Annotated in this window: 48 protein-coding genes (2 of these 48 only partly in view); 4 read left to right on the top strand and 44 right to left on the bottom strand. The window is 46.3% G+C overall.

Going from position 1 to position 57671, the window contains the following annotated elements; translation table 11 throughout:
- Positions 1 to 60: the 3' portion of a response regulator transcription factor gene (locus BLS69_RS22505; RefSeq protein WP_091036429.1), read on the top strand. It extends 630 nt beyond the left edge of the window; 60 of the gene's 690 nt are visible here — the last part of the coding sequence; its start codon lies off the left edge, out of view; the stop codon is at positions 58 to 60.
- A gap of 91 nt (positions 61 to 151) precedes the next feature.
- Here BLS69_RS22505 and BLS69_RS22500 read toward each other — a convergent pair whose 3' ends face one another.
- The 5 genes from BLS69_RS22500 to ftsE all read right to left on the bottom strand — a co-directional run bounded on the left by BLS69_RS22500 (position 152) and on the right by ftsE (position 6214).
- Positions 152 to 1480, bottom strand: coding sequence for a PDZ domain-containing protein (locus tag BLS69_RS22500; protein ID WP_091036427.1), 1329 nt, complete (start codon positions 1478 to 1480; stop codon positions 152 to 154).
- Positions 1481 to 1544: 64 nt separating this feature from the next.
- A complete protein-coding gene (locus BLS69_RS22495) occupies positions 1545 to 3017 on the bottom strand; it encodes a S41 family peptidase (RefSeq protein WP_074096593.1) in 1473 nt (490 codons plus the stop codon).
- A 135-nt stretch (positions 3018 to 3152) separates the two neighbouring features.
- A complete protein-coding gene (locus BLS69_RS22490; RefSeq protein WP_091036424.1) occupies positions 3153 to 4433 on the bottom strand; it encodes a murein hydrolase activator EnvC family protein in 1281 nt (426 codons plus the stop codon).
- 187 nt (positions 4434 to 4620) lie between these two features.
- Positions 4621 to 5538: a permease-like cell division protein FtsX gene (gene ftsX, locus BLS69_RS22485; protein ID WP_091036421.1), complete on the bottom strand. Its 918-nt coding sequence runs from the start codon at positions 5536 to 5538 to the stop codon at positions 4621 to 4623.
- Positions 5528 to 6214, bottom strand: a complete 687-nt coding sequence (ftsE, locus tag BLS69_RS22480) for a cell division ATP-binding protein FtsE (protein ID WP_024631580.1) — start codon at positions 6212 to 6214, stop codon at positions 5528 to 5530. The genes ftsX and ftsE overlap by 11 nt, the downstream gene beginning before the upstream one ends.
- A 253-nt stretch (positions 6215 to 6467) precedes the next feature.
- Here ftsE and BLS69_RS22475 point away from each other — a divergent pair, with 253 nt between their 5' ends.
- A complete protein-coding gene (locus tag BLS69_RS22475) occupies positions 6468 to 7901 on the top strand; it encodes a VanW family protein (RefSeq protein WP_091036419.1) in 1434 nt (477 codons plus the stop codon).
- A 149-nt stretch (positions 7902 to 8050) separates the two neighbouring features.
- Here BLS69_RS22475 and BLS69_RS22470 read toward each other — a convergent pair whose 3' ends face one another.
- From BLS69_RS22470 to BLS69_RS22455, 4 genes are all read right to left on the bottom strand, one after another.
- Positions 8051 to 9604, bottom strand: a complete 1554-nt coding sequence (locus tag BLS69_RS22470) for an MDR family MFS transporter (RefSeq protein ID WP_091036416.1) — start codon at positions 9602 to 9604, stop codon at positions 8051 to 8053.
- Between the two features lie 72 nt (positions 9605 to 9676).
- Positions 9677 to 10360 carry a hypothetical protein gene (locus tag BLS69_RS22465; protein WP_091036413.1) on the bottom strand — a complete coding sequence of 228 codons (684 nt, stop codon included), beginning with the start codon at positions 10358 to 10360 and terminating at the stop codon, positions 9677 to 9679.
- A gap of 34 nt (positions 10361 to 10394) precedes the next feature.
- Positions 10395 to 11123, bottom strand: a complete 729-nt coding sequence (locus BLS69_RS22460; protein ID WP_091036410.1) for a polymer-forming cytoskeletal protein — start codon at positions 11121 to 11123, stop codon at positions 10395 to 10397.
- Positions 11124 to 11137: 14 nt separating this feature from the next.
- Positions 11138 to 11761 (bottom strand): YhbD family protein, encoded by a 624-nt coding sequence (locus BLS69_RS22455; protein ID WP_091036407.1) that lies wholly within the window; start codon positions 11759 to 11761, stop codon positions 11138 to 11140.
- Between the two features lie 275 nt (positions 11762 to 12036).
- On the opposite strand from BLS69_RS22455, the gene BLS69_RS22450 reads away from it, so the two are divergent.
- The gene (locus BLS69_RS22450; RefSeq protein ID WP_091036404.1) at positions 12037 to 12825 is read left to right on the top strand and encodes an alpha/beta hydrolase; all 789 of its coding nucleotides are present in this window, start codon (positions 12037 to 12039) and stop codon (positions 12823 to 12825) included.
- A 201-nt stretch (positions 12826 to 13026) separates the two neighbouring features.
- Here BLS69_RS22450 and argH read toward each other — a convergent pair whose 3' ends face one another.
- The 8 genes from argH to argC all read right to left on the bottom strand — a co-directional run bounded on the left by argH (position 13027) and on the right by argC (position 22447).
- Positions 13027 to 14430 carry an argininosuccinate lyase gene (gene argH / locus BLS69_RS22445; RefSeq protein ID WP_091036579.1) on the bottom strand — a complete coding sequence of 468 codons (1404 nt, stop codon included), beginning with the start codon at positions 14428 to 14430 and terminating at the stop codon, positions 13027 to 13029.
- Positions 14431 to 14536: 106 nt separating this feature from the next.
- Positions 14537 to 15772 (bottom strand): argininosuccinate synthase, encoded by a 1236-nt coding sequence (locus tag BLS69_RS22440; RefSeq protein WP_017692004.1) that lies wholly within the window; start codon positions 15770 to 15772, stop codon positions 14537 to 14539.
- Between the two features lie 324 nt (positions 15773 to 16096).
- Complete coding sequence (gene argF / locus BLS69_RS22435) at positions 16097 to 17062, bottom strand: ornithine carbamoyltransferase (protein WP_047840650.1); 966 nt, start codon at positions 17060 to 17062, stop codon at positions 16097 to 16099.
- Positions 17063 to 17261: 199 nt separating this feature from the next.
- Positions 17262 to 18515 (bottom strand): aspartate aminotransferase family protein, encoded by a 1254-nt coding sequence (locus BLS69_RS22430; protein ID WP_091036402.1) that lies wholly within the window; start codon positions 18513 to 18515, stop codon positions 17262 to 17264.
- A gap of 353 nt (positions 18516 to 18868) precedes the next feature.
- Positions 18869 to 19708 carry an acetylglutamate kinase gene (argB, locus tag BLS69_RS22425; protein ID WP_091036399.1) on the bottom strand — a complete coding sequence of 280 codons (840 nt, stop codon included), beginning with the start codon at positions 19706 to 19708 and terminating at the stop codon, positions 18869 to 18871.
- A 44-nt stretch (positions 19709 to 19752) separates the two neighbouring features.
- Complete coding sequence (locus BLS69_RS22420; protein ID WP_091036398.1) at positions 19753 to 19935, bottom strand: hypothetical protein; 183 nt, start codon at positions 19933 to 19935, stop codon at positions 19753 to 19755.
- 92 nt (positions 19936 to 20027) lie between these two features.
- Positions 20028 to 21266, bottom strand: a complete 1239-nt coding sequence (gene argJ, locus BLS69_RS22415) for a bifunctional glutamate N-acetyltransferase/amino-acid acetyltransferase ArgJ (protein ID WP_091036396.1) — start codon at positions 21264 to 21266, stop codon at positions 20028 to 20030.
- A 131-nt stretch (positions 21267 to 21397) separates the two neighbouring features.
- Positions 21398 to 22447 carry an N-acetyl-gamma-glutamyl-phosphate reductase gene (gene argC / locus BLS69_RS22410; protein WP_091036394.1) on the bottom strand — a complete coding sequence of 350 codons (1050 nt, stop codon included), beginning with the start codon at positions 22445 to 22447 and terminating at the stop codon, positions 21398 to 21400.
- A 331-nt stretch (positions 22448 to 22778) separates the two neighbouring features.
- On the opposite strand from argC, the gene cls reads away from it, so the two are divergent.
- Entirely contained in the window at positions 22779 to 24227 is a 1449-nt protein-coding gene (gene cls / locus BLS69_RS22405) for a cardiolipin synthase (protein ID WP_091036391.1), read from the top strand.
- A gap of 245 nt (positions 24228 to 24472) precedes the next feature.
- Here cls and BLS69_RS22400 read toward each other — a convergent pair whose 3' ends face one another.
- The 27 genes from BLS69_RS22400 to BLS69_RS22270 form a co-directional block, all read right to left on the bottom strand.
- Entirely contained in the window at positions 24473 to 25381 is a 909-nt protein-coding gene (locus tag BLS69_RS22400) for a YitT family protein (RefSeq protein ID WP_091036576.1), read from the bottom strand.
- A 134-nt stretch (positions 25382 to 25515) separates the two neighbouring features.
- Positions 25516 to 26629, bottom strand: a protein-coding gene (gene prfB / locus BLS69_RS22395) for a peptide chain release factor 2 (protein ID WP_124116498.1) whose coding sequence is annotated in 2 segments (ribosomal slippage) — positions 25516 to 26556 and positions 26558 to 26629 — 1113 coding nt in all. Because the reading frame shifts where the segments join, the coding sequence is not laid out codon by codon here.
- 439 nt (positions 26630 to 27068) lie between these two features.
- Positions 27069 to 29573, bottom strand: coding sequence for a preprotein translocase subunit SecA (gene secA, locus BLS69_RS22390; RefSeq protein ID WP_091036389.1), 2505 nt, complete (start codon positions 29571 to 29573; stop codon positions 27069 to 27071).
- Between the two features lie 787 nt (positions 29574 to 30360).
- Entirely contained in the window at positions 30361 to 30924 is a 564-nt protein-coding gene (gene hpf, locus BLS69_RS22385) for a ribosome hibernation-promoting factor, HPF/YfiA family (protein WP_047840659.1), read from the bottom strand.
- Positions 30925 to 31345: 421 nt separating this feature from the next.
- Entirely contained in the window at positions 31346 to 31543 is a 198-nt protein-coding gene (locus tag BLS69_RS22380) for a cold shock domain-containing protein (protein ID WP_024631599.1), read from the bottom strand.
- A 394-nt stretch (positions 31544 to 31937) separates the two neighbouring features.
- Positions 31938 to 32273: a flagellar protein FliT gene (locus BLS69_RS22375; protein ID WP_091036386.1), complete on the bottom strand. Its 336-nt coding sequence runs from the start codon at positions 32271 to 32273 to the stop codon at positions 31938 to 31940.
- Positions 32266 to 32661 carry a flagellar export chaperone FliS gene (gene fliS, locus BLS69_RS22370; RefSeq protein ID WP_091036383.1) on the bottom strand — a complete coding sequence of 132 codons (396 nt, stop codon included), beginning with the start codon at positions 32659 to 32661 and terminating at the stop codon, positions 32266 to 32268. The genes BLS69_RS22375 and fliS overlap by 8 nt, the downstream gene beginning before the upstream one ends.
- A gap of 29 nt (positions 32662 to 32690) precedes the next feature.
- The gene (gene fliD, locus BLS69_RS22365; RefSeq protein ID WP_091036380.1) at positions 32691 to 34241 is read right to left on the bottom strand and encodes a flagellar filament capping protein FliD; all 1551 of its coding nucleotides are present in this window, start codon (positions 34239 to 34241) and stop codon (positions 32691 to 32693) included.
- A gap of 37 nt (positions 34242 to 34278) precedes the next feature.
- The gene (locus BLS69_RS22360; RefSeq protein ID WP_091036377.1) at positions 34279 to 34665 is read right to left on the bottom strand and encodes a flagellar protein FlaG; all 387 of its coding nucleotides are present in this window, start codon (positions 34663 to 34665) and stop codon (positions 34279 to 34281) included.
- Positions 34666 to 34800: 135 nt separating this feature from the next.
- Positions 34801 to 36486 carry a flagellin N-terminal helical domain-containing protein gene (locus BLS69_RS22355; RefSeq protein WP_091036375.1) on the bottom strand — a complete coding sequence of 562 codons (1686 nt, stop codon included), beginning with the start codon at positions 36484 to 36486 and terminating at the stop codon, positions 34801 to 34803.
- Positions 36487 to 36632: 146 nt separating this feature from the next.
- On the bottom strand, positions 36633 to 36878 hold the full coding sequence (gene csrA, locus BLS69_RS22350) for a carbon storage regulator CsrA (protein ID WP_091036372.1): 246 nt from the start codon (positions 36876 to 36878) through the stop codon (positions 36633 to 36635).
- 1 nt (position 36879) lies between these two features.
- Positions 36880 to 37362 (bottom strand): flagellar assembly protein FliW, encoded by a 483-nt coding sequence (fliW, locus tag BLS69_RS22345; protein WP_256332387.1) that lies wholly within the window; start codon positions 37360 to 37362, stop codon positions 36880 to 36882.
- A gap of 51 nt (positions 37363 to 37413) precedes the next feature.
- On the bottom strand, positions 37414 to 37983 hold the full coding sequence (locus BLS69_RS22340) for a DUF6470 family protein (RefSeq protein WP_091036369.1): 570 nt from the start codon (positions 37981 to 37983) through the stop codon (positions 37414 to 37416).
- Positions 37984 to 38002: 19 nt separating this feature from the next.
- A complete protein-coding gene (flgL, locus tag BLS69_RS22335; protein WP_091036367.1) occupies positions 38003 to 38923 on the bottom strand; it encodes a flagellar hook-associated protein FlgL in 921 nt (306 codons plus the stop codon).
- 24 nt (positions 38924 to 38947) lie between these two features.
- Positions 38948 to 40501 carry a flagellar hook-associated protein FlgK gene (gene flgK / locus BLS69_RS22330; RefSeq protein ID WP_091036364.1) on the bottom strand — a complete coding sequence of 518 codons (1554 nt, stop codon included), beginning with the start codon at positions 40499 to 40501 and terminating at the stop codon, positions 38948 to 38950.
- Between the two features lie 19 nt (positions 40502 to 40520).
- The gene (locus tag BLS69_RS22325; RefSeq protein ID WP_076333996.1) at positions 40521 to 41024 is read right to left on the bottom strand and encodes a flagellar protein FlgN; all 504 of its coding nucleotides are present in this window, start codon (positions 41022 to 41024) and stop codon (positions 40521 to 40523) included.
- 11 nt (positions 41025 to 41035) lie between these two features.
- Positions 41036 to 41320 carry a flagellar biosynthesis anti-sigma factor FlgM gene (flgM, locus tag BLS69_RS22320; RefSeq protein WP_047840678.1) on the bottom strand — a complete coding sequence of 95 codons (285 nt, stop codon included), beginning with the start codon at positions 41318 to 41320 and terminating at the stop codon, positions 41036 to 41038.
- Positions 41321 to 41496: 176 nt separating this feature from the next.
- Positions 41497 to 41901 carry a TIGR03826 family flagellar region protein gene (locus BLS69_RS22315; protein ID WP_091036363.1) on the bottom strand — a complete coding sequence of 135 codons (405 nt, stop codon included), beginning with the start codon at positions 41899 to 41901 and terminating at the stop codon, positions 41497 to 41499.
- Between the two features lie 148 nt (positions 41902 to 42049).
- Entirely contained in the window at positions 42050 to 46561 is a 4512-nt protein-coding gene (locus BLS69_RS22310; RefSeq protein ID WP_091036360.1) for a fibronectin type III domain-containing protein, read from the bottom strand.
- A gap of 316 nt (positions 46562 to 46877) precedes the next feature.
- Positions 46878 to 47774, bottom strand: coding sequence for a ComF family protein (locus BLS69_RS22305; RefSeq protein ID WP_091036358.1), 897 nt, complete (start codon positions 47772 to 47774; stop codon positions 46878 to 46880).
- A gap of 65 nt (positions 47775 to 47839) precedes the next feature.
- A complete protein-coding gene (locus BLS69_RS22300; protein WP_091036355.1) occupies positions 47840 to 49729 on the bottom strand; it encodes a helicase-related protein in 1890 nt (629 codons plus the stop codon).
- A gap of 454 nt (positions 49730 to 50183) precedes the next feature.
- A complete protein-coding gene (locus tag BLS69_RS22295) occupies positions 50184 to 50594 on the bottom strand; it encodes a hypothetical protein (RefSeq protein ID WP_143023606.1) in 411 nt (136 codons plus the stop codon).
- 324 nt (positions 50595 to 50918) lie between these two features.
- On the bottom strand, positions 50919 to 51641 hold the full coding sequence (locus tag BLS69_RS22290) for a response regulator transcription factor (protein ID WP_026081439.1): 723 nt from the start codon (positions 51639 to 51641) through the stop codon (positions 50919 to 50921).
- Between the two features lie 7 nt (positions 51642 to 51648).
- Positions 51649 to 52809, bottom strand: a complete 1161-nt coding sequence (locus BLS69_RS22285) for a sensor histidine kinase (RefSeq protein ID WP_074092506.1) — start codon at positions 52807 to 52809, stop codon at positions 51649 to 51651.
- Positions 52810 to 52856: 47 nt separating this feature from the next.
- Complete coding sequence (locus tag BLS69_RS22280; protein ID WP_091036350.1) at positions 52857 to 55580, bottom strand: stalk domain-containing protein; 2724 nt, start codon at positions 55578 to 55580, stop codon at positions 52857 to 52859.
- Positions 55581 to 56075: 495 nt separating this feature from the next.
- On the bottom strand, positions 56076 to 56564 hold the full coding sequence (locus BLS69_RS22275; RefSeq protein WP_091036347.1) for a hypothetical protein: 489 nt from the start codon (positions 56562 to 56564) through the stop codon (positions 56076 to 56078).
- 108 nt (positions 56565 to 56672) lie between these two features.
- Positions 56673 to 57671, bottom strand: partial view of a SwmB domain-containing protein gene (locus BLS69_RS22270; protein ID WP_091036344.1) — the end only. The gene runs 2712 nt beyond the window's last position; the window shows 999 of its 3711 coding nt (coding positions 2713–3711); the start codon falls outside the window, past its right edge; it ends in the stop codon at positions 56673 to 56675.

Genomic DNA, 57671 nt, shown 5'->3' with positions numbered 1-57671 from the left:
CTCGGCAAGCTGAGCTTGCGTGATCGAACCCAAATCGCCATCTTTATGTTAAAACAATAACAAAAAAGGTATTTCCCTTGCCTGCGACGGCGTTAGGAAATACCTTTTTCATTGCTTGATTTATGCAAACATACTTCATCACGTATGCTAGTTACATCTCCACGGACCCTTTATCACTGGACACCGGGGCTGGCGGTAAAGCCAAGGGAGCTTCGTCCCTTTGTGGTTTTTTCAGACGGGCCAACAATTTGAGGTTGATGATATGGAACAGTGTCAGTGGACGTAACCGAATCGCCCAAACCTCGTGATTGTCCGGTGCCATAATGACCCCAAGCTGATGATGCTCCCCTTCATAGATCGCTCGTTGCATGAACTTGCTTTCTCCCTGATGATTGCGAACCTCAAGTTTGCAAAAAGCCGGGTTCATCCGCAGGGCACGATGTAACTCTTCCGGCGAATGAACCAACTTACCATTCACCTTGTACAAGGTCTCTCCTGCTTCAATCCCCAAATCTGCAGCAGGACTCTCCGGAATAACAGCCAATACCTTCAGCCCATGCTGCGGATGGACAAATACCGGACTGCGGTTTTGCTCTTCAAACGCGCTGTACCATACCAGAAATTCATGTCCAATAAATGCGATTAGTGCAGCAACCAACATGAGTGGAGACCACCATGCAGCAAGCAAACTGAACACGAGCAAAGTTGCCCCATATATCATCAACCGCTTCGATGAGATCTGTACCTTTTGTCCCGGAAGCATACTCTGCGTGATCTCACCAAATCCGAGCATAATCGGTAACGCAACCAGCATGTAACTATGTCCTGCATTCATCAGTGGATTCCAAGCCAGCTCCGCTCCACTGCCTGTGACCGGGACAAGAATTAGTAGAGGAATGGCCCAGAACTGTTGCAGTTGATATCCACCAACCAGTTTCCCGCGTTTTCCCTCGAAGAGAAGCGGTGATGCCATCGATACCCCCTGCATGCGTACCAACAGGGCTTCACCCATATGTAGAAGCGCCGCCAGGACAAGCAGTGCAGGCATATCCAGGGTACGTAGCGTTTCCGTTACACTACCCATCCAACCCGATGGTTGCCAGCCTGAAGCCAGATTCAAACCAAATTGCATCACACCCAGTAACCCTGCCGCATAAGCAAAGCACAGATACCGGATACGGAACAAGGATAGAATTAATGTTGCAGCCCATATGCATATCAGGCTTCCCAGTGTAAGATGTGCACCGAGGAATAGGGACACAATTGAGACGATGGTACCAATGAGTATGCCTCCGAGCACGGCACGAATCGTCTGTGTTATCGAGCTTTGCAAACGAACATGGAACAATTTACGCTCCTGAAGTAACTGACGATGATAGATCAGCGCAATCAGGATCACCGCAATATAATAAAACGGCTGAATAAACAAATGCAACAAAGCTTCCCCTAATGTAGTTAACCATGGCCATACCCATTCCATTGTGGTCGGTCACCCCTCTCTTTCAGCCGGTTCAGAAAAAAAGAAGGCTGAAAATCAGCCTTCTTTATGGCTTCGACACAGCGGACGAAATATCCTTTGAGACATTTTCGATCGCGCGTTTCAGCTGTGCATCATATTGAGGATTGGCAATACGTTCAATCAGAGCCGCTTCCAGTGATTCAGCGGTTTTCTCGTCAATCTGGCCTGTAGCCTGAATGCCTTTTTGCTTCTGGAATGCTTTGACCGCTTCTTCTGTCTTCTGGTCGTAGTATCCGTCCACACGATCCGGTTTGAAATCGAGTCCTCTCAGCATCGTCTGCGCACTTTTCACATCCGTGCTATTGCTGTCATATTTCAGTGGTAACTTCTCTTTATTAATCGGTGCCACCGAGAAATAATCCGGTTGGTCTACCGCAATATCCGGTTTGATTCCTTTTTCATGAATCCAGTCTCCGTTCGGAGTGAGCCACTTGGCAATGGTGATCTTCAGCAAGCTGCCGTCACCCATTTGCTTGTCATAACTCGTCTGCACGGTTCCTTTACCAAAGGAGTTTTCACCAATCAACTTAGCGCCTGCTGACTGTTGTAATGCCCCGGCCAAAATCTCCGACGCACTCGCACTGCCTTTGTTCATCAGGACTGTGACTGGATAAGCCTTTGCTGATCCATTGGACTTGCTTTGTTCCTTTTTGCCGTTCTTGTCTTCAACTTGCACAATAACCTTGCCTTTAGGAACAAACTGTTCAGCAATATCAATAACAACTTGCAATACACCGCCTGGGTCATTCCGTACATCGATGACCAGACCTTTCATGTTCTGCTTCTCAAGCTTCGCCAACTCTTCCTTAAAGCGATCGCCTGTATTCAAAGAGAATTGAGTAATGGCAATAACGCCAATTCCGCCATCCTCCATGTGAGCATATACGGTCTCCAGATCAATGTCATCCCGTACAATGACAAATTCAATCAGCTCGGAAGATCCGGCACGTTTGACCTGTACCTTCGCTTCACTGCCCTTGGGACCTCTGATTTTGTTGACAGCCTTGTTCAGTTCCAACCCTTGCAGGGATTCGCCGTTGACCGACATAATCATGTCTTTTGCACGAATACCCGCTTTCTCGGCAGGTGATCCTTTGATCGGGGAAACAACAACAACGTTTCCATCCTGTGAGGATACCTCTGCGCCAATACCGGTAAATGAACCTTCGATCGACTCTTCAAACTGAGCAGCCGTTTCCTGCCCCATATAGTTGGAGTACGGATCACCAAGCGATTCCATCATGCCGTTGATCGCACCGTCAATCAATTTGGTCTGATCCACGTCTTTATAATAGTTGCTTGAGATCAAATCCATCGCAGTTTCAATCTTTTTCAAATCGTTCTTCTGCTGTGTATTGCCGGTTACACTAGCCAGCAAACCTTCGCCCGCTGTGGTTTGGTTTGCTATTCCCGGGTAAGTCATTAGTACCAGGGTTAGCAAACTACCACCCAGGAGACCCACAATGACAAGCAGTAGCGCCGATCTTTTCTTCATCATCCGTTTGTCACCGCCTTTAGTTTTGAAGCGTGTCCGATTCCATTGTTGCGAGAATCCATTCCCTGAACATGCCAGCTTATTATATGTCTAGCTTGTACGGAATATGTTTTTTCCATTCGAACAATGGAGCAATAATTACAAATAGTTCATCGGATTTACAGCGGTACCGTTATCTCTCACTTCAAAGTGCAAGTGAGGTCCAGTAGAGTTCCCTGTATTTCCTGACTCAGCAATGGTATCCCCTTTGCTTACAGTGTCTCCCTTGCTGACTTTGAATCCACCTTCGCGCAAGTGACCATATAACGTCCATAGTCCACCGCCGTGGTCCACAATAACCGTATAGCCATATCCGCTATACCATTCAGCCATGATCACGATTCCGCCAGAAGCAGCGTGAACCGAAGTTCCCTGAGGAACAGCAAAATCGACACCGGCATGCATCTTACCCACTACGCCCGTAATTGGATGGGTACGAGGACCGAATGGAGAAGAAATACGTCCTCCAGATACCGGTCTTGAGAAGATACCATTACCGGATGAATACGTGACCTCACTGCTGCTATCCGAACTCACTCTGGTTGGCGCCTTGGCTGCAGCTTTCGCCCGGGCTGCTGCCGCGGCTTTTGCTTTGGCTGCAGCTGCAGCCTGCTGTTCACGCAATTTATTTTTCTCTTGAAGAAGTGCCGAACGTTTGCTGGCAATCTGCATTAATACATCTTCCTGCTCTTGTGTCAGCTCTTCTGACTCTTCAATTTTAGCATCATATGAAGCGAGAAGCACTTGCTTTTCCGCTTCTTTTTCATTCAATTGGGACTTGCGCTGTTTCTTCTGTGCATACAGGCTCTTGGCTTCCGCATATTGCACATCCAATTCTGCCTTTTTGTCCACAACAAGTTGCTTGTCCGCTTTGTGTTCATCCAGCAGATGTTGATCCTGATCCACGATCGTTTTGAGTGAATCCGCACGAGTCAGAAAGTCAGTGAAGCTGGTAGAGGACAACAGTACATCCAGATAGGATACAGCACCGTCCGTGTACATCAGGCGTACACGTGACTCCAACAATTTTTCCCTTGCAACAATGCGTTCTTCTGCCGCTTGCAGATCTTTCTTCGTTGTACGGAGATCTTCTTCCGTGTTCTCGATCTGCAAGGATACACTGGCCAGTTCATCACTAACGACATTGATCTGTTCCATGACAACCTTCAGATAAGCGTTGGTTTTGTTCTTGTAATGCTGCGCTTCCTTTTTGTTGGAAGCCGCTTTTTTTTGCTCCTGCTTGGCAGAAGCCGCCTTGCTCTCCAGTTGCTGAATCTGTTGGTCAATATCGCTGATGCTACTCTTGGCATATCCGTCAGAAGGTTGAAGCGTCAAACTGGCCAATAACGTAAAGGCCAGCAGCGAAGCAGTTTTTTTCAAAATGATGATCCCCCATCCTATGATTTCACAAGAAAGCAACCTGCACAGGTGGTGAACAGCATGTTCTTTGCTTTCTTCAATCTTAAAGACTCCGTCTTTCCTACATATCGTCAAACAGCGTCCATTAATGAACCTGCTTTGTCATTCTTTTCGACATATTCTGCAATTCGATCATTGAAAACAAAATTTAAACGTTGAGTGATTTCCGAATGGACAGCGTACTTCCCAAAATACCTACCAGCACACCGAGTCCGATCAACAGTGTTCCAAACAGCCCCCAGATTTCGCCCAGCGGAATCAAGTTAAGCATCTGCATGAAGACATCCTGACCAATCGTGTTCATCAACTGGCTGTATCCAACAAACAGCACACCAACCGTAATGACCGAGCCAATAAATCCAATGAGTGCACCTTCAATAAAGAAAGGCCAGCGAATAAAGGTATTGGTTGCGCCAACCAGCTTCATAATTCCGATCTCCCGGCGACGTGCCAGAATCGTTACGCGAATCGTATTCGAGATCAGGAACATGGACATTAGACCCAGTCCCCCAACAAAAATAAATCCGATGTTACGAACAAGTTTCGTAAATTTGAACAACACTTCCACCGTTTCCTTGCCGTAGTTCACTTTCATGATCGGCTTCTCCGGGTGTTTTTCGTTCAAAGCTTCAATTTTTTGCGCCACAAAAGTGACGGTTTCCGGTTCAATGACCTCAACTTCAATGGTCTCCGGCAGTGGGTTGTTGTCCACATCGAAACCGCTAAGCACGTTATCTGCACTCTCTCCAAGACGCTCACGGAACTCCTTGAGTCCTTCTTCCTTGGAAACAAAACGAATCTCACTTACTTCAGGCATCGCGCTGATTTCTTGCTCCAGTGTGTTACGCAGGTTCTCGTCCACATTCAGTTCGAGGAACGTGCTGATCTCCACCTGGCTATCAACCTGATTCGCCATCGAGTTCACATTGAGCACCAGCAACATAAACACACCAAGAATCAATAAGGACACAATGATGGACATGATGGAGGCCACAGACATCCAGCCGTTGCGGAATACGTTTTTAAATCCCTCCCGCAAATGGCGCAAGAGAGTACTAAAATTCATAACCGTATTCCCCTCTCATCTGATCCCGTACAATCTGTCCACGTTCAATGGCGATTACCCGCTTACGCATCGTATTCACGATATCTTTGTTGTGGGTTGCCATAACAATGGTTGTTCCCCGGAAATTAATCTCATCCAGCAGCTGCATGATGCCCCACGACGTCTCCGGATCGAGGTTACCTGTAGGCTCATCCGCGATAATAACCGATGGGTTATTGACGATAGCCCGTGCAATGGCAATACGCTGCTGTTCTCCACCCGAGAGCTGCGAAGGTTCACGATTCGCTTTGCTGCGCAGTCCCACCAAGTCGAGCACTTCCATCACTCGTTTCTTGATATGACGCTTCGGTGCTTCAATAACTTCCATGGCAAATGCCACATTCTCAAATGCTGTCATCCGTGGCAGCAGACGAAAATCCTGGAACACAACGCCGATGTTACGACGCACATAAGGAATCTTTCTTGGCTTCAACTTACCAATATTAAATCCGTTAATGGATATTTGTCCTTTGGTCGGAACTTCTTCTCTGTACATCAATTTCATAAATGTCGATTTACCTGCGCCGGACGGACCGACGATATAAACAAATTCATTGCGGTCGATCTTCACCGACACCCCTTGTAATGCGTGGGTCCCATTGGCGTAGGTCTTCCACACGTCCTGCATTTCTATCACATCATCACTTCCTGCTCGCATAGTTAGCCATTATCATTTCGACACAATCCCGGCATTTCCTTTAAAAAGACCTGAATTTCATCAGGAAAAATCCACTTCGTCCCTGTTTCAATTGTGAAGCATGGATTCATATGAAGTTTATTGTAACAAATTTGTTACCTATTGAGTACCCGAAAGTTTTCCTGCATTGGATCATATATATAGAAAGTGTTACAAAGTCGGGAACAACCGAAGTATAAAGGAGCGTACGGTTATGAAAAAAATACATGTGACGGTCATTGTTCTATTCTCCATCCTCTTGATCGGCTCCGCGTCTTATGGATTGCTGTATATGTACGTGAATCAACCTGCCCTGCCCAAAGATGTTCATGTTGGCGGCATGCTGGTGGAGGGGAAGAATCGCAAGAACGTATTGCATGAATTGGATGAACAGATCCAAAAGCTGGAGGACTGGCCTGTCACCTTTGAAGTGACTGAACCCAACCCCCAGACGATTTCGTATACCGCAGCTCAGGCGGGGGTGAGTTACAACGTTAACAGCTTGGAGTCCGCAATACAGCAGCTGGAGGAAGGTAACCTGTGGGAACGCGCTTATGCACGTTATCATTTTCCGAAAGAGTTCTCTCTCGATATGACCTACAACTCAAGACCACTCCAAGAACATCTCAGCCCTGCCTGGGAAAAAGAAACCTTCGGTACACCTGCGGACGCTGTTCGCCGCATTACCACAAGTGACAAAGTCCAGTATATCCCGGAAAAGGGCGTCCGCCGGATTGATTGGGATACACTTGCAAGTCTCATTCAGACCAAGTTGCACCGAGATTTCAGTGTACTGAACCCGGATGAGAAACCCGCCCCACTGCTGATCCAGGTACCACTATATAGGCTGAAGCCTGAAGTAACCCTTGATTCGCTACGCCAGGAAGGCATTGACCGAAAGATCATCCAGTTCTCCACGGGTCTGGGCAATAGTAGTGAAGGCCGGATACATAATGTCAGCGCAGCGGCGGAAGCGATTAACGGCATGATTTTGCCACCAGATGCCACATTCGATTATGAGAAGGTCGTCCGTAAAGCTGAAAAGGAGTATGGGTTTCGTGAGGCCCCGGTTATTGTTAATGGCAGACTCACCCCCGGAATTGGCGGGGGAATCTGCCAGGTATCCAGTACGGTGTATAACGCAGCGCTATTGACGGGTCTTGATATTATTGAACGTCGCAACCACTCCCTGCCGGTCAAATATTTGCCAAAAGGACTGGATGCCACCTTTGCCTCGGGAGCCATCAACTTTCGCTTCAAGAATAATACTGGAAAGTCGTTACTCATTCATGCAGAGGTGAAGAACCACCAATTGATGGTGAAATTTTTCGGCACATTCCCGGAGAATGTCAGCTATGCCCTTGAATCTCGTACCATTGAAACATTAAGTGTTCCAGTAAAATATGTGTCCAGTACTGTACTGCCTGATGGTGCACAGCAGGTGCTGCAAGACGGACAGCCCGGATATATTGTCGAGACGGTAAGAACCAAAAGGCTGGACGGCAAAGTGGTCGAATCCAAAACGATTACACGGGACACGTACAAAGCTCAGAATCGCCTGATAGCCCGCTCCGGTCATAGCAGCCTGCCTGATCCACAAGGGCCTTCTGTGGTCGAGGACGGGATTAGCGATACAAAACAGCCTTAGGTTCAATGTTCGAAACCAACAAAAACAAAAAGACACACTTCCCGTCCCTTTTGCAGGTACGCGAGAAGTGTGTCTTTCATGTTTTAAGCTAAGATAAGTTATTCGTTTTTATAAATTACGAGTAGCCGCTGTATCGTATGCATAACGGTTTAGTGACCGCCTGTGTATTCGCCTTGCTCTTCGCCTACAACCATCTTCTCTTTTCCCATGAAGAAGGAAGCGACCAACGCGAGTGCAGCCGGAATTACAGCCCAGGCAAATAACTGTACGATGGAAGAAGACAGGGCATGTGTGATGGTATCCAGCACCTGAGGCGGAATCGCCTGTCTGAGTTCTGGTGAGAGCAACGCATGTGGATCGGTCAGATCCACTCCCTGAGGCACGCCACCCGCTGAAGCACCGCCTGCTTCAGCAGCTGAACCAGCGAGAGCATCGTTCATTTTACGCGTAAATACCTGGCTCTGTACGATACCAAAGATCGTAATGCCCATCGTCATGCCGAGGGACCGCAAAAAGTTAAGTGTGGAACTCGCCGCACCGCGTCTTTGCGGTTCAAACGCATTCATGGCTGCATTGCTAAGTACGGAGAACGAAGCACCGACACCAAGACCAACCATCACCATGTAGATACGTATCGTCCAAAGGGATGAATTCTCATCCAACGTAGTCAACAATCCAAGTCCTATGACAAGCAGAGCCAACGTAGGGATCATGATATTGCGATACTTGATTTTGGTCATCAACACCCCACCCAGGGACGCCGTCACAACGGACCCAAGCATCATGGGCAGCAGCACAAGACCAGAGTTGGTCGCTTTACCACCAAGTACCCCCTGTATGAAGATCGGAATGTACACGGATGCTGTAATGAACGCCGCACCACTGAACATACCAATAACGTTACTGGACCAGTAGACCCGGTTGCGGAACATGCCAAAGGAGATGATTGGTTCTTTGGCTTTTGTTTCTGCAAAAAGGAAGAGCAACGCTAATGCTACAAATCCGGCAAACAAGCCAAGAATCTGCCACGAACCCCAGGCAAATGTTTTGCCGCCCAGTTCCAGACCAAAGATCAGGCACACAACAGCACCGATCAGCGTTACAGCACCCAGCCAGTCGATCTGTTGGGATTGATGCTGATGAGACTCCTTGTAGAAGAACGCAATAAACACAAATGCAATCAAGCCTAGCGGCAGGTTGATATAGAATACCCATTCCCATGTCGCATACTGGGTAATGTAAGCACCGAGCAGAGGTCCAAATACGCTGGACAGGCCAAAGACCGCTCCAAACAATCCGCCCAATTTACCACGAGATTCTGGTGCAACGACATCAAACATGATCGTAAAGGCAATCGGCACCAGGGCCCCCGCACCAATACCTTGAATCGCTCTGTACATCGTCAATTCCACAATAGACGTTGCCGTTCCGCACAGCGCTGAGCCAAGCATAAACACAATAATACCAAATACAAAAAACTTCTTCCGTCCATACATATCGGATAGCTTACCGAATATCGGCATCCCTGCCATCTCAGCCACCATGTACGCGGAGGTAACCCAGACGAACTTGTCGAGCCCACCCAGCTTCCCGACAATGTCCCCCATAGCTGTTGCCACGATGGTGTTATCCATCGAAGCCATTAGTATGCTGAGCAGTAACCCTGCCAGCACCAATCCAATACTGTTTTTACGTGCAACCATTGTACTCAATCTCTCCATTCACGCTCTATTCATATGACTGCATTAGTATATCCGAAAAGAAGTTTTCGTTAATCAGTCCAAGGACCGATTGCTTTGCAGCAAAACTTCCGATTGCGGATGAATTTGCAGAGATGAACGGTATTCCACTGTACCAATCCGGCAGCCAGGACCGATTTTTATTTTATCGCCACGGACAATCTCGGCCTCCGTATTCTCTAATTCAATATCATCACCTTCGATAATCTGTGCTTTAAGAATTGATTTATTCCCCGTAAACAAGTCATTCAGCCGCCCACTCTTCACCGAGATGATGGAACCGCCCATTTCCTTGACCTCTGAAGGACCCATGATTTTGAGTGTCATGTGTTCAGCGCTGAGCATCCCCGCTATCGTCAACCGTCCGTTCAGCTTGATATTTTCTGCCTGACAATCCCCTGACAGATGAAGTTCACCGACCACTTTTATATGCTCAGCTTTGGCATGCAGGCCAGATACCTGGATTCCATCCTCAACATCGTTGCTGGCCTCTCGCTCTTTCAGAGTAAGGGTGCCGGTAATTTTAATATCTGTGGATTCAAGCGATCCGTATATGACCGATGTACCCGTACATTTGAATCGATCACAAGATAGATTGTCGTTAAAGGACGCGTCCCCTACGACCTTGATCTTGCCGTACACGCCACCAGAAGAACTGCCATCACCAACGATGCTGATATCCATTTTTTTGTCCAATGAACGCCCAGGATTGTTATTCATGTCGATCCCATCCCTTTCTCTCCATATCCAAACTTTAAATTTGCTGACTGCTGCCCACCTTGGCATCCTGATCTATCTCAAGTTCACCCGAATACTCGACCAGCCTGATGTTACAGCCGCGACCGATAAAAATGTTACTCCCCCGAACAATATCAGCTTCAGTATCTTCCAGCACAATCTCATCACCCTCAATTAAGGAAGTCTTAAATGAAGGGGTCCCGCCCAGACCAATACTTTTCCAAAATCCATTCTGTTGTTCCTTGCGACGAATATCGATACGCTCTCCGCCAATCTCTTTAGCCGAAGAAGATGTATGCAGCCTGATCTCCACTGTTCCCGCATTCAGTAAGCCGCTGATCTTAATATTGCCCCGTACATTCAGGGACTCACATTGGACATCCCCTTCAATATCGATCACACCGCCAATATCAATTCGTTCCCCATCCACTCTTCCACGTACGGTACACTTTCCGTTCACTTCAAGCTCAGGGCTATGGAGATCTCCGTTAATTGTAGTTAAGCCATCCACCCGAACACGAGAACTGGTCAAAGGGCCATTCAACGTACACATGCCGTTAATCGTTACACTCTCGGAGCTCAAAGCGCCGTGCATCTTCAATGTTCCATTCACTTCCATAGAGGTGCAGTCCAGGTTACCGTTCACCTTAGCCATGCCATCAATAGATACACGGTGAAAATTCCCTCCTGCCGTTTGACTTATGCCCGCCACATTCAGATCATTCCGCTTATTCCGCTCTTCCATAGATGATCCTCTCCTTATCCCAATTTGAGTTTTAATTCTTCCATAAATGTTCCCATCGGCTGCCTAAGAACCACTTTCACACCATTGTCAAAATAAAACTCCGTCCCTGCTGTTACCAGCATGAATGAAGGAACACCCATCTTACGAATAAGCACGAGTTCGCTGGGTTTGCCTGTAAAACGATAATAATGTTCGGACATCACTTCGATCAGCAACGCACCCTCTTGCCGAGTAATATCTCCGCTCATTAACAGCTTATCAAGGACGTAGAGCATCATAACCTGCTCCAAAGCATACAGCGATTGTTCCCGACCTGCTTCTTTCAACAGATCCAGCGAGATTTGTGAAACAATGTTTCGCTCTAATAGTAGCTGTGCAGACATCTCCACTTCACCCAATGTAGGTGAGAACACGTCTGCCAGCTCATCCAGCGATAATCCGTCTTTCATATTGAGAATCTTGTCAATGCGCAGTAAAATCTGTTGTTTTGGAAAAAAGGTCTCTTGTCCGGTGTAGGACGATTTCCGAATGAACCATTCTTCCGGAATGAGATTTTTCCGCTTCCAGCGGTACAACTGGCCGTATGAGATTCCTGTCAGGTCCAACAATTCTTTCTTGGAGATCAAATCATCCGTCATATATGGTCCCCCTTTTTATTGAAATGAGTGTAACATAACATTGTTACGTTGTAAAGTGCGTTAAAAATCGATAATCCAATTACATACTTCCATTTTAACCACTGGTGTGAAATTCTTTGTTTTCTACTGTAGATCTTGTTATTGCAATGGAAGAGTAATACGTATAACCTGTTACATATAAACACACTTTGGAGGCCTAGGCATCCGATTTCCATCCCATCGTCTCATGTCAGAACACGTGGTTAACGAACTTATGAAAGGGGTTTCTTACACTTATGGCACTTATTAAATGTGATTTTTACTCAGATACGCTCGGGCTTAGCACCAGCATGCATGTCATTCTGCCGCAACAAACCCACAATCAGATCGGTATGGAGAATGTGACCGGCAAAGGACTGCACCCAACCCTATACCTGCTGCACGGTCTGTCTGATGATGATTCCATCTGGCTGCGTCGCACATCGATCGAACGTTATGTGGCCAACCTCGGGATCGCCGTTGTTATGCCACAGGTACATCGTAGCTTCTATACAGATATGGTAGAAGGCGGACGTTATTGGAGCTTTATCAGTGAAGAACTGCCGGCACTTGCTCGTTCTTTCTTCCCATTGTCAGATCAACGGGAGGACAATTTCGTTGCTGGTTTATCTATGGGTGGTTATGGCGCGTTCAAGCTGGCCCTTCGTAAACCAGATCAATACGCTGCAGCTGCCAGTTTGTCTGGAGCACTCGATATGTCTGCACATATGGATAGAAACGCATCCTCAGCATTGCAACAGACTGAGTTACAACGTATTTTCGGACCAGAGGTGACAGGTACAGAGAATGATCTGATCCATCTGTTAAAAGAGAATCAATCTAGCGAAAGTCCTCGACCTTTGCTCTACCAATGTTGCGGAACGGAAGATTTCCTGTATGAGGATAATCAAACCTTCCGGCATGCCTGTGAACAAACGAACTTCGAATTGACATACGAGGAAGGGCCTGGTGAACATGAGTGGGGCTACTGGGATGCCAAGATCCAGGATGTATTGAAATGGTTGCCTTTGCCCAAGCGCGATTAGTCGATCATTGGGAGCTACTGAGGATAAAGAAGGCTGGTACTCCGATGACAGAACAACCTTCCTTCCGTTCGCGGTTGAGTTGAATATATTTAAAACATATCGCTGTAAAACACAAAAAGCAGGCCGCTGAGAACAAAGTTCTCTGGCCTGCTTTTTTTATTGTACTGTCGTATCTGTGAGATACCTATCGTAACCGTGACATTAACCGCGGTTCGTAATCCATTGCTCGGTGATCTCAAGTACCTTTTCACTGCGTCCGATGGCTTCAGCGACTTGACCCGAAGCTGTTCCGCCGTAAACATTACGAGCGTTCACTACCGCTTCCGGTTGCAGCACGTCATAGATCCGGTCATCGAACAGTGGTGAGAACTGACGGAATTCATCAATCGTCAGATCCAGCAAATACTTGCTGTTCTGGATGCAGTACAGCACTGTTTTACCAATCACTTCGTGTGCCTGACGGAAAGGCAAACCTTCGCCCACGAGGAAGTCGGCAATATCCGTAGCGTTGGAGAAATCCTGGTTGACCGCTTGACGCATACGATCTTTGTTCACTGTCATTGTTGCGATCATTGGAGCAAACAGTTGCAGTGCGCCCTCCAGCGTCGCTACAGTATCAAACATGCCTTCTTTGTCTTCCTGCATGTCTTTGTTGTATGCCAGTGGAAGAGATTTCAATACTGTCAGCAAACCAATCAGGTTGCCGTACACACGTCCTGTTTTACCACGAACGAGTTCAGGAACGTCCGGATTTTTCTTCTGAGGCATAATGCTGCTGCCTGTGCAGAACGCATCGTCCAGTTCAACGAAGCCAAACTCCGTGCTGCTCCACAGTACCAACTCTTCACTCAGACGGGACAAGTGAGTCATGATCAGCGAAGCTGCCGCCAGGAACTCAACGATGAAGTCACGGTCGCTTACTGCGTCCAGACTGTTCTCGTAGACGCCATCAAAGCCCAGTTGTTCCGCGACAAAATGACGGTCAATCGGGAATGTTGTGCCCGCGAGCGCACCTGCGCCCAGTGGCAGGATGTTAATACGTTTGTAACTGTCCATCAGACGCTCAGCATCCCGTTGGAACATCGATACATACGCCATCAGGTGATGAGCGAACAAAATGGGCTGTGCCCGTTGAAGATGCGTATAACCCGGTACAATTGTCTCGAGGTTATCTTTCGCTTGTCCAATCAATGCTTCCTGCAAGGAATGCAGCATACCTACAAATCCGACCACGCGCTCGCGCAGGTATAGGTGCATATCCGTTGCAACCTGGTCGTTCCGGCTACGGCCTGTATGTAGTTTACCGCCTACAGGGCCAATCGTGTCGATCAGGTTTTTCTCAATATTCATGTGGATGTCTTCGTCCGATACGGAGAATTCTACTTCACCTGCACGGATTTTGTGCAAAACAGTGATCAGACCTTCTTTGATCGTCTCCACATCTTCTGCCGGAAGAATACCACATTTGCCCAGCATTGTTACATGGGCCAGACTGCCCTGGATATCTTCCTCAGCCAAAGCTTTGTCAAAATTGATCGATGCCGTATATTCCTCAACCAAATGATTGGTTTGTTTTGTAAAACGTCCTCCCCACAGCTTGCTCACAGTGAGTACTCCCCTTTCGCTCATGGACAAAGCCGCTCCTGCCAGATGTGCAAGAACGGCCTGCCTTGTCATTTATATTGATGTAGCTCTAGTATGCAGGTTGAAATTAGTTTTTGTTTTGCTCCACGCCAGAGTTTACTTTCAAACGCAGTGCATTCAGGCGGATAAAGCCCGTTGCATCACCTTGATCGTAGGCTTGTGTTGGATCAGCTTCCATCGTTGCGATGTCCGGATTGTAAAGGCTGACAGGACTTTTCACACCTGCGCCGATGATGTTGCCTTTGTACAGTTTCACACGAACCGTACCTGTTACGTTCTTCTGGCTTTCAGTCACCAGCGCTTGCAGCGCCAGACGTTCCGGTGCAAACCAGAAGCCGTTGTAAACGAGCGTGCTGTAACGTGTGATCAGGCTATCACGCAGGTTCATCACTTCACGGTCCATCGTGATGGATTCCATTTTGCGATGTGCGGTGAACAAGATTGTTCCACCTGGTGTTTCGTACACGCCACGGCTCTTCATACCAACAAAACGATTCTCAACCATATCTACACGGCCAATCCCATGTTTGCCACCCAGCTCGTTCAGTTGCTCCATCACTTGCAGTGGGCTCAAGCGCTCACCGTTCAGTGCAACACAGTCACCTTGTTCGAATTCCAGTTCAACATATTCCGCTTGATCTGGTGCATCTTCAGGTGCACTGCTCAGCAAGAACATGTCTTTGTTCTCGTCCGCGCTTGGATCGAACCAAGGATCTTCGAGCACACCGCTCTCATAGCTGATATGCAGCAAGTTACGGTCTGTGGAGTATGGTTTAGCTGCAGATGCGGTTACCGGAATACCATGTTTCTCAGCGTAAGCAATCATCTCGGCACGTCCCGGGAACTGGTTACGGAATTCTTCCAGACGCCAAGGTGCAATTACGTTAATGTCTGGTGTCAGCGCAGCCGCGTTCAACTCAAAGCGAACTTGGTCATTTCCTTTACCTGTAGCGCCGTGAGCGATGGCCGTAGCCCCTTCTGCACGAGCGATGTCCACCATACGTTTAGCGATCAGTGGACGAGCGATACTTGTACCAAGCAGGTATTGTCCTTCATAGAGGGCACCCGCCTGGAACATCGGATAGATGAAATCTTTTGCGAATTCATCACGCAGATCGTCGATGTATACTTTGGAAGCGCCTGTTGCCAGTGCTTTTTCCTCCAAACCGTCCAATTCATCCTTTTGTCCAATATCCGCTGTGAATGCAATAATCTCAGCATCATACGTTTCTTTCAACCATTTCAAAATTACAGATGTGTCCAACCCGCCTGAATACGCGAGTACAATTTTTTCCTTAGCCATGTTCGATGGTCCTCCCCAAGATCAGTTAAGTTAAACAGAGCCTTCATACACTGAATCCTACGAGCCAGAAAACCCTTCCGATCACTGTTATCCCCAGATTTTTTCATTCCTTTATGATAAAGGGTAAAATCCGGGGATAGCCTATGCTTCCGATGCAGCTTTCTTTCAGAAAGCTTTCAGGTGCACGCTTCGCTTCTTCAGGCTTTTTCTGTCTCTCCGTTTTTGTGTATGCTTCTTGTTTAATTAACTTTTTAAAGTACATTATAGATGAATATATCATCGCGAAATCTGCGCCTAAAATCAACCCATAAAGGCAAACAACATCTATTCGCTCATTAATGCAGCCATTAAGGCTTTCTGTGCATGCAAGCGATTCTCCGCCTGATCAAAGATCAGGGAGTTCGGTCCGTCAATTACACCGGCACTTACTTCTTCGCCGCGGTGTGCTGGCAGACAATGCAAGAACATGTAGTCCGGCTTCGCGCCTTTCATCAGTTCCTCGTCCACTTGATATGCCGCAAATGCCTGCTCCCGAATCTTCTGCTCTTCTTCAAAGCCCATGCTCGCCCATACATCCGTATACACGATATCTGCATCTTTGGCTGCTTCCTGTGCACTGTACGTTACAGTCACTTCAGAACCGCTCTCCTGTGCGATAATACGTGCCTGCTCCACAACTGCGCTATCCGGCTCATAGCCTTCTGGCGTTGCTACAGCAACATGCATTCCCATCTTCGCTGCACCGAGCATCAGGGAATGTGCCATGTTGTTGCCATCTCCGATGTAAGCCATTTTCAGGCCTGCCAGCTTGCCTTTGTGCTCCAGCACCGTTTGGAAGTCTGCCAGTACCTGACAAGGATGCGCTGCATCGCTCAGGCCGTTAATGACCGGAACATCCGCATGCTCTGCCAGTTCAGTTACATTATGGTGTCCAAAGGTACGGATCATGATGCCGTCCAGGTAGCGGGACAATACTTTGGCTGTATCATGTGTTGTTTCCCCACGACCCAGTTGGATATCATTTTTGCTCAGGAAGAGCGCGTGTCCGCCCAATTGGAACATGCCCACTTCAAAGGATACACGCGTACGTGTGGATGATTTTTCAAAAATAAGTCCGATCGTTTTACCTTTCAACGGTTGAAAAGGTACACCGCTTTTCTGTTTACCTTTAATCTCAATCGCGAGATCAAGCAGATAACGAATCTCCTCTGCCGTGTAGTCCGTGAACTCGATAAAATCCCGGCCTCTCAGATCAATCTTCTGAATCTTTTCCGTTTGTTGTGCTGTCATGTATAATGTCCTCCTTATTTCCGGTTCCCTGCACCCGCATGGGCAGAAGAGATAGCAACGTTAACACTTTGTCTGGATGCTTCTCGAGTTTATCCATTTCCACCTTCTGCAAGTTCACCGCGCGGCTACAGGGATTCATCATCTCATTCTGCTTCGAGGCCTGTAATGGCCCCGAGACAGAAAGGTTCTCATTTTTATGTTAGGCTTTCGCCGCTACATGCTCTTCGATCAATGTGCCTACCAGCGATACGGCCTCGTCGATCTCTTCTTTGCTCACATACAGGTTCGGAAGCAAACGAATCACATTTGGTCCTGCAGAGACGAACAAGATACCGCGTTTTTGCCCAGCAAGCACAATATCACCTACCGGCTCAGCACATTCAATACCGACCAACAATCCCAAGCCACGTACTTCCTTCACAAAGGAAGTACCCGCCAAACGATTCCGCAGGGAGCTCATTAGGTATTCACCCATCTCCGCTGCGCGCTCTGGCAAACGATCTTCCAGCATCGTTTCGATTGTTGCAATCACAACGGATGAAGCAAGTGGTGTTCCACCAAATGTTGTCGCATGGCTACCTGGTGTGAACGCATCCCGCAGGAAACCTTTACCCAGCATTGCGCCTACAGGGAAACCACTACCGATACCTTTGGCAACGGTGAACACGTCTGGCTCAATACCATAATGTTCGTGTGCGAACAGTTTACCCGTACGTCCCATTCCTGTTTGTACTTCATCGACAATCAGAAGCAACCCATGCTCGTCACACAATTTCCGTACATGTTTGACGAATTCCAGTTCAACTGGATATACACCACCCTCGGCCTGAACCATTTCCAGCATTATAGCTGCTGTGTTGGGTCCAATTGCCGCTTCCAGTGCAGGAATATCATGCAAAGGTACGGTTACAAATCCGGCTGGCAATGGCAAAAATCCTTCTTTCACCTTATCCTGTCCGGTTGCTGTCAGTGTTGCAAGCGTCCGTCCATGGAAGGATTGGGCAAATGTAATCACTTCATAGCGATCTGTGCCTTTCACCTTCTGGTGATAACGACGTGCTACTTTAATAGCTGCTTCGTTCGCTTCGGCACCACTGTTACAGAAGAACACTGCGTCAGCGCATGTATTGGCTGTCAACAATGCTGCTGCTTTCTCCTGGCCTGGAATCTGGAACAGGTTGGACACATGCCACAACTCATCAATCTGAGCTTTCAGCTTGGCTCCAACTTTCTCCGGTGCATGGCCCAGGCTAGTTACAGCGAGTCCGCACATGAAATCGAGATAGCGATTGCCCTGATCATCCCACAACCAGCTGCCTTTACCTTTAACCAGACTGATTGGATAACGCGCATACGTTTGGAAAAGCGAGCTTTCCGTCTGTGCCGCTGCACCTGTTGCTGTTGCGCCCGCTACCGCTGTGCCAGAACCTGGCTGTTCGTTGCCTTTTGCCATGACCATATCACTCCTTATTGGTTGGTGCACGAGCAATTATATAAGAAACCTAATTTACACTAGATCACCCGATTGCAGAACTATCTTTCGAACGTATGCATACTTCCACTTCGATTACAGAACAACCTTCTGATCGCTGTTATCCCCGGATTTCTTTGATTAATTGTTTAAAGGTTGAAATCCAGTGATAAAGGCGAACGCTCCGCTTCTTCAGGTTTTTTCTGTCCTCTCCGTTCTCGCCTTTTTTGTTTCATCAAATTGGTTCTGCGCTCTACGTTATCGTGTAATATTAGATTTCTTATAAAAAAAGCCATGCACATATTTTTTATCTTGTATAAGAACCCAAATGAACCTTATTGCATACGGATGATTCTTGTTCCGATGATTTCTCCGCCTAGTACACGGCTCAGGATTTGAGGTTCGCTGCCGTCTACGATGACGACCTCACGTACTTGACCATGGATACAAGCGATAGCTGCACGTACTTTTGGAATCATGCCGCCATAGATTTCTCCGGTCTGGATCATGTCTTCAATCTCTTGTACAGATACGGATGGCAATACTTTTTTCTCGCCGCCTACGTTCTTCATGATGCCAGGAACGTCAGTCACGACAATCATCCGACTCACGCCGAGATGAGACGCCACTGCACCCGCAGCTGTATCTGCGTTGATGTTGTAGCGTTGTCCAGTTGCATCTACACCAACTGGTGCGATAACCGGCATGTATCCCATGTTCACAATTCCTTGGATAATCTCTGCGTTCACACCAGTGACATCGCCTACCCAACCGATCTCTGCGTGGTTTGTAACAGGTTTAGCCTGGATCAGACCCCCGTCCACGCCAGACAAGCCTAGTGCACGACCACCAACACGTTGAATCAAACGCACGATCTGTTTGTTGATACTTCCAGCGAGCACCATCTCCACTACGTTCAGCACAGGTTCAGTCGTTTTGCGCAGGCCATTAACGAATTCGGTTTCGATGCCAAGCTTCGCCAGGTTATCCGAGATCGCAGGACCTCCACCGTGCACGATGACTGGCTGTGTACCCTGAGACTGCAAATCACGCAGATCCGCAAAGAAAGACTCCGGCAATGCCGCCAGCGTGCTGCCTCCACATTTCATGACAAACATCTGTTTCTCTGTGCTCGCTTCCGTTGCGGTACTCTTGTTTGGCATTGTTGAATTCATGAGGGCAAGCTCCTTTCGTTCAAATATTCTAAAAGGCTTAACACTTAATTGATGCGATATTCGGTAGCTGACCGTTCCGAATCCGGATCGTTCTTTTGATCGCTGTTGTCTCCAGGTTGTTTGATTCCCTTTTTAAAGGGGAAACCCGGAGACAAAGGCGAACGCTTCGCTTCTTCAGAATCGATTCCGTCTTCTCCACTGCCTTCGCCAGTTATCTCAAAGACCAATAAAGTTCAATCCTTATAGATGTTTTACATATTTTTGCAAAGCAGCTTTTCAATCATGAAGCTGCTAGGTTAATAAAACTAAAAACAAAATATTAAGTGCGGTATGCTGCGTTAATTCGTACGTAGTCATACGTCAGGTCACAGCCCCAGGCTGTAGCCGTTCCTTCGCCGTGGTGCAGATCTACCACAATGCGAACTGTATCGGTCTGCAAATACGCCAAGGCCAATTCTTCGTCAAACACGACTGGATGGGACTGCGCGAGTACCGAGATATCTCCCAAACGGATATCTACGGTATCCGGGTTCACCGGTTGTCCTGCACGCCCTACGGCTGCAATAATCCGTCCCCAGTTAGCATCGGCGCCAAACATGGCGGATTTCACCAGACTGGACCCGATGACAGTTTTGGCAATGGCTTGCGCGGATTCATCACTTACCGCACCTGTAACTTCTACCTCGACCAGCTTGGTTGCTCCTTCACCATCGCGAGCAATGGCTTTGGCCAACACTTGGCATACATAGGTGAAGCCTGCTGCAAAAGCGTCCCAATCCGGGTGCTCTGTGGTCAGCTCTTCATTGCCTGCATATCCGCTGGACATAGCTACCAGCATGTCGTTTGTACTCGTATCTCCATCTACGGTAATCATGTTAAATGTATGATTGGTTGCCTGGCGCAGTAGGCGCTGCAACGCTTCTGCACCAATGACCGCGTCAGAGGTCATGAAAGCGAGCATTGTCGCCATATTCGGATGAATCATACCCGAGCCTTTGGCGGCTCCCGCAATCGTAACCGTTTTGCCGTCAACCAGAACGGAGACGCAAGCTTCCTTTTTCACCAAATCCGTTGTCAGAATCGCTTGTGAAAATTGTTCCGCCTCATTCGACTCCTTGCCCATATGCGCTGGAAGGCCGGTGATGCCTGAATGTACTGCATCCATCTTGAGCAATTCCCCAATGACACCTGTGGATGCCACAGCCACGTCCTCTTCTGCCACACCCAGCTCCCGCGCAGCGGCCGAACGCATCGCATAAGCATCTTCTTCCCCTTGTTGCCCTGTACATGCATTGGCATTACCACTGTTAACGATAACAGCCTGAAGGCGTCCATTACTCAAGCTTTCGCGTGTTACTTTGAGTGGTGCGGCCTGAAACACATTCGTTGTGTATACAGCAGCAGCTGTAGCCGGTACATCACATCGGATCGCTCCGATGTCATTACGAGATGTCTTTTTCAATCCGCAGTGAAGTCCACCAGCAGTGAATCCCCCAGGGGTTACAATTGTTCCGTTCTCAACCACGGTAAAGTTCTGTTGCTCCACATTCGTTCCCATATCATATCCCCCGTATGCGTTCAGCTATATGCCGATGATCCGCCTGCCTAACCTGATCCGTTCTCCCTAGAAGACTCTGAGAGAGCACTTTTACACCGAATGTTCAAGTGCTCCTCCTGAATTCCAATCCCTTATGGATATACCGGTGTCATGTTCAGCCCGAGGTTCTCCTCCCATCCCATCATCAGGTTCATATTTTGAATTGCTTGCCCGGATGCACCCTTCACCAGGTTGTCGATGACCGAAATAATCGTCAAACGCCCTGTGCGAGGATCCACCGCAAATCCGATATCACAATAGTTGGATCCGTACACTTCTTTGGTCGAAGGCCAGATGCCCGGTTCACGTACACGTACAAAAGGTCTGTTCTCATAATATTTACGATACAAATCTACGATCTCCCGGTCGCTGTGTTCCCCAATGAGTTTTGCATACATCGTACTCATGATTCCACGTGTCATTGGCACCAGATGTGTTGTGAAAGTGACCGTAACAGGCGTTCCTGTTATATCACCAAGCACTTGTTCAATCTCGGGAATATGTTGGTGTTTGTTCAGTTTATAGGCTTTGAAATTTTCATTCATCTCTGCATAATGGTTGGTCAGACTTGTTCCGCGTCCCGCTCCGGATACGCCTGATTTGGCATCAATAATAATAGTAGAAGGATCAATCCAACCTGCCTCTACTGCAGGGATCAGTCCAAGAAGTGTAGCCGTTGGATAACAGCCCGGGTTCGATATAAAATTCTGCCCCTTCACTTCTTCGCCATACACTTCAGCCATGCCGTATACCGCTTGTTCCAGCAAATCAGCTGAAGGAGCCGGATGTTTGTACCACTCTTCGTACACTGTTCCATCTTTGAGTCTGAAATCGCCAGACAGGTCAATGACCTTAAGGCCTGCTGCCAGCAAGCTTGGTACGAGCTTTGCACTTACGCCGGACGGGGTCGCTGTGAATACCAGATCCGCACGACTCGCAATTTCAGCCGGATCTACACCGTCGAGTGGCCTGTGAATCACGCCCGTCAAATGCGGAAATCCATCTGCGATGGACTCACCACTGCTCGATGATGAGATCACCGATGTGATTTCAACCTGCGGATGGTTCTGGAAAAAACGAATCAGTTCCACCCCGCCGTAGCCGGTGGAACCGACGATTGCTACTTTTAATTTGTTATTCACTCTCGCTCCCCCAATCTCGATGTATGCGCTACTTGTGCTATGCCCTTGCATGAATGAGGCCCGAACACAGCAATTCCGTCGCTTATATGCATATTTGTGTATTATTATACGACTCTGGTTATATAAATACAACACTCTATCATCAATTTCACATGGATTTCCATCCAATCCGAACATATCTTTATTTAACATCCGGGACGAATAGGTATACTTCTGTTAAAATACGTATTAGTAGGAAACATTACAATCAGGGTCTCATTCATAACTAACCTGCTAGTCAAGGACATATGAATAGATTCATGATGGTCATTATGAGACGTGGGGGACTATAGTGCATATCGAATCCATTTTACTTATTGTGCTCCTAGGCCTGAATATTATTTTTGCGGCAGCAGTCGTTTTCTTCGAACGGAAGGATGCCAGCGCTTCCTGGGCTTGGCTGCTCGTCTTGAACTTTATTCCGGTGTTTGGGTTTGTACTTTATCTTTTAACCGGTCAGAATCTGACCCGATACCGGCTTTTCCAGTGGAAAGAACGTAAGAAGCTCGGGCTAGAGGAACGTATTGAAGCCCAGCTCACGCAGTTGCACGATAACCGCACCCCTTTCCGCAACCAAGCAACCGAGAGTAGCCAGGACATGATTTATATGAACCTGAAGCAGAACGGTGCTCTGTTAACGGAGGATAATGCGGTTGAGATCATTACGGACGGAACAGACAAGTTCCAACGGCTCTTGGACGACATCGAAGCGGCTCAGGATCACGTGCACGTACAATACTACATTTATAGAGGCGACCGTCTGGGCAAAAGAATTCGGGATGCACTTATCCGCAAAGCGCGGGAAGGCATCAAAGTTCGTTTGCTGTATGACGCGCTCGGATCACGGCGGGTTTCGAAACGCTTTTTCAAAGAATTGCGCGAAGCAGGCGGTTTGGTTGAAGTCTTTTTCCCCTCCAAATTCAGTCTGATCAACTTGCGTATGAACTACCGGAACCACCGGAAGATTGTCATCATTGATGGTAACCTTGGGTACACGGGCGGGTTTAATGTGGGAGATGAGTATCTCGGCTTGAACTCGAAATTCGGTTACTGGCGTGACACACATCTGCGTATTCAGGGGAATGCCGTTCATGCGCTGCAGACCCGGTTCCTCCTGGATTGGAATGAAGCTTCCAAGCAACACGACACGCCTTACGTTCCGGCGCATTTCCCACATATCGAGGGTACAGGAAAGATTGCCATGCAGATTGTCTCTAGTGGACCGGATGCAGAGACCGAGCATATCAAGAACAGTTATCTCAAGATGATTAATGGTGCCAAACATTCGATTCTGATTCAAACACCTTATTTTATCCCGGATGCCAGTGTATTCGAAGCTATTCGTCTCGCGTGTCTGTCCGGCATAGATGTTCGCATCATGATTCCAAATAAACCCGACCATGCCTTTGTATATTGGGCTACGTTATCTTATATTGGTGAGTTGTTAAAAGTTGGCGCCAAAGTATTTATATATGATAATGGCTTCATTCATGCCAAAACACTTATCATTGACAGTTTGGTTGCATCCGTGGGAACCGCCAATATTGACTACCGCAGTTTCCGGTTAAACTTTGAGGTTAATGCTTTTATGTATGATGAAACGATTGCGACAGCGCTTGTACAAACCTTTGAGCACGACTTGCTTGTATCACGTGAAATGACGCTCGATGAATACCAAAAACGCAGTCTGATTATCCGCTTCAAAGAAGCCATTTCCCGTCTGTTATCTCCGATTCTGTAGTGGTGGCACTCCGATGACAGAACATGCTTCCGAAGTAGCTTTCTTTCAGAAAGCTTTTAGGCGAACGTTCCACTTCTTCAGGATATTTCTGTCCTCTCCGTTATGTGAAATATTAAGTTAAACTTTTAATAAGAGAAAAGCAGGCACTCCCTCTCCGTCATCTTAGAGAAGGATGTACCTGCTTTTTTTGATACAGTCATATCTTATTAAGCCTACACGGCTCATTCGCTATTTTTCACACCCGTTCACACATGTTCTCCCCGCTTAAAACCTTCGCCGAGCACTTCGTGCGCGTTACTGATAATGACAAAAGCTCCCGGGTCCACAGACCGGATTAACGCTTTGAGTCTTGGTACCTCATTTTGCCCAACCACGACCATCAGTACCGTTCGTTGATCGTCAGTGTAACCGCCTTTGGCCTCGAGCTTTGTTAATCCACGATCCAGATCATCCAGAATCACTTTGCTAATCGCTTCTGTTTGGTTGGAGATAATATACGCCACCTTGGAAAAGCCTAGGCCCATCTCAACGGCATCGATCACTTTACCGGTAACATACAACCCAATCAGCGCATAGAGGGATTGCTCCAAGGACAACACAAATGCAGCCATAATAATAACCGTAGCATCCATAATTACGACACACAGAGAATAACTCAGTCCACTGTATTTCTGTACGATTCTGGCAAGAATGCTCATGCCACCTGTCGATCCTCTACCGCGGTATACAATTCCAATCCCTAAACCAACGCCAATCCCACCATACAGTGAACCAAGTAGCGGATTCGTTGTTGGAATGGCCCAATCCTTCGTGAGATAGACTAACAGTGGCAGGACAATACTTCCCAATACGGAGCGAACACCATACTGTTTGCCAATGAGCAGGAAACCCGCAATCAAAAGTGGGATATTAATTGCCCATTGGGTATATGCCGGCTCCCAATTAAGCCATTCCTTGCCCAGAATTGATAACCCGGACACCCCACCCGATGCGATCTGATTCGGTAATAAAAATAAATTAAAGGCCACTGCAATTAAAAACGAACCTAAAATGATAGATACCGTGTCCACGACGTTTCTCCATGGACCATTGAGTGGAATGAGGCTAGTTATCCTCTTTTTGCGGCTGTTGTGAAGTTGTGATCGTTGTTGCATGTTCTCGTGCTCTCCTTTGTTGTGACTGATCAATTGTTCGCTCATTTTTTCTATATCCTATAAAATAATTCAAAAAAAAGCTCCCGTATACACCAGCATACGCCTACACGCATGGGTCCATACAGGAACTTATATTAATCGGTTTCTACTTTAATCTGGCTACGCAAATAACCATCGATGAATGCATCGAGGTCGCCGTCCATTACTGCCCCTGTATTTCCAGTCTCTACGCTTGTACGGTGATCCTTTACCATACTATAGGGATGGAACACATAGGAGCGAATCTGGCTACCCCATGAAATATCCGACTGATCCCCTCGGATTTCATCCAGCTGTTGTTTTTGCTCTTCAATTTTACGCTCATACAATTTCGAACGGAGCATCGTCATCGCTCGCTCACGGTTCTTGATCTGTGAACGTTCATTCTGACATGTTACAACTACACCTGTTGGTAAGTGAGTAATCCGTACGGCAGAGTCGGTGGTATTGATGTGCTGTCCACCCGCGCCACTCGCCCGGTACGTATCGATCTTGAGATCCTCTGTACGGATGTCCAGTTCAATCGTATCATCAATCTCCGGTACCACATCACAGGATACGAAGGACGTATGTCTACGGCCCGATGAGTCAAAAGGTGAGATCCGCACCAGTCGGTGTACACCCTTCTCGGCTTTCAGATAACCATAAGCGTTATGTCCCTTGATCGACAACGTAACACTCTTGATCCCAGCCTCATCACCTGGCAGATAATCCAGTACCTCAACCTTGAAGCCGCGCTTCTCGGACCAACGCGTGTACATCCGGAGCAGCATCTGTCCCCAGTCCTGGGACTCGGTACCACCCGCACCCGGGTGAAGCTCCAGAATCGCGTTCATCTTGTCATATGGTTGATTCAGGAGAAGCTGAAGTTCGAACTCTGCCACCTTATTCACGATCGCGGTAATACTGTTACCAATCTCGGTAGCGAGGTCTTCGTCGCCTTCTTCGTCCGCCAGTTCGATCATCATCACTGCATCATCATAGTCCTGTTGGAGTTTGGTGTATTGATCCACAGATCCTTTCACCGCATTTAGCTCAGCGATTACGGATTGCGCCTTGTCACTATCGTCCCAGAAATCCGGGGCAGACATCTTCACTTCGAAGTTGCCAATCATCTCTTGCTTCAGATCTAAGTCAAAGAGACCCCCTAAGGTTTGTTAGTTTCTTGCCTATTTCACGCAGGTCATGCTTCACGTTTGGATCGATCATGTGCAATTCCTCTTTTCATTAAGATAAGCTCCCCGCATCCAGGGTATTCCTCCAGATCAAGTATGCGATGCGTCACCCTGGTGTTGAGACAACTGTTGTATCAGTATATCTCTTCCCCGTGATCATGGTCATATTATTATAACTATGCACCATTAACCGGTTTTGCATCCTTCACTTCATCCTATGGAATACCCGGCTGCAAGGAGCCGTTCATGTCATGCTATATAAGTTGCCCTAGTAACTGTTACACCTGCAGTCCGATTACAGTAGCATCTTCCGATCGCTCTTATCCCCAGATTTTCTTGATCCCCTCTTACAAGGGGAAAATCCGAGGATAAAGGCGAACGCTCCGCTTCTTCAGATTGCTTCTGCACTCTCCGTTATGGTGTAAAATCAAGGTTCAACTTATTACACTAAAGTGTATATAAAAACCATCGTACTACTCTTGACCGTGGCAGTGTTTGAACTTCTTGCCACTACCGCATGGGCATGGATCGTTACGTCCGATTTGGTCAGAAACCTTCACTGGACGTTTCTCAGCAGGTTCACCGCTTGTCGAGATCTGACTTTCCTCAACAACTGCTTGACGCTCCTGATTGCTCTCGATCTGTGCTCTCATCACATAAGTCGCTACTTCTTCCTGAATCGAAGCGATCATCTGATGGAACATCTCGAAGCCTTCGAACTGGTACTCACGCAGTGGATCTGTACCGCCGTATGCGCGAAGGTGGATACCTTGACGCAATTGATCCATAGCATCAATATGATCCATCCACTTGCTGTCTACTGCACGAAGTACAACCACTTTCTCGAACTCACGAACCATATCTTCGCCAATTCGCTCTTCACGTGCGTTGTACTTGTTCTGAACTTTCGTGAACAGGAACTCGATGATTTCTTCTGCTTCCTTACCCCACAGATCATCTTTTGTTACCGAACCATCATCCAGCAATTTGCTGTTCATGTAATCGGCAACTTCCTGCAACTCCCAGTTTTCTGGAATATCGTCACCACAGTGAGCTTCAACGATACGTTCAATGGAAGGTTTGATCATATCCATAACGATCTGTTTAATATTTTCGGACTCCAGTACCTCGCGGCGCTGTTTATATATAATTTCACGTTGTTGGTTCATGACATCATCATATTGGAGAACGACTTTACGCACGTCAAAGTTGTTACCTTCAACACGTTTCTGCGCCGATTCTACTGCACGGGTAATCATCCGGCTCTCGATCGGTTGGTCTTCTTCAAAACCAAGGCGCTCCATCATGTTCAGTACATTGTCTGCACCGAAACGTCTCATCAATTCATCACCCAGTGACAGGTAGAATTGTGTTGAACCCGGGTCACCTTGACGTCCTGCACGACCACGCAGCTGATTATCAATCCGGCGTGATTCGTGACGCTCTGTACCGATAATATGAAGGCCGCCTACTTCAGCTACACCTTCACCCAAGATAATATCCGTACCCCGTCCAGCCATGTTGGTTGCAATCGTTACTGCACCCGCTTGACCAGCTCCTGAGATGATCTCTGCTTCTTCCGCATGGTACTTGGCGTTCAGTACCTGGTGTTTTACACCACGACGCTTAAGCATGTCAGACAGGCGTTCAGAGTTCTCGATGGATACTGTACCTACCAGAACCGGTTGATTCTTGCTGTGGCGTTCCACAATCTCTTCCACAACCGCTTTGAACTTGCCATCGATGCTCTTATACACGACATCTGCCATGTCATCCCGTTTGTTCGGACGGTTAGTTGGAATCTGCAGTACTTCGAGACCGTAGATTTTTTTGAACTCTTCTTCCTCGGTTTTCGCTGTACCCGTCATACCCGCAAGTTTACGGTACATCCGGAAATAGTTCTGGAAGGTAATCGTAGCAAGCGTCATGCTCTCGTTTTGTACTTCGATACCTTCTTTGGCTTCAATCGCCTGGTGCAATCCATCACTATAACGACGTCCAGACATCAGACGACCTGTGAATTCATCAACGATCATAACCTCTTCATCACTGACCACATAATCCACGTCACGACGCATGATTACGTTGGCTTTCAGGCCCTGTACGATGTGATGGTTGAGAGTAACGTTGGCATGATCATACAAGTTCTCGATACCAAATGCTTTCTCTGCTTTTGCCACGCCCGCCTCAGTCAACGCTACGGATTTCACCTTAATGTCTACCGTAAAGTCTTCTTCCGGCACCAAACGTTTCACAAAACGATCTGCTGCATAGTACATATCCGTCGATTTCTGAGCTTGTCCGGAGATAATGAGTGGCGTACGCGCCTCATCGACCAGGATGGAGTCTACTTCATCAATGATACAGAAGAACAATGGACGTTGTACCATTTGCTCCTTGTACAGCACCATGTTGTCACGCAGATAGTCAAAACCAAACTCGTTGTTCGTTCCGTACGTAATATCACATGCATATGCATGTTGTTTCAAAGCATGGTCCATACCGCTCAGGTTAACCCCTACCGTCATGCCCATGAATTCATAGATTTGTCCCATTTCCTGGCTATCCCGCTGTGCCAAATAGTCATTGACCGTGACCACGTGTACACCTTTGGACATCAATGCGTTCAGATATACCGGAAGTGTTCCTACCAGCGTTTTACCTTCACCCGTTTTCATCTCGGAAATACGGCCTTCATGCAGAGCGATACCGCCCAGCATCTGTACATCGTAGTGACGTTTGCCCAGTACACGGCGTGATGCCTCACGTACGGTTGCAAATGCCTCTGGAAGAAGCTCATCTGTTGTTTCTCCCTTTTCAATACGAGCACGGTATTCGTCCGTTTTACCTTTCAGTTGTTCATCAGACAACGCCTGAAATTGTGGTTCCAGTTTATTGATCACATCGACCGTCTTCATCAGACGTTTAACATCACGTTCATTCATGTCGCCGAAGATCTTTTTGACAAGTCCTAGCATGGTATACCCCTTTCGTGCAAAACAGAATAGACCCCCTGTTGCCGCCACGCGACACCATCGGATGGATGTTGCATCCACTTGCCCGGGGGTGACAAACAATATAAAAAGTAATATGGATGAATCAACTCCAGGCTTGCCAAGGGTTTCTCATGAAGCTGATTCGGTATTCAAACGGATTCGGTTATTAAAAACTAGCCGAAGCCCGAGCCTTGCGAATCATGTTCATGGTGCTGTGCCTGTCATTGATTATGATTAGCGATCATTCGTTGACAATTCCTCATCAGGACAATGATTCTCTTTGCATAAATTGTAACAGTTTGTAAGGGCCGCCGCAACACGCCACGGCACACTTCTTTGAACTTCTGAGCCATATCAAATGGAGTTTAAGTGCAAAAAATCATAGTCGTTAGCGGAAGCGTTCGATTGTCATGTTTCGTTTTGCAGGATAGACAGCCCTGTCAACGAATTTTGATGGTAAATTTGGATGGAAATCTCAATATCCAGTTCTCGAATGTAGGCGTACGAATATTTTCGTAAGCATCGGAATCTGGCAGTAAACTTTTACAGTTTGTGCTTCTTCTTACTATCTATTAGACGCAGCAGCATAGGGAATAGTTTCACCATTTTATTTCCAAAGATCATTTCCCAGCTCCTCTACGCACAAAAGAGCCCCATCCCCTAAGGGATGGAAGCTCTTGATAAATCTAATCCAGGAAACAATAGTCCCTGTGTTCATTATTATTAAATATTCATATACATGTTCAATCCGATGATCCTGTAAGTTAAATTAACCTTGTTCGATCAATCCGTACTTACCATCGTTCCGTTTGTACACAACGCTAACTTCTTCACTGTCAATGTTGGAGAATACGAAAAAATTGTGACCAACCATGTTCATTTGGAGTATGGCCTCTTCCACGTCCATTGGTTTCAACATAAAGCGTTTCGTCCGTACAACTTCCAGATCATCGTCATCCGTGTCCGCATCCAGTTCAGCTGTAGCTACAGTACCTGTTGGATCTTCAACGAAGAGTGTTTTCAGGCTACCTTCCTGGCGGAACTTACGGTTAATTTTTGTTTTGTGTTTGCGGATCTGACGTTCCAGCTTGTCCACCACGGAGTCAATAGATGCGTACATATCGTCGCTCTCATCCTCGGCGCGGAGCACAATGCCTTTCAAAGGGATCGTCACCTCTACCGTATGCAAACCTCTCGTCGTGCTCAATGTAACAGCACCGTCAGAGTTAAGGGGTGCATCGAAATACTTCTCGAGTCTACTCAACTTTTTGTCGACATAATCCTTCAAAGCATCAGTAACCTCGATTTGTTGACCTCGAATACTTAAATTCATAGGGCACTCCTCCTTTTTCCTTTGCCACTTCATTATAACACGAATGTAAGCGCCATGTAAAAACTCCCGGTGACCGAATAATGACATCTGTTCAAGCCACATCTGCCAACGTAGGCATAACGCCATATTTCGCGATATTTCATCATATTCAGCCATAATCGAATATTTACATGGTATGAATTATTAGGCGCTTGATGATGTAATTAACCCATTTTGAGCTTGCTCAATCTAATATGTAAAATGAACTTCAATCTATCTCTTGAATCTATTAAATTCACTAGAATAATGTGTCTAGGATGATCCTCAAATCTCGAATCTGTTAAAACAAAAAAAGACCCCGGAAAGTACCGGAGTCTGATGCTAGCGATAATTCAATTTGGTAACCATCTAACCATATATGTAGGTCGGATTGTCCGGATGATTATAATTTGATTACGTTAGCTGCTTGCGGTCCACGTGCGCCTTCGACGATGTCGAATTCTACGGATTGACCTTCTTCCAAAGTTTTGAATCCTTCGGATTGAATTGCGGAGAAATGTACGAATACGTCGCCGCCATCTTCAGTCTCAATGAAACCGTAACCTTTTTCTGCGTTGAACCATTTTACTTTACCTTGCATGCACTAACATTCCCTTCGTCATCAAATGAAGTGAAGCTTTCGGCCTTAACCTCTGCCCACAATTCAGATAATACCACCCAAAGTTATCCATTGTCAATTGGAAAAGTAAATGTTTTCTTGGAATTTTTTGTAGATTAATTGGGGTTTGTGTTGAAAGGTGGGATAACTTGAATATATCAGGTAATTGGAGAGTTAGTAAGTCTATTTTTGATGTATTAATGATAGGCGATTGGATGAGAGGCTACTGTTCAGATAACGAGGACTAGATACAATTTGCGTTTTTACTCCTTTATAATTTAGAATCTTTTAGAAAAATTAAAAAAAAGATAAGTCAATAGAAAAGGACATAAAATATCCCTCACAGGTATCTTACATCCTTCTATATTATTATTATTTAATATCTTTTTGTGTCTACAATAATACTGTCCACTGCGTAAGACGTCTCATATGCATTCTTCTGTACTTTAGCCTGTTTGCGTTGAATGAGCCAGTCTTTAGCTTCGATCTTCAAGCTGTTCATGCGCATCAGAATGGTTTGATCATTATCCATAATCTTCTTAAGCCTTGCTTGTTGAGACATTGAAGCTTCACGCTGATCCTGCTTTAACATAGAATCGATAATGTTCTGACGCTTGTCCACAAATAGTTCCAATTCATCTGAACTCACTTCATCAATCTGAAGCATGATATCTTGCGTTAGCTGCTCTAGCTCTTTAATCAAATCATCCATGAACGGCTCCAAGTTCAGATGAGGATACCATTTTGCTTGCCTGAACCCAGGTCTCTTTCAACTCTTTCAAATAACCCAGAGCTTCCTCAGCTGGCTCAGCAGTTTTCTTCGTATTAGCATCAATAAGAAGAAAATTAATATATTCGTACAAAGCATTAAGATTCTCTGCAATATCAGAAGAGCGATCCAATGTAACTGATAACTCGCTAACAATGGTTTGTGCTTTTCCAAGATTCAGACTAACCTTCTGATAATCCTTGGCACCCAATCCATCAATCGCTGTCCGTACAAAACGAATAGCTCCATCATACAACATTATCAACAACTGACCCGGTGAAGAGGTCTGAACGGACGACTGACGATATTGATCATATGGAGACTTAATCATATTTACACCCTTTCAATCTTTAAGTTAACTTAGCTGGAGAAGAAACTGGATAAGCTTGAAGCCTGACTTTGATACTTGCTCATTGCCGTCTCCATAGCTGTGAATTGTTTGTAGTAACGATTCTCAAGAGCTGTTAGGCGTTTTTCAAGTGCTGAAATCTCTTTGTTATATCCTTTTAACTCCCTACCCATAATACTTTCTTCTTTATAGATACTGTTAAGATCCCCACTAAATTTGGTTGTACCCGCACGTGTTGCGATTTTATCCATTGTCTTATCAAAATCATCATACAGTTTTCCAAAAATTGAGTCTTTAACACCTGTGCCTGTTCCTTGAAATAGATCAGCTACTTGTTGGGGATTGTTCAAGACTGCTTCCTTAAACTTGGCTTCATCCAGAATCAATTTTCCACCTTCAAAGTATTTACCACCCGTGATCCCGATATTACTGAGCTGTCCCATATTCTCGCCCATAATATTACGCATCTTGGAGACAAGATCTGCAAGGATATCATCATTTTTTAATAAACCACTCTTTGCTTTCTCTTCCCATAACTTAATATCACTTTCGGTCATGCTCTTTCTCTGTTCGTCAGTTAGAGGTTGAAAGCTACGGTATTTCTCCTCTCCAACCTTCGTGTTAAGCAGTGTCAACATCTTATTGTAATCATCCACAAAAGCCTTCATGGAATCCAAAGCCTTCTGAGGATCACTTTGCGTTGAGATTGTAAAAGGGTTGTCAGATATTATATTATTACTTGCATCCCTTGTTACAGTAACAGCGAGCAAGTTCATTTGCACGCCATTATACGTAATAATATTACTTTCAGGACGAGGATCTTTTAATTCAACACCATTAATTTTAACTATAGCATCTGTTCCTGTAACCGGTGTGAATGCTTGAGTTTTGTCGGTTTTGAAAACATCAAGCAGTGAATTGGCTGCCGGATCTAATGTCCCAATACTGACTTCACCTTTACTACCAAGTGTCTTAGAAGCAATGGAGAGCTTACCCGTAAGCTCATCAAAAGTAGCCGTAACTTTTAAATCCGACGCACTATTGATTTTTGCAACAACGGAGGAAATCGAATCTGAACCCTTAAATGTAAGTTCTTGCCCGTTATTTATTTTAATTTTATATTCTTCTTTATTATCAGCTTCCGTAATGGAAGAGTTACTAGTACCAAATTTAACACCTTTAACCAACTCCGCAAGCGATTGAGATGCCTTATAACCGAGACCAACCCCATCCGTCTCTCCCTTGGTTGCTGTCGCCAATGCCTCAACACTTATCTTCATTGGGATACCATTTGCCGCAGAAGTCGCATCTACTCTAACCGCATCCGTATTCCCTGTTACAATCGCTTTCTGTGTATTAAGGGCTGCAGACTGTCTGTATGTCTGTTGTAGTTTGGTATTTCGGAATTCATACATTTTACTGTTCAATTCCCGATAACTATCACGTTGCCACTCCATCAGTGTTTTTTTCTGATTCAATTTATCCAAAGGAGCTCGTTTGGCTGTCATAAGTTCCTTGACCATACTATCGATGTCCATACCGGAAAATCCATTAATACGCATAAATTCACTCCTCGCTCGTTAGAATATTTTTTAACCTTTATACTTTCTCGTCGATCAGGATGCCCGCTATTTCCATCATCTTGGCTACCAAATCCAATGTCTTCTCAGGTGGAATCTCCCGAAGCACTTCTCCCGTTTCCTTGTTAAGCACCTTGACCATAATATCATGTGTCTTCTCGTGGATGCTGATGTCCAGCGTTGTCTCCGGACCTTGTAGTGCTTTCACTGCTCGGTCAATATTGCGGATCAGCAGTTCTTCTCCCACAGATAGATTTACACCCTGCTTTTCTTTGCTATAGGCTTCTTTCGCTGTCCTGATGTTTACTGTGTCGGTTCCCGCTTGAGAAGCGCCTGCCGGGTGCTGCACCTCTATAGCAGGATTACTTGCAGATGAGGCAGCAGATAAGGAAAATTGAATGTTCACCCTTGAACGACCTCCAACTATTTCGCATTTATAGTATATATCGGCGTATCGCCTGTCCAGCTTTAGGAAATATGTAAAATCTAATAAAAAAACCTTGGATCAGAGATCCAAGGTTTAAGAAGTAACAAGATAGAATTAACGAAGCAATTGCAGAACGCCTTGTGGTTGTTGGTTAGCTTGAGCCAACATTGCTTGAGCTGCTTGAGCCAAGATGTTGTTTTTCGTTTGGCTCATCATTTCTTTAGCCATGTCAACGTCACGGATACGGGATTCAGCAGCTGTCAAGTTCTCGGAAGCCGTTCCCAAGTTGTTGATTGTGTGCTCCAAACGGTTTTGAACAGCACCCAATTTAGCGCGTTCGCTGGAAACCAGGGAAGTTGCTTTGTCCAAGATGTTGATTGCTTTGGAAGCATCTTCACGAGTGGAGATATTCAGAGCTGCTTCAGCTTTGATATCATTCGTTCCGTTAGTAACGGAGTTCTCTTTCGTGAAACCAGCTTGTCCAGCGTTACCTGTAATACCCAGGGCAGCGGAACGAACATCATTGATTGTCAAGGACATAGATTGACCAGTGTTAGCACCGATTTGGAACTTCGTAGAGAAGCCTACGCCTTGTGCTCCAGCGCCTACAACTTGATCAATATTGCCGATAGCTGTCATATCACCTGCTGTAGTAAATGCCAATCCAGTCGCACCAGCAAGTGGCGTGTTTGTACCATCAGCAATACTGATATCTTTACCTGTTTCGGAAATGAACTGAACTTTGTTATCTTCCGAAAGTGAAGCAGTTACCTTGGAATCAAGACCAGCTTTTTGCAACGCAGCATTGAGATCCTTAATGAAATCTTGTCTAGCAGCATTAGCCACATTTTTATCGGTATTGTTCGTATCGTAAACCTTAGGATCTGTACCTTCGTTAAGTTTAACCTCAACTTCACTATCAGTTCCAACTGTAACTTTAAAAGTACTTCCAGCAGCGATTGAAGTGGCACCACCAGCACCAAGTGCAGCAGTAGCTTGAAGTCCAGCACGTTCTACAGTAGAAGGAGAGCCTGTGTTAGTGTCAGTTGCTGCTGTAATCCCCAGAGCTGCATCGTCTGCACTAAAGGAGATAGAACTAGAAGTTCCTGTAGATTTCGCAGTGAAAACGAGTGAACCAGCACCATCAGTCGTGATGTCTACCAAATCTGACAATTTAGTTCCACCTGATGTTTTGTTTCCAAGTTCAGTTGCAGCAGCCTTAGCACCAGCTTCATCTGCAGTAGCAACAGTTACCCCACTAATATCAAAAGTAACATTGTCAACTGTAAGTTTAGTAGTAGAAGTTGCAGCAGTAACTGCACCACTTGCAGTTACTGTAGCACTAGTTGCTTGAGTCAATTTACCACTCTCGCCTGAACCAATACCACCGTTAAGCAATTTTTGAGTATTGAACTCAGTTGTGTTACCGATACGGTTGATCTCGGAAGTCAGTTGGTTCATTTCGTCTTGCAGAGCTTGACGATCGGAATCAGTGTTTGTTCCGTTCGCGGATTGGTTGGAAAGCTCACGCATACGTTGCAGGATGGAGTGAGTTTCGTTCAATGCACCCTCAGCTGTTTGGATCAAAGAGATACCATCTTGAGCGTTACGGGAAGCTTGGTCCAAACCACGGATTTGGCCGCGCATTTTTTCGGAAATTGCCAAACCTGCAGCATCGTCACCAGCACGGTTGATGCGAAGACCGGAAGACAATTTTTCGATATTTTTGTTAGTGTTAGCAGTGTTTGCAGACAGTTGACGGTGTGTGTTCAACGCCGCGATATTATGGTTGATAATCATTAGAGTATTTCCTCCCTGAAGATAAATTAGTTCCACATCCATGTGGTAAACGCCGCGACATTAAGGTCGGCCGCCCTGCCGAAGCAGCGTCTAAATTATATATCGACGGAAGGTGAACAACTGTTTATAGCAAATTGGAATATTTTTTAATCTTTTTTTATTCCGTTATTTCTAAGACGCTCCATAAAGGCCTCAACATTGGCTGCAAGTGGTGTTGCAGACTCTCTGTTTGCTTCCTGAATAGAGGCATAGACCTCCTGACGAAAGATATCAATATGTTTGGGTGCAGATATCCCGATACGCACAGTATCTCCCTCAACTGCAAGTACCGTCACTTCGATGTGGTCCTGAATGATAATAGACTCGCCCTTTTTTCGCGATAATACCAGCATCTCACACCCCGCCCTTCACGGATTTAGCTTCTTCGTCTTCTGACCAGATCAGATGGCGCGTCTCATAGATCGACTGATGGAGTATAACTTGCTTACCTAGACGCTTTTTGGGATTGAGCACAACAGGTGCAAGTAGGTTCATTGTGGAATTATTCGTCTGGGAATGAATTGTGACCAGAGAGTATACTGATACTTGCTCTGCAATCTCCAATTCTTGCTTATCCACTTCGCTTAATTCAAAACTATAATCCGCAACAAATGTGAATGGACTTACCAATAAGAAAGACAAATCCTTTTCTCGAACAGATTGTAAATAACTAAAAGGCGTGTCTTCCCATGGGATTAGCGCAAACTCAGTCTCCTCATCAAATCCAGGTAACCCTTTTGGAAATTGATATATGTCTTTCTCCTGAACCTCTACTTCTCCCCACATGCTTGTCTGAATATGAATAATAAACGCCTCCTTGGCGATGAATTTATACAAAAAGAGCCATAGAGGGCTGCGTCCGAGACCGTCTATAGCTCACATTATAACTTATAACTCCATATCTATGGCTGGTGGAGTGTATTGCACTGATGCGTACTGTTTTACATAAATGTCCAGTTTGCCTCTCTGATACTCAATTTCTGGCTTATTCACGATGACGTTCATCTCAGAGACCGCCGGATCATAGCTAATATCTGGAGGTCTTGTGTTGATACGAATATCCACATTATCAAACGAAGCAGGGGTTCTCGTCTCCGGAAAAGGTTGCGGCTTCCAGTCGGTACCCACAATATTAGCAATCGTATTTCCCGGTTTATGAATAGCTGCTAACTGATTACCCTGTTCTACACGTGAAGCTATATTTTGCAGAAAATTCTGTTGGATCCCCGAATAGATACGAGCGTTCATATCAATCATGTTGCCACCGGTATATGCAGAGAATGCCTTGCTTTGATCAACGTTCAGCTCAATTGGATGGCTTTGTACAGTCAGTTTTGCAGGTTTGGTATGAAGTTGAACCTCCGCCTTAGGCTGACGAATGGAGTACTGTCCAGGGTCAGCATCCATGTTTAAAATAGATGGCGTAGTTCGAATCTGAACAACAGGAAGAGTGTTCATAACATGGCTCCTCCTTATATTATCTCAGGAAGTCCACCAGAGATGGCGAGATGATTTTGGCACCTGCTGAAAGAGAAGCATTATAGATATTTTCTTGAATTTTAGATTGCAAAGATAGTTCTGCGTAATCCGCATCTTCCACCTTAGATTGCAGATCTGTCAGATTAATACCGAGATCTTCCAAGCGCCCCATCATCAAGTCAACACGGTTAGTCTTTGCTCCAATTTCGGATCGAATCGACAACATTTTACCCATTCTACTATCGATGTTATCCAACTGATCAGATAGCTCTTTCTGATCACCTTCAGTTAAAGCTTGCATAATGGTATTCATGATGACAAAAAGATTGTCTTCTTCCGTCTCTGTTCCAAATACTTCATTACCACTCACATTAATAGGCAATTGAACACTTTCACCTACAATGAAGTTAATCTTCCCTTTATCCGTAACAACAGAGGCAGCATTCGTTGTATCCAACGTACCATCAGGATTTGCAGGGAAATCGTACGGTTTCACATCATATGTCTCACCATTGAAAACATATTTGCCGTTAAGCTTACTATTGGAGATATCAATCAACTGTTCATTAAGTTGTTTTACCTCTTCTTTAATGCTATCTAGAGCAGACTGTGGGTTCGTTCCAGTCGAAGCTTGTACCGTCAACTCACGTAGACGCTGCACAACATTCCCCGCCTGATTCATAACCGTATCATTAAACTCAAGCCATGATATAGCACTGTCTACGTTTTTCTGATATTGATCATTCGATGAAAGTTCTGCACGATAACGAAGGGAGTAAGTAATCCCTACCGGATCGTCTGAAGGTTTGTTGATCTTGCGACCTGTTGCCAGTTGGGTCTGGGTGTTGTTCATCTGCTGTGCGTTCCGGTTTAAGTTCAAAAGTAGCTGTGAACTGAGCATATTATTCGTTATTCTCATGGTCTGATATGTCACTCCCTTCTATTATCTGCCTACTGTCCCAGTAGAGTTAATTAACTTATCAAGTAATTCATCATATGTCGTCATAAATCGAGCAGATGCATTATATGCATGCTGGAACTTGATCATATTGGACATCTCTTCATCCAAAGATACGCCACTCACGGATTGACGACGGGTGTCCACTTGCTCCACAAGAAACTCCGAGTTGGATGTCTGACGTGCAGCTTCCTGAGATTGTACCCCCAGTTGTCCCACAATGGCACTGAATTGTGCACCGATTGTTGCATTACGTAAACCGTCTGCAGATTTCATCGGTGTATCTTTCAGATTCGCCAGCAAGATAGCAAGTGTATTGTTACCTTTGATAACAGTCTCTGTACCAGAAGCATCCGATGTGCGGAGTGAAGTCGCAATCTTATTCGGATCAGCCAAAATCTCTGCGTTCAATGAGATATTGCCGGCTGTAATGGCTGTTCCACCACCCGCTGCTGTAAAGAATGGGACTCCTCCAGAGTTAGTTCCATCCATGCTGTATCCAAGCTGATGCAGACCGTTCAGTCCTTTGACCGTAACCTTCAAGTCTGTAGCGAGTGTGCGTGCTGCACCTGTGTATGTAACACCATCCAGTACAGTATTGTCTGGCAAGACCGAACCGGCAGGAAGAGTAATTTCAATATCTCCGTTAGCAAGGGTATTCGCCAAGTCGTCCATTTGTTTCCGGTAATCACTTACCAATGTATCTCTGGACTTAATCATGCCATGAACTTCACCATTGGTGAGTGTGCCCGCAGTATATGCATCATTCAGAAAAGCAGGATCTGCCGCCACTTGTACTGCTCCGCCTGTAACAAGTGCCTGTCCATTCATCTGGATCTGGTATCCTTGTTGAGAATCAGTAACCGTAATATTCATGATTTTGGACAGTTTATCCGTCATCAGATCACGTTGGTCACGCAAATCGTTGGCATTGTCGCCAAGAGACTCAATTTTCACAATTGCACTATTAAGGTTCGCAATGTTACCTAGGTAACCCTGGATTTCATTACTTTTCACAGCGATGTTACTATCCAAATCCTGACTGAGTGCATCCAATTGGCGGCTAATCTGATTCATCGCATCCGTAAGAGCGAGTGTGGTTTCCTTGACAATCCGGCGTGCCGTAACGTCCTCAGGATTCTTACTCAGATCCGACCATGATTTGTAGAAGTTATCCATAACCGTCCGAAAACCGGTATCCGATGGCTCGTTGACAATAGCTTCAAGTTTCTCAAGTGTATCTCGTTGAATGGACCAACTCCCGAAGTTGGTGTTTTCATTACGATATTGGTCGTCCAGGAATTTCTCGCGCACACGTGTAATGGAGTCGAACTCTACCCCTGTACCGAGTTGTCCTGGTGTTGTGCTATGCAGAAATGCGAACGGCTCCATTGGAATGGATGCCTGCATGTTCACCTTTTGGCGTGAGTACCCTTCCGTGTTGGCATTGGCTACGTTATGACCTGTTGTGCTAAGAGCTGTCGTCTGTGTGAACAAACTGCGTTTAGCCGTTTCGATTGAATGAAATGTAGATGTCACCTGGTTTCCCCCTAATTAATCAGGCACGCGTGTCAAACAGACCGATTCGCCCTGGATTGCCGTTCTTATCAGCAGGATGCTGATATGTGGCATCCTGTTCTGGCCGAGAAGCAAAGATGTCCATTGAAAGATCAATAAACATCAACGATTGCTCGATCAGCTTTTGATTCAGTTGATTGATTTCCTTTAACTCTTGCAGTGTTCCCGCCAGCTTCTTCTGGACTTCAAGCAATCGCTGTTTGTCAGCCGGATCAAAAATCAGCTTCGAGATCTCCGTAATGTTCAGGTTCAGCATGGACTTGATCCCACGCTCCTGAAGCAATTCGTGAACTGCGCTCTGCCGTTCAATCTCCAATGGCTCTTGTTGTTTCATGAAACGGGATTCTTTGTTCAGAACGGCAATGAGTTCATCCACATCGTTTTTGACAATGACCTGTCTCTTGACCTCGCTGAGTGCCAGCATATCGCGGTGACTTTGTTCCATTTGCTGCAAAACTGCAATTAATCTGTCCAGTGCTGCCATTACGTGATCACCTATTCCTTATCAAAAGACTTAAAATACGGTAGCAATTTGTCAGCAAGCTTGCTGCTATCTACCTGATACGTTCCCGAACTCACCTGTTCTTTGAGTTCCTGTATCCGTTGTATGCGTCCTGCATCCTGTGTACGACTTTGTTCCTCAAGCATCTTCATCGCCTCCGGAGAAATGGATACCTCGTCCTTACGGCGGCTCTTCTTGGCATCAGCCTGCTGATTGGATTCAACGTTCCTTTGATATGAATTGATTGCTCCAATTCTACTCGGTTCATTGATTTTCATTCAAAATACACTTCCTTCCACGTTAGAATTTTACATTGATATACGTTTTTCTTACTTTATCTTTATGTTATCGAGATGATTAGGATAATAAAAAAAACCGATAATCTTTAATAAGTTTATCGGTACGTTTCAAAACATTTGTTATAGCAAAACATGTATTTGAGCCCTCGCTCCTATTAATCGCGTAGTTTGTCGAGAGCATTGTAGGTTCGTCCGCCTATATTGCCGTTATCCTTCTGACCTACATCGCGAGCTGCACTAGCCAAGTCTTTCGTTAGACGATTACGGCAAGAGTCACACATATGACCTTCACGAATCAATGTTCCGCATACTTCACAAGGATACATCATATTCGGGGCATTTTCGATGGAAATCCGTCCCTCACGGATGAACTTGGTAATGGTTTTGATCGAAACATCTGTTGCATCAGATAGTTCCTGTATATTGGTGCCTTTGTTTTCGCGCAAATAATCTACACAGATCTGATATTCCTGTTCCATTTCTTTAATACAATTCGAGCATACATCTCGAAAATTCAACGCATATAATTTACCACAGCGAGGACAATTACCTAGATTCATCGCTAAAACGCCCCTCTCAAACTTCCATTTCCGAATAGATAATAACTATACATTACCTTATTTTCTCTGATGAAGCCATAGTCTATTTACAAAACAAAAAGGGGAACAGGATGCACATATATGCAACCCCGCTCCCCCTTATGCATTACTAATTCAATGTTCTAATACTTAGTACAGAAGACCATATGCTTGTGTTCTGATCATTGAATGCCCGAATACGATATTTATGCAAACTGGACGGTAACAAGTCGGAATGAATAAACGTTGCATTACTGACAGTCGCCACAATTTGCCCGTCGGCTTCAATTTCGTAAGACGAAGCTCCCTCAATAGCGTCCCAATTCAGAATAACGTTTGTTCTGTCCGAAGTTCCTTTCAGCACAGGTGTAGTTAATTGAGTCATTCCACTTATACTCTCACTCCAAGCTCCTGCACCAGAAGCATTTTTAGCACGAATTCGGAAGGTATGTTCTGTATTTGGTGCAAGTCCGCTCTTCGTATAAGCAACTCCACTCACGGCAACCACCGTACCATCAATCTCCAGATCATACCCTGTAGCTCCAGATACAGCAGTCCATCTCAGCGCGATAGCCGCTGTGGTTGCTGAGTTAATACTCAAACCTGAGACACTGGCAGGTAACGTATTTTGGGACAACATTGCTGTCCATGCACTCACATTAGTGTCGGTCAGGGCACGAACACGGTATTTATGCGCCGTCCCACCAAGTAATCCATTATGGACATACAAGGGATCACTCACCGTAGCAACCAATATGCCATCTGCCTCAATCTCATATTTTGTTGCGCCAACAACTTCATTCCATGTCAGCGTAACTGCCGTTTCTTCAGGTACAGCTTTCAGCGTTGTTGGTACATTTAATTGGGTCGAAGCGGTTACGAACTCACTCCAGTTACCCATGCCAGCAGCATTCTTCGCACGAATACGGAAGTTATGGTCTGTATTGGCTAGAAGACCACTTTTCGTATAAGCAGATCCACTTACAGAAATTACAACACCGTCAATTTCCAAATCGTAAGCGGTGGCGCCTGTAACAGGGCTCCATTTCAATGAAATAGCAACAGGTGTAGCGGTATTTAACATGAAACCGTTAACGGAAGCAGGGATGGTATTTTGCGTCAGCACTGCTGTCCATGCACTTGTGTTTTCACCTTTTAAAGCGCGAACTCTATACTTGTGTGCCGTTCCGGGCAATAAACCATCGTGTGTATATACTGGCTCACTAACTATGCCAACAATTGTACCATCGGCTTCAACTTCATACGCGGTCATATCTTCTACATCCGCCCATGATAGATTAATTGCCGTTTCTCCCGATGTTGCCTTTAATACAGGTGTATTCAAAAGAGTCATACCACTGATCAGATTGCTCCAGACTCCCACACCTGCCGCGTTCTTTGAACGAATACGGAAGGTGTGCTCAGTATTCGCTGCAAGACCACTCTTCGTATAGGAAACTCCAGTAACTGGAACAACGGTGCCATCAATTTCTAGGTCATAACCTGTTGCCCCGGTTACTGCTGTCCATTTTAGAGTAATGCCCACATTCGTAACAGAACTAATATTAAATCCCGCAACTGAAGCAGGTATCGTACTTTGCGTCAGCATAGCAGTCCATACACTCGTATTGGTATCCGTTAGAGCACGTATACGATACTTGTGTGCTGTTCCTGGTAACAATCCATTATGTGAGTATACCGGATCGCTAACTGTGGCAATCACTGCACCATCTGCTTCAATTTCATAAGTGGTTGCATCTGCTACATCAGCCCATGTGAGGTTGATTGCAGTCTCTTCCGATGTCACTTTCAAAACGGGTGTGTTCAACTGCGTTGTTCCACTGATCAACTCACTCCATGTACCTACACCGGCGGCATTTTTCGAGCGAATACGGAAGGTGTGATCTGTGTTTGTTGCAAGACCACTCTTCGTATACGCTACTCCCGTTACTGGGACAACGGTACCGTCGATCTCCAGATCATATCCCGTTGCACCTGTAACTGCTGTCCACTTCAATGCAATAGCCACGTTCGTTATCGAACTAATGGTCAATCCTGTCACTGAAGCAGGAATCGTGCTTTGCGTCAGAATTGCTGTCCATGCACTTGTATTAGTCTCGGCTACCGCACGAATGCGATATTTATGGGCTGTTCCTGGAAGCAGTGTTGTATGGGTAAAGCTAGGTTCCCCTACTGTTGCCACTACTGCTCCATCCGCCTCAATCTCATACTTCGTTGCGTCTGCTACATCAGCCCACGTGAGGTTGATTGCAGTTTCTTCTGATGCTGCTTTTAATACCGGTGTATTCAAAAGTGTCGTTCCATTGATCAAGTCACTCCATGCCCCTACACCGGCGGCATTCTTCGAACGAATACGGAAGGTGTGATCTGTGTTTGCTCCAAGACCACTCTTTGTATAGGCTACACCCGTCACTGGGACAACGGTACCATCAATCTCCAGATCATATCCCGTCGCTCCAGTCACTGCTGTCCACCTCAATGCAATGGCTACATTCGTAGCCGAGCTAACCGTTAAGCCTGTAACTGATGCAGGTATAGTACTCTGCGTCAGAATTGCTGTCCATGCACTTGTATTGGTATCCGTCAACGCACGAATGCGATACTTATGGGCAGTTCCTGGCAGCAGCGCTGCATGGCTATAGTTAGGCTCTTCTACTGTTGCCACTACCGCTCCGTCCGCCTCAACCTCGTATGTAGTCGCATCTGCTACATCGGCCCAAGTCAGGTTGATATTCGTTTCTTCTGATGCCGCCTTTAATACAGGTGTATTCAACAGTGTCGTTGTACTGAGCGGATCACTCCAATCACCCACACCTGCAGCATTTTTCGAACGAATACGGAAGGTGTGTTCTGTATTTGCTGCAAGGCTACTCTTTGTGTAGGCTACGCCAGTAACAGCTACAATTGTACCGTCAATCTCCAAATCATATCCTGTCGCTCCTGTCACTGCTGTCCATTTCAGACCAATAGCTGCATTAGTGACCGAGTTTATTGCGAGATTCGAAACAGGACCAGGGAGTGTACTTTGGGACAAAATTGCAGTCCATGCACTTGTATTCGTATCATTCAAAGCTCGTACACGATATTTATGAAGTGTCCCTGGTGATAGATCAGTGTGTGTATAAGCCGGATCTACAACAATTCCTACGTTAACTCCATCAGCTTCAACCTCATAAGAGGTAGCCCCCTCAATTGCAGGCCATGCCAAAAACATATCTTCTTGCGAAGAAATCCCTTTAATAACAGGCGTACTTAGAAGTGTCGAAACAGTTAGCATGTCAGTCCACTTACCTACGCCGCCTGCATTTTTAGATCTCAATCGAAATGTGTGCTCGGTATTGGGCGTAAGAGCCGTCTTGCTGTATGTTGTACCAGAGACCGGAACAACGACCCCATCAACCTCCAGTTCATATCCACTAGAACCTTTAATTGCAGTCCAGCTTAAAGAGATTTTATTGAATGTATTTTCTGTAATTTTCAAACCACTTGCTGAGTCAGGTACAACAAGTTGCGTAGCCGTTCTACTCCAGTTGCTCTCATTATCTGAAGATACTGCTTTTAACGCATAGGTATGACTGGAATTGGCCTCCAAACCAACGTGTTCGTAATTAGTTACATTACCCAGATCAATTGGGGCTCCACCATCAATCTGTAGTTGATATCCATTGGCATGATTAATTGCAGCCCACTCTACTATATTTTTCCCTTCTTCAGAGCTCGTGGAGATAACAGGTTCGTTAAGCAGTGTTTTGATATTAAAAACGCTACTCCATTCACTTTTGCCTATAGAATTTATAGCACGTATTTTGTAAGAGTAATTTTTGTTAGGAATGAGTACGGCATCATCCAAGCTCGTACCATAATAAGGCCCCATTAAAATACCATCACGCTCAATTTCATACTGTACAGCTTCCTGTGCATGATCCCAGCGAATATGAGTCGTGTTTTCACTTGAGTTACCCGTTATATTCGAAGGCACAGAGGGTACATTATTAATCGGTAACGGATTTACCTCCTGTTTGGTAAAAGAAGCGGGTTCAGCTTTACGTGTATAGTACGGATTAAGTTCAGAGTAAAAATCTACAACTTCCCCCGTATCTGCGTTTACAACCAAACTCAACTGTCTTACATCATAATCATATACATCAATTGGCGTTAGTTGACCTAGCACATTATAGTGTGTGATCGTCCATTCGCCAACTTGGTTATACGGTTGTCTGTACGTCATCTCAGTAGCAATCTCACGAACTTGGCTTAAATCAATGAGAAAAGCATTGTCGATCTGTCCAGCATATTTGGATGTATACGATCCAAAACTTATATTCGTAATATCACTTGGGAAACCCAGGATAGACTGCATTCTGGTGAACGAATAACCTGTTGATGAAATATTGTAGGATCTCGCCCAACTCAGTTTAACTGATTTTTGGTTCACCTGTAGCTGGCCGTTGTTGTTGGTCATTACATATTGGTAATCATTACTTGATGAGACTATCCCGCTTCCTACCGCTGCATGTGCCCGGTTCCCCCCGTACACGCCAAACTGTCCGAATACCAGCATGAATACTAGTAGACGGACAGTCCATAAGTAAAATCCATTTTTTCTTTTTCCTGCGACCACTTTTGTTCTCCCCTTCAAAAAGATATGTTGTGCCAGTCCCTGTGCTGTCACCTGTGGTGAACGGCAAAACTATCTATTCTGCGCGAGAAAACCAATTCCTCTTTTTTACATGTAAAAAATTTCTTATTGCGCTTTCATTTATAATTTCATCAAACAACTATATTCCATATGGTATAAATACGAAAACAGGAATTCGCAAATGTGAAATTATTAATACAGGAACACATTTTCCTATCTACTTGAAGGTAAAGCGTAGGTTGTGTATGCAGGGAGACTTGAGGAATATTAAACATAGCTCAATATACTGATTTGCCGATTAGGATCTTGCCAGTGTCAGTGTGAAAATCTCGACCGGAATCTCCATGTAGAAGCCAGCATTTAGGATAACCCGCCCACAAGCGTCCAAGGTGCTACCTGTTGTGTATATGTCATCGATCAGCAGTAACTGTATGGGTTTAGCATGTGATATGCCCATATGTGTTGGCAGATGAGCTCCACTGTATAGCTCTTCAATTAACTGCATGCCATCCGGGTTGATGGAAAAAGCGTTCTTCATCGTTTCAATACGTTCACCGCGTGATTTGAAACTTTGTTTGGTGGTGTTGATCTGGCGCTGCAACAGATCAACGATGGGCAGGCGGCAGGCGGTGGCAAGTCCAGCAGCCAACCGCTCCGCCTGATTGAAGCCGCGCTCGGCCAGACGCTCGCTGCTCACCGGGACATAGGTGACCGCGTCAGGCCGCCATTGCGGCTTCGTTTGTTGAGCAAGTGTGGCGAGATGAGCCACGGGGGCTGGGGGTTCTTTTGCCAAAGCAGAATTCTGTTCATCTCTCATCGCTTGAAAGGCTTGAATTAAAAAAGTGGTTAAGAGCGGTGCGTAGCGTTCATGGCCTCTGAATTTGTACATGCCGATCCATTCTTTCATTATAGTGTTGTATTGTACGGCGCTGCGATTGGAGACAAAAGAACGGTTTTGCATGTTTGGACGAGCACAGTCCGGGCAACCGACTCCCCGACCACAACGCAGGCAACGGATGGAACGGATCCATGGAATCTGTTTCACACAACGTGGGCATATGCCTGGATAGGTAGAAGACAGCATCGCTCGAGTGCCACATGTCAGACAAGTCGCTCCCGGCGGGGCGAGCAGGTGATGAAGACGCTGGGTCAGGTGCTGTACATGATCGGTTATGTTGCTGAGCCAGTTGAACATAGGGGGCATACCTCCAGTCTTGGGAATATATTGTGAAATGTGGAACCGAACTTGGCAGATGACAATTATGTCTGGGATGGTGGATGCAGGTAGCCTTTGCGACGAGCGATGGTGTTCATTTTCCGAATCTGTGCAACGGCCTTCACCTGTGATCGTGTCCGACGAGATGATGCAAAAACCACTCTACCCGCCGGATCATCCATGGAACGCCCTGCTCTGCCCGCCATCTGAACCAGTGAAGCTTCATCAAAGAGACCATTGTCTGCATCCAATATAAAAACATCACTGCGCGGAATGGTCACGCCACGCTCCAGAATTGTGGTGGTTACGAGCAGACGAATGTCGCGATCACGAAAGGCTGTAACTTTGCTAGCGCGATCGGGGTCTTGGGATGAGGTTCCTTCGATATGGATTCCAGGAAAAGTACGACGCATCAGATTCACAAACGCCTCAATTTGGGCAATACGTGTCACAAAGACAAATACTTGGGCGTCACGCTTCAATGAAATTTGGATGTTAGTCCTCAAGGCAGAAGGAAGATTTCGTTTCTTAATACATTCAGCAACGGTAACCATTTTGACCAATCTTGGCACGGGCAAAGGATGACGGTGGAAACGTACTGGAACTTTGGCATGATTGAGTTTCCCACGTGCTGCTTCCCTCTGAAGCCGAGCAGGCGGTGTGGCAGATAGATAGACAAAATTCCCCTCCGGTTTACAGGAGGATGCCGCCGCGTGAGCGAGCATGGGATCGTTGTGATAAGGGAACGCATCCAGTTCGTCGATGATAACGAGATCAAACCCTTGATAAAAGCGCATCAGTTGGTGTGTGGTCGCAAGCGTGAGCTGAGCGTCTTTCCAGCGTTCGTCACTGCCTCCGTAAAGAGTAGCGAGCGAGGTGTCCGGAAAAGCTTTGGCCAGACGTGGAGCCAGCTCCAGTACCACGTCCCTGCGCGGCGTAGCGACCAGAGCCCGTCCGCCGCGATCCAGTGTATGTTGGAGCAGTGGGAAAATCATCTCGGTCTTGCCGGCCCCGGTCACGGCCCACAGCAAGAACCGCCCCGGCCCATCCCCTGCGGGTGGCCGGGCCAAAAACGCAAGCGCCGCGGCTGCTGCCGCGCTCTGCGCTGCGCTAAGCCCCCACCGGGCGAGCCCGCCGCCGGTGGGGGCCAAGGCCGTGCCACGCGGTGCTTCGCCGCGTCGTGGCACGGCCCCTTGCGCTGCACTGCGTAGCAGCAGCGCACAAGCACGGCTGCGCCCCAGCGCGAGGCAAGCCTCGCAGTAGGCGCACGCCGCCAGGCCGCAGGCAGCGCAGGGCACGCGCTGCCTGGCTTCGCTGCCACAACGGTGGCAGCGGGGCGCGCTCCGCGCGCGTCCAAGCCACGCGTGCCGACGGCGCGTGGCAGGCCCTTCGAGGGCGGCTGTGATACTCAGCCGCCCGTGCAAGCGCGCGAGCTGCGCAGCCGCGCGCCACTCCCCTGGCGGCTGGGCGGTATCCGCCAGCAACGCCTCCGCCTCGGCCGCCAGCAGTTGGCGGCCGCTCATCCGCTCAGCCAGCAGGGCCGCATCCCGCTCCAGCTGAGCCCACTGCCCGGCGGGATACGGCTCTGGCATCCCGCCTACCTGAATGCGACGCACAGCGGTACTCCCCGCTTTGCCTGCTATACCTTTTCTGGCCTCAACTTCCCCCGAGGCCAGTTCATACACATCCAGTTTCTGTGCAAGATAGCTCTGCCATTCGTGCTGGCCCCACTGATCCATACCTCGCTCCATCTCAAAATGTTCAACCAACCAGGATGCCTGACTTAACGGCATCGCCTTATCTAACAACAACCAGCGCAGCACATGTCGCCCACTTCCTCCCTCGAGCCACCAGGTCACATCCACTCGAATGTCGAGTGATAACACCATGCTCCACCCTTCCCCTACACGGCACACATATAAAGCAACTTTCATTTACTCTCCTCCCCCATCTCACATTCTCCGAACGCAAAAAAGCACATGCCAACCCAGCTGTTCGCCGGAGCATGTGCTTCATGTCCATATTCCATCTTCGTATGATCAATCTACTTATCACTATACCTATTGAACCTTTACATCACAAGGTTAGTTACACAACATGATTCCATCATACAATTCTGCTAATAACCAGAATCTTTCTTTAAAATTGCGAAACTTTTTCCAATCTGAATCGTCTATACTTTTAAATTAAGAGTTCTGACTTCGAAAATCTTATTTCTGTGATCAAGAACTCCTCATACCCAGGCAATAACCATAGATTGCATAAAAACCCATTTTTAATTTAAAAGCAGACTTGGCTACAATTACAAAAAAAGACTACAGCTTCTGCTGTAATCTTTTCACTGTAGATCTGCGAAATGCTAATCCCATTTCCCGCTCACATAATGATTTATTGCTCTGACTCACGCAAATCAATCAGGCGAAACGTGTGATCGGTCTGTGCTACCCGTTCAATATCAGCAGGGACAGCAGGCAGATAAGATGTCTCCATTCCTTGCCTTTGCATAAGCTTTTCAATAATCGTAATCGTTTCCGTTTCTGTACGATCAGCAACAACGGTTAATCTGAAGCTCTTACCACGGTATAACAATTCCCGGCAAAGTTCTCTTACAATGCCTTCGATCCGCCCTGCCTGATTGGAAGGGATGAGCAGGATCTGCTCGAAACCTTCAGATTCCGGACGGGAAAGATGGCGCTGGTGCATGGCATGAACGGCCATTGCCGCCAGGAAGTATATGAGCAGAATCATAGTCAGATGAGCAACCATGGCAACTGCACCTCCTCGGAAGGTCATGCTCACCCATGGCGAACATCCCTGTATACAACAAGTATATGCTGTACTTTCTGAAGGGTTACACTTGCATTTCCTATCACTCATATTCCACGCTGATCGACACCGGACGAAGAAAGACAGGCCAGGTCATTCATTCACGCCTAAGCTTGAACATATGTTCCGCACAACCTTACACTTTGCTCATTTGCAGTGATAAAGTCCATTAACCCGCAGACCAATCCAACATTCTGGAAAGGGCGCGAGTGAACACCAATCTATACTTCGTCTAGGTTGAATCAACCAATGGACTGACTTACCGTAAGAATACTGCTTTACGAAAAACATAAGGTATTAGAGCGTAACCCAACCATATTTGATCGAATTGATAACAGCTTGCGTACGGTCGTCCACTTCCATCTTCTGCAGAATACTGCTGACATGGTTTTTTACTGTTTTTTCACTGATGAACAGGAATTCACCAATCATTTTGTTGCTCTTACCTTCTGCCATCAAGCGAAGTACTTCAGCCTCACGACGTGTGAGCGGGTTATTGTCGCCAGCGACAAATTTAACACCTGCTTCCTTCGAAGCTCCTTCACTCATTGCCCCTGTTTCATTAAGATACGTCATACGACGCAGCTGCATAATCAGTTTGCCTGTTACTTTCGGATGAATGAACGCATGTCCTTCATGCACGGAACGAATCGCATTGATCAGAGACTCGGCCTCCATATCCTTCAGCAAGTATCCGTTAGCCCCTTTACGAAGCGTCTCAAATACATAACTTTCATCATCATGAATGGACAAGATAATGACTTTGACATCAGGGAACAGCTCACGCAATTTCTCCGTTGCTTCTACCCCATTTTCGATTGGCATGTTGATATCCATCAATACGATATCAGGTTTATCCTGATTGCAGAATTCGAGCACTTGAATACCATCGCCGCATTCGCCGATGACCTCAATGTCGTCCTCCATATTTAAAATGCGTTTCAGTCCCTCACGGAACAGCTGATGATCATCAGCCAAAAGAACTTTAATCGATGCTTTACCAGTATCACGGTTTTCCATCATCCTGCTACTCCTTTCCCTTATCCACGTTTGTCGGGATATGAATCACTATTTTGGTTCCTTGATTTTCTCCGGATTCAATCTCTATTCTTCCTTCTAACAGTTCAACCCGTTCTCTCATCCCAATCAGACCGAAGTGGGTATGATCCTTGCTTTTCTTCGCAAGAAGCTCCGGTTTGAACCCAAGCCCATTGTCCTGAACGACAATTTTGACGAGCTGAGCCTGGTATGTAATCTCCACCACAACATAAGTGGGATAAGCATGCTTTGCAGCATTCGACAGACCTTCCTGCACAAGGCGGTAGATCGCAGCCTCCATCGCAGAAGATAAACGGTGTTCTTTACCTCTTGTTTCAAAAAGCGACCGGATTTTCGTTTTTACCTCAAAATCCTGCACGTACTTCCGAAGCGTTGGAATCAGTCCCAGATCATCCAGTGCCATAGGACGCAGATTGAAAATAACTTTTCTCATTTCTTCAAGACTGGAACGAACCTGGCCTTTCAAATCTACTATTTCGGCCTGGACCATCTTAAAATCCTGCTTAATGAGCATTCTTTCTACAATTTCCGTCCTAAGCACTAGATTGGCGAGCATCTGCGCAGGCCCGTCATGAATCTCACGAGCAATACGTTTCCGCTCTTCTTCCTGGGCCAAAATTATTTTCAAACCAATCATTTGTCGATTTTTGGCAGATTCGATGATCCGGGTCACTTGACCTAGTTCACCTGACAGGTACTCGAGTACAACACCCATCTGCGAACCGATGGTCTCGGCACGCTCCACAGAAGCTTCCACATTTTTGGCACGCTTCTGCAGATCATCCCGACGAGCCTTCAGATACATTTCCTTCTCACGATAAATCATCAGATCCAGCTGCAGCTGTGTTGCTTTCTCATACGCCTGCTTGATATCATGCTCGGAATAACGGACAAAGTCGCGGCTAACCTCAGTCAGCCGGATCCGGGAACGGCGGTAGTTCAGCTCCAATTGATCTACTTTCTCGATCGTTTCCGCCGTCTCCTTCAGTACCGACTTCAACTCCTCGTTGAGTGTTTTCAGCTCATCGCGAGTTGCGTCCATAATTTCGAACATTTGATATTTGCTGTTTTCCATGACTTGTATGGCGTTTTTAATGACGCGGTCTATGGCATCGGCTTGTAAATCCACGTTTGTTCGACTCCATTTCTATCGTTTCCGGTATATATCATACCATATCACGATGAGATGGTAACGGTCTTCGTTTTCTGTTCCCATTTTACAGTCAGACCAAGTTGCTCGGAAACGAGTCTAAGCGGGACTAAAGTCCTACCACCCGTTACGTATGGTGCAACAGTTGCGCTCTGTCTTTTACCATTCAGAATGAATTCTTTCTGCCCTACAACCAGATCAATCAGCTTGCCACCACGTAATACCGTGATCCGCTGATTTTTGCTATCCCAGCTTGCCTGACCACCAAAAGCGTCCAAAACATGTTTGATTGGCACATACGTCGTACCATTTTTCAGGACCGGTGCTGCATCAATGGCTTTTTTCGTTCCGTTCACCGTCATCGATTTCTGTCCAAGCACGAGCGAAGCTGTCCCCGTAGGCAATCCTACTTCACTGGACTTGGAAGGCATCGTGAATGCGATATTGTCAAAAGCAACCGTACCTGATTTCGCACGCTCATCCTGACCTTCCTCCACGTTCACCACATAGACCCGCTTCAGCTTCGCCGGGTAGGCGATGTTCAGTCCGTTCAGGTCCACACTCAGCTTCTTCCACCCGTTCCAGTCAATTGCCTTGGCGAGATCGGCATATACCGTTTTGCCATTGGCATCCGTGAATTCGGCACGTAACCAGTTCAGGCTTTTATCTCCCATAACATCCATCGACATCGAAGTAGCTGCAGCAGATACCTCTCTACCGGTAGAGCCATTCAGTTGTGCATAAGCGTACATTTTGCCTGTTCCAGCAGTCATATCATAACCGAGTTGCAATACATTGGAGCCGGCTTTTTCACCAGTTCCTGCAGTAACGGTTGCCGTACCAGTTACACCCGCTGCGTTCGTTGTGAAGTTAATCGGATAATTCACGTTGTCGAAGTTCTCCCAGATCGTTTCGCTGGCAGAAGCCGAGAGGACTACAACTGTGCTGTAACCATCATAACGACCGATCGCATATCCCACTTGTGCACCTGAATTGACGGAAGATATGGTTAATTGGTCAGCAGTAACTTTACCTTTGAATCCGATAAATTCCCATGTCAGCGAGTCTGCCGGAACCGTCACACTTTGTCCGCTCTTCGTTGTCGCCGTTACAGGAATGGACATCGTTGTGCCTGCTTTGAGCGAACCGAGACCTGATCCTGCTGTCAGGGAAGCCAACTCACTTCCACCCAGTACCGATACTTTAATGGAGGATGAAGCTCCATTGCTCGTTGCCGTCAGCGTTGCTGTACCTGGCTTCACGCCTTTGATCGTTCCGTTGCTAACACTCACGATGCCGTTGTTGCTGGACTTCCAGGACATGCTGATATCGCCTGTTGCGATCGGGTTGTAGTAGGTGTCATATCCTTTGGCTGTGTACTTGCCCTCTTGTCCCACCAGCAGCGTTTGGCTTCCACTCACGGCAAAGCCCTTCAGTTTACCTACAGGAGCCGTAGAGAACACACCTAGCGTGTTTACAACCTGACGTTGCTCGGTGCCATACTCTGTGTTGAACGTCAGACCAGCGGTTTGCTCACCCAACGGACGTGTTACCATTGTTGTGGAGCCGCCTCCATCCAAGTTCATGCCTTTCCAGACATCCACACTGGTCATAAAGGATTGCAGTTCCGTCAGCGACATCCCGCTGCTGTTACTGTTTTTCTCCGCTGCAATGATGTAGACATACCGACCATCCTGAGAGTATCCTACTGCGGTTCTTGCACGAATGCCACCGATGCCGGAAGATGCGATATCACGGGAGAAGGATGCTGCCTTTCCACCGTTCACAAGAATCGTATGACCGCCAATCATCATCTCCAGATTACTCGGATCGACTGATTGCCCGGTTGTTTTAGCTTTCAGTTTGTAATCCGCATCCAAGGTTTGCCCAACGGATAGATGGCTCATGATCCATGTCGCCGCTGTTCCATGCGCACGCAAAATGTACCCATCCTGCGGTACCGTCATGTTTAACGCTTTTTTATCCGAGATTTGGGTAATTACTCCGTTCTGCACGAGAACCTCTGTCGGCGTTGTGGAAGGGTCATTTGGACGTTTGGTGGACGTCCATGCCGGTGTATAAATATACATCGAGTTGGCATGACTATATTTCACTGCACCCGACTCTACCGTATAATCCTCTTTATTTATCCCACGCAAAGCAAAGGTTGAACCATCCTGTGCCTTCACAGTTCCGTCAAAGGAATACTCATCGATCATCGGTTTGCCATCCTTGGTCACCGTCAGGGCATACATGCCTGACAGCTCAGAAGGTGTGGAGACCAGCACGCCATCGGAGACCTGTCCACCAATCGGTGCGAGCTCCCCGGATACATTGAAGTAATCGCCATTCACAGCGGCTACTGCACCATTTTCCTTAGCCATGGCACCTGTGCTCTGTTTACTGTTCAGATTACCGCCCTTGCCTGTCATTACATCCAGCTTCACATACGGGTTCTGCAGATCCACCTGTATGACATCCGCCAGTACGTTGACCTTGGAACCGGAACGTGTTGTTGTATATCTGTATTTCATGAGCTTCGCACCCGAAGTCAGAATTTCTTCACTCAACTTGCTTGTATTTGTAGATGCCGCTGCGGCCACCGATTGCCACGAAGTGCCTGACCAGATCTGCCCGCCTGCGCTCATCACCGGTGCAATCCAGATCACACCCGCCAGCGTCACAATCGCCCATTTCTTCACCTTACTGCCCTTAACGTCTTCCAGCTGTTTCTCATGTTTCCCCAGCATGTCTGAAACGTCTCTCCCATCTTGTATATCAATCTTAGACATCACGAACACTGCCAAGTAGGCAGCAGATAGCGAGATCTCTAGTATACTCTTCTATTAATAGACTGCTTTTTGTGGAAAAAGTTACGCCCCTAGCCAAGATTGAGGTATATATTGGTTAATCAATTCCATACGTTTCTGCTATGTAGTTAAACTAATCAAAAAATTGACTTCGTCTGTGCACGAGTCAGCACAACAGAAGTCCATTTATGATTCATATATTTCCTATTTACTTACAAGTCTTCTACCACAAATTCAATATCATTATAGTACCTCTGTAATGATAATTGGTTTCGACTCTCTAATACATTTTTCACCAATTCATGTGGTGATCGTTTAAATCTAGGATTACCAGCTATATTTTTTATCATTGGGCCATGTTCTTTAGTATACTCCCATTCTGCACCAAAACGTTTTATAATAATTTCCCCAAAACAAAAGCCTACCGAGTATATCTCATTTTGATCTATCCCCTGTACTATCAACACATCTAAATATATCAATCGAACTTGGATCCTCTAATTTAATATGATTTGTCTCGACGAAATCATTCATAAAGTCTATCCACTCAGTACCTAGATAATTGGGTGGTGCGGGCGAAAGAGCGACTGCATGCTCTGCAAACCATTGCAAAGCGTATTTCTCTATGAGTTCACCAAAATAGTTAAGAATTTGATGCAGTTCTTCTTTATTTTGATATACATACCACTCATGAACCTTTCCTTCAGCGAGCTTTGTACTACTAATTGACTTAGAATCCGTTTGGAAAGTGCAACGAATGGCACAAGCTTCCCAATTACTTCTATCAATTTCTATAATTTCTTTAGAATAACCATTTCTAGATCTAACGAAAACCCAAGGATTGGATGATGAATCTTGATAAACAAATGATAATTCTCGAAGTCGTTCATATAATACCTTTTTGATTATCTTAGTAATGTTCAAAAAAATCACCCTTTCTATAAAGCGTCACCTCTCTTTTGTCCTTTATCTAATTATATAAAAAGAACACCTCAAGAAATGCGCTTCCTTGAAGTGTCCCTATTAATTAATTTATAGATAACCTAATTTGTCCAAAACCCGTTTCAACATGACTGCTGCCTGAGCGCGAGTCGCGTTCCCTTGGGGTTCGAATGTTCTCGCTGTCATGCCTTGAATAATTCCCTCTTGCACCGCTTTGGCAACAGAATCCTTGGACTGAATTTTATTGCTATCCTTGAACTTGGACAACGTCGAAGTAACGGAGGATTGAAGTGAGACTGCTTTACCACCGTAATTCATCGCCCGAACCATCATAATAGCCATTTGTTCACGAGTGATTTCACTTTCTGGTTTGAATGTACCGTCCGTGTTGCCTGTAATAATCCCGGCTTCTGCCGCGGCACCAATGTAGGCACTGGTCAGATCACCACCACGAATATCACGGAAACGACGCGCAGCAGTCTGATCTCCTTTCAAACCAAGACCTTTGGCTACCAATTCGGCAAACTCGGCACGCGTTATTTTCTGATTGGGTCCGTAATAGGAGCCGTTCGTAGCCCCAATGATCCATTTGGATGACAATTCTTTGATGACTGCACCTGCCCAATGGCTGGAGGTATCCTGATAGCTCACGGAATGAGTAACAGGCACGATGGTCTGGTTACCGTTCAGTTGTCCTTTAACAACCACTCCTCCTGTTGTACTCGCAAACGTATGCGGCACATTCGCCAGAATCAGTGTAGTCGGATCAATATACGTAAACCCGGAAGTCGCTGTAGGTGTGTTTACAGGCAACTGCATCGCGAGTTGACTCTTGATATTTTGTTCTACCCGTTGATTCGTATTTCCACTAAACGCAGATAGGTAGATGTCTGTAACATTACCGAGTTTCTGTGCTCCTGCAACGGCCAGCATTCCATCTATCGTACCTGAACTGGAGACAGGAACCGTCTCCACCTGTACATAGAAGTAGGAGGCATCCGTGTTGGTTGTGTTTCCCCCTACAGCTTGACTCATTGCGGATACATTTAGATTGGAAAGTGGGACCATCCACAGACGATCACCATATTT

The organism is Paenibacillus sp. CF095, from assembly GCF_900101225.1.
Taxonomy (GTDB): domain Bacteria; phylum Bacillota; class Bacilli; order Paenibacillales; family Paenibacillaceae; genus Paenibacillus.
This window is presented reverse-complemented; position numbering and strand designations above follow the sequence as displayed.

Coding starts and splice junctions, on each gene's coding strand:
- BLS69_RS22460 (WP_091036410.1), bottom strand. CDS start 11,123: ATGGAAGAGCGGAATAAGCGGAATGATCTGAATGTGGCGGGCATAAGT.
- secA (WP_091036389.1), bottom strand. CDS start 29,573: ATGCTAGGACTTGTCAAAAAGATCTTCGGCGACATGAATGAACGTGAT.
- BLS69_RS22340 (WP_091036369.1), bottom strand. CDS start 37,983: ATGAACACTCTTCCTGTTGTTCAGATTCGAACTACGCCATCTATTTTA.
- BLS69_RS22495 (WP_074096593.1), bottom strand. CDS start 3,017: ATGATGAAGAAAAGATCGGCGCTACTGCTTGTCATTGTGGGTCTCCTG.
- fliD (WP_091036380.1), bottom strand. CDS start 34,241: ATGCGTATTAATGGATTTTCCGGTATGGACATCGATAGTATGGTCAAG.
- BLS69_RS22440 (WP_017692004.1), bottom strand. CDS start 15,772: ATGGCTAAGGAAAAAATTGTACTCGCGTATTCAGGCGGGTTGGACACA.
- BLS69_RS22475 (WP_091036419.1), top strand. CDS start 6,468: ATGAAAAAAATACATGTGACGGTCATTGTTCTATTCTCCATCCTCTTG.
- argB (WP_091036399.1), bottom strand. CDS start 19,708: ATGAATTCAACAATGCCAAACAAGAGTACCGCAACGGAAGCGAGCACA.
- BLS69_RS22290 (WP_026081439.1), bottom strand. CDS start 51,641: ATGGAAAACCGTGATACTGGTAAAGCATCGATTAAAGTTCTTTTGGCT.
- BLS69_RS22400 (WP_091036576.1), bottom strand. CDS start 25,381: ATGCAACAACGATCACAACTTCACAACAGCCGCAAAAAGAGGATAACT.
- BLS69_RS22430 (WP_091036402.1), bottom strand. CDS start 18,515: ATGGCAAAAGGCAACGAACAGCCAGGTTCTGGCACAGCGGTAGCGGGC.
- BLS69_RS22300 (WP_091036355.1), bottom strand. CDS start 49,729: ATGAAAGTTGCTTTATATGTGTGCCGTGTAGGGGAAGGGTGGAGCATG.
- fliS (WP_091036383.1), bottom strand. CDS start 32,661: ATGATTAAGTCTCCATATGATCAATATCGTCAGTCGTCCGTTCAGACC.
- ftsX (WP_091036421.1), bottom strand. CDS start 5,538: ATGAATTTTAGTACTCTCTTGCGCCATTTGCGGGAGGGATTTAAAAAC.
- argJ (WP_091036396.1), bottom strand. CDS start 21,266: ATGGGAACGAATGTGGAGCAACAGAACTTTACCGTGGTTGAGAACGGA.
- BLS69_RS22465 (WP_091036413.1), bottom strand. CDS start 10,360: ATGAATAACAATCCTGGGCGTTCATTGGACAAAAAAATGGATATCAGC.
- BLS69_RS22355 (WP_091036375.1), bottom strand. CDS start 36,486: ATGATTATCAACCATAATATCGCGGCGTTGAACACACACCGTCAACTG.
- BLS69_RS22470 (WP_091036416.1), bottom strand. CDS start 9,604: ATGGTTGCACGTAAAAACAGTATTGGATTGGTGCTGGCAGGGTTACTG.
- flgL (WP_091036367.1), bottom strand. CDS start 38,923: ATGAGAATAACGAATAATATGCTCAGTTCACAGCTACTTTTGAACTTA.
- BLS69_RS22380 (WP_024631599.1), bottom strand. CDS start 31,543: ATGCAAGGTAAAGTAAAATGGTTCAACGCAGAAAAAGGTTACGGTTTC.
- BLS69_RS22315 (WP_091036363.1), bottom strand. CDS start 41,901: ATGAATCTAGGTAATTGTCCTCGCTGTGGTAAATTATATGCGTTGAAT.
- BLS69_RS22280 (WP_091036350.1), bottom strand. CDS start 55,580: ATGCTGGGGAAACATGAGAAACAGCTGGAAGACGTTAAGGGCAGTAAG.
- BLS69_RS22325 (WP_076333996.1), bottom strand. CDS start 41,024: ATGGCAGCACTGGACAGATTAATTGCAGTTTTGCAGCAAATGGAACAA.
- flgM (WP_047840678.1), bottom strand. CDS start 41,320: ATGAAAATCAATGAACCGAGTAGAATTGGAGCAATCAATTCATATCAA.
- argF (WP_047840650.1), bottom strand. CDS start 17,062: ATGACAGCACAACAAACGGAAAAGATTCAGAAGATTGATCTGAGAGGC.
- hpf (WP_047840659.1), bottom strand. CDS start 30,924: ATGAATTTAAGTATTCGAGGTCAACAAATCGAGGTTACTGATGCTTTG.
- BLS69_RS22305 (WP_091036358.1), bottom strand. CDS start 47,774: ATGTTCAACTGGCTCAGCAACATAACCGATCATGTACAGCACCTGACC.
- BLS69_RS22375 (WP_091036386.1), bottom strand. CDS start 32,273: ATGGATGATTTGATTAAAGAGCTAGAGCAGCTAACGCAAGATATCATG.
- BLS69_RS22455 (WP_091036407.1), bottom strand. CDS start 11,761: ATGACGGATGATTTGATCTCCAAGAAAGAATTGTTGGACCTGACAGGA.
- BLS69_RS22450 (WP_091036404.1), top strand. CDS start 12,037: ATGGCACTTATTAAATGTGATTTTTACTCAGATACGCTCGGGCTTAGC.
- csrA (WP_091036372.1), bottom strand. CDS start 36,878: ATGCTGGTATTATCGCGAAAAAAGGGCGAGTCTATTATCATTCAGGAC.
- BLS69_RS22500 (WP_091036427.1), bottom strand. CDS start 1,480: ATGGAATGGGTATGGCCATGGTTAACTACATTAGGGGAAGCTTTGTTG.